Origin of the sequence: Streptococcus sp. 27098_8_73 (assembly GCF_041432495.1) — a bacterium.
GTDB lineage: Bacteria > Bacillota > Bacilli > Lactobacillales > Streptococcaceae > Streptococcus.
In genome coordinates this window covers 113948-171618 of the sequence record NZ_JAPVZT010000001.1, presented here as the reverse complement: position 1 = coordinate 171618, position 57671 = coordinate 113948, and the positions used below count along the sequence as shown (strand labels likewise).

The window sequence follows — 57671 nt, the reverse complement described above, 5'->3', positions numbered from 1 at the left end:
ATCACACTAGGTGATTATTTTTTAAGTTTTTCAAGTGCTGGAACGATTGCAACTGTAAGGAGAGCAGATATAATCATTTCTGAGATTGAATTGGCTGATAAAACCAGCGCAAGCATGGCTCTGATGTCTCCATTGTAAACAGATGAAAATAGAATGAAAATTCCTCCGAGAACGAAGATGGTGTTAGTCATTGAACCAACGGCACCAGCCAAAACTAAACCTGGCTTGTTTTTCATCCATTTGTAGACAAAATACGGGGTGATTCCGATTAGAATACGTGGCACCATAGCAATCATCAATGAATTGATGCTTCCATTTTCTACAAAAGGACTGAAGAGGTAGCTAGTTGGCAGCAGGACAACGGTGTTGGTCACCACACTGATTACCCCCATCAGAGCTCCAAGAACAGCTCCAATTCGTGGTCCGTAGATAATACTAGCGATAATGACTGGAATATGAATAATGGTCGGCTTAATCGGAACTGGTAGTAGGTTGAAAATGACAGAGCTCAGCAGATGGAGCACTAACATAATAGCAAAAAAGATAGCAATTTGCGCGATACTAGATTGTTTTCTCATTTAGAATTTCCTTTACTTTTTCTATAATAATATTGACATCAGCTAGAGCGCCAGTCCCATGATCTCCGCAAGCTAGAACAGCTTCACGCGGTTCGATAATCTCCCAGCCAAATTTTTTTAATCTTTCAAAATTGTGCTGAGTTAGTGGATTTTCATACATCTTGGTATTCATGGCTGGCGCGATGGCTTTTTTGACATGAGATGGGAGAGCAAGAGCTGTAGCGGTTACCATATTGTCTGCCAGACCATTAGCCAGTTTGGCGATGGTATTGGCTGTAGCAGGAGCGACTAAGAAAAGATTTGTTTCTTTACCGATTTCAATATGGTTGACCTTGTCTGGCCTCGGCTCGTCCATAAGGTCAAGGGAAACAGGATTCTTTGATAAAACCTGTAAGGTCAGCGGGGTGATAAAGTGACTGGCAGCTTCCGTCATGAGAACAGACACACTATAGCTTAGCTTACCCAGCTGGCTCGTAATATCTGCTGCTTTATAGGCCGAAATACTGCCCGTGACAGCGAGAGTAACATGGATCATGAACTGTCTCCTTTCTGGATATGGCTTAACAATTGTTCAGCAATTTCTTCCTTGGAGAAAGCTTCTGAGACAGTGTTTACTCCTAGGAGATAGGCGTGGTGTTGCCCGTTAGCAATTTCAGTCAAATCGTTGGCTACAATTAATTCAGCTTGATTTTTTTCAAGGCTGGCTTTAGCAGCGGCAAGTAAGTCTTCTTTAGAAACGTCAACTAAGAGCTTAAAGCCAATCAATCGAATATTGGGATTCCATTCCTTGACTTTGCCGATGATTTTAGGATTTTTCTTGAGGAAAAGAACCTGATAATCATCAGCAGACGAAATCTTACTTTCAGAATTACTTTTTTCCAGAAATTCTGCCAAATCTGAACTGGCAAGAACCTCCTCAAATCCTACCATATACACTGGTTTATAGTCAGAAACAGCCATTGAATGAATGAGCACATCATGAGCTGGTACCAGCTCTTCCATGGCTATCAGGAGCTGCTCCGTATCTTCGATCATCTTAATCGTTAGGTTGTCATGCGGTGCAGGTTTAACAGCTTTCGCCGTGGTTAGCAGTGTCACATAGGCACCATTGGCTAAACAATGCTCAGCTATCATTTTTCCAAGTTGACCTGTCGAATGATTGGTGATAGAGCGAACTTGGTCGATTTTTTCACTCGTTCCGCCAGAAGTAATCAATATGTTCATAGCCTTATTCTACAAGAAAAAATGAATTTAGTAAAATAAAATTAACTTAATACTCAATTTAGCCAAACTTATTTTTTTACTAGAAAAGATGCATCATGCAAAAATATTTAAAGTAATTACCGAACATTATGTTGTTATTGGAGTTTAAATGTGCAGTTTTGTATCATATTTGTTATAATAGTTTTATCAAATTAGAGGAGTTCCTTAATGAAAACAGATATCGAAATTGCTCAGAGTGTTGAATTACAGCCTATTGTGGATGTAGTAAAAAAGATTGGCATTGATTATGACGATTTGGAGCTGTACGGAAAGTACAAGGCCAAGCTCAGTTTTGACAAAATTCGTGAGGTAGCGAAAAATCCTGTCGGCAAGCTGATTTTGGTGACGGCAATCAATCCAACTCCAGCTGGAGAAGGTAAGTCTACCATTACCATTGGACTGGCTGATGCACTCAACAAAATTGGTAAGAAAACGATGATTGCCATTCGCGAACCGTCCTTGGGACCAGTGATGGGGATCAAAGGAGGAGCAGCTGGTGGCGGTCACGCGCAAGTCCTACCGATGGAAGATATTAACTTACATTTTACTGGCGACATGCATGCCATTACGACTGCGAATAATGCTCTGTCTGCTCTTATCGACAATCATCTGCATCAGGGAAATGAGTTGGGAATCGATCAGCGTCGCATTATCTGGAAACGGGTGGTTGACCTGAATGACCGGGCTCTTCGTCATGTGACCGTTGGCTTAGGAAGTCCGGTTAATGGTATTCCGCGCGAAGATGGTTTTGATATCACGGTTGCTTCTGAAATCATGGCGATTCTTTGCTTGGCAACAGATATTGAAGATTTGAAAAATCGCTTGGCAAACATTGTCATCGGTTATCGCTATGACCGCACACCAGTCTATGTTCGTGACCTTGAGGTAGAAGGAGCCTTGGCATTAGTCTTGAAAGATGCGATTAAGCCAAATCTAGTTCAGACTATTTACGGAACACCAGCCTTTGTTCATGGTGGACCGTTTGCCAATATCGCCCATGGCTGTAACTCTGTTTTGGCGACTAGCACAGCGCTGCGCTTGGCTGATTATACAGTGACTGAAGCTGGCTTCGGTGCAGACCTTGGCGCTGAGAAATTCCTCGATATCAAGACTCCGAACTTACCAACTTCTCCAGATGCAGTGGTAATTGTCGCAACACTTCGTGCTCTTAAGATGAATGGTGGCGTTGCTAAGGATGCACTTACAGAAGAAAATGTAGAAGCAGTTCGTGCAGGTTTTGCTAACCTTAAACGCCACGTTGAAAATATCCGTAAGTTCGGTATTCCAGCAGTCGTAGCCATCAATGAATTTGTCTCTGATACGGAAGCTGAAATTGCTGCGCTTAAGGAACTCTGTGCAGAAATCGGGGTACCTGTTGAGCTTGCTAGTGTCTGGGCTGATGGTGCTGAAGGCGGTGTGGCTCTAGCTGAAACTGTAGTCAAAACTATTGACGAAAAACCAGCACACTACACTCGTCTTTATGACAATGACTCAACTATCGAAGAGAAGATCGATAAAATTGTCACTGAAATCTATCGCGGTTCAAAAGTAAACTTTGAGAAAAAAGCGCAGACTCAGATTCGGGAAATTGTCAAGAATGGCTGGGACAAGCTGCCAATCTGTATGGCCAAAACACAGTATAGCTTCTCAGACAATCCTGCTGCTTTAGGCGCGCCAGAAAACTTTGAAATTACCATTCGTGAATTGGTACCAAAACTTGGGTCAGGCTTTATCGTGGCTTTGACAGGAGATGTCATGACCATGCCAGGTCTACCAAAACGTCCTGCAGCACTCAATATGGATGTGGCAGCCGATGGTACAGCGATTGGTTTGTTCTAATTGAATTTAAGATATAAGAAGAGGTTGGGCTAAATAGCGCTGGGCCTCTCTTTTTTAGACTTAAATTCCAGATGTTTTGATATAATAAAGCCATATTCCCATCACCTATTTTTTGCTCATAGGAGGATGAACATTGAAAAAAAGAAGTCTCAAACAGGAATTAATTTATTTGGCCTCAGGGGAATCGATAAGTGTCGTGTTGTTCTGTATCGTGTATGTTCTGTATACGAAACCAGAGACTCGATTTGCTACATCCAGCGCTGTCCTTTATTTTCCACTGTTAATTCTTAATCTGATATTGGTTCAAGGTTCCCTCTATTGGCTTAACTGTTTAAGACGAATCCAAAAGAAGAAGGCCTTGGAAACTCAACTACTTGCACCTCTTTATAAAGGATTAAAAGTGCTGGATTTTATGATGCTGCTTGCATATATACCGATTTGGATCTGGTCTTTTATAGTGAGTAGTGGCAGTAATATCATTATTGGAGTTTTACTTTGGTTGTTTGCCATCATTGAATTTGTAAATTATTTTTACTATCGCCTGTCTTACTATACAATGGGTGGCCTAGGACTGCAAGTGATGAGGCCTCTCAAGTTATTATTGACGGGAAAAGCAACCAAATCACAAATTGCAAAAGAAATTTCCTTATACGAAAAAAATATGGAGCATAAATAATGAAAAAGAAATACCTATTAATAACTCTTCTAAGCATTGCCCTTTTGACCTTGACTGGTTGTCAATCTGTTGAAAAGTGGTTTAAAAATGCCAAGGAAGAATGGCTGGGGCTGGAGATGACGGTTCGCACCTATGATGAGAATTCCCAACTCATCGACCAGATGTCGGGCAAATCCTTATCCATCTCGCGTAACGAGGAATTTGACTCAGTTGATGCGGAAGGAAATTCCAAGGAAGATTCTTCTGTGCTCAAAATTACCTTGGGTAAGTATGAGATTGACCATGTGGGCTCTTCCTTGATTGCAGAAGAAAAGGGGTTGAAAGATGTCTTTGCTCAATATCAAAAGACTGCGGATGTTGAGGAGAATAGCCATGCAGTCCCTGTTTTAAATCGTATGATTTCAGCTTTTAAAAACGATTTTACCGGCAAGAAAAAGGTTATTCTGATTCGCTCTCAAAACGGCACTCCGTTGGCTGCCTATGCTGGCGATCGTGTCTCTCTTGATAAATCTGATGCTCCCAAAACTTCTGAGTTGCTGATTGACGGCAAGCGCCTCGTGATTTACCGCTGCGACTACACTATTTATGACCGTGAATTGCTGGAGTAAGTTATGGATGTAGAAGAATTACTTGAAAATCTGAAAGCAGTAGCTAACCCTGACGATGCGGTTGCTATGAAAGCCTATATGAAAAATAAATTTGAATTTTTAGGAATCAAGACTCCGGCTAGGAGGAAACTCGCAAAGATTTTTTTCAAACAGCAAACAGACTCCGTCATTGATTGGGATTTTATAAATGAAGCTTGGAATAATCCTTATCGAGAATTACAGTATGCCGCGCTAGATTATCTGGAAATTCGCAAGAAGCTCTTGACCCCATCTGATTTGCCACGTTTGAAGAAACTAGCTCAAACTAAGTCTTGGTGGGATACCATTGACTTTTTGGACCGCTTGGTCGGATCCATCATTGCCCGATTTCCAGAAACCAAAGAGATTATTCTATCTTGGAGCTGTGACCAAGATTTTTGGTTGCGGCGCCTGGCTATTGATCATCAGTTGCTGCGAAAAGAAGATACTGACACAGAACTATTAGAGAAAATTTTAGTGAATAATCTTGGTCAAACAGAATTCTTTATTAACAAGGCCATCGGCTGGGCGCTGAGAGATTATTCCAAAACAAATCCAGACTGGGTCAGAGATTTTATCGAGCGGCATCAGGCAGAAATGGCTGCGCTTAGTATTCGAGAGGGAAGTAAGTATTTATGAAACATATTTATTTAAAATATCTGGAAGAGAAGGATTACTCAGTTTGGCTGGAAGGATTTTCAAATAGACTACCATCCCAATCACCATTTGATGATGGACTTTTAGATATGACAATTTGTACAGAAAGTTGGTTTGCGGATTTGGTAGCTAAGCACCGCGATTTTCGAGAGAAAGACCAACAGTATATTTGGGGAATTTATGACGCAAAAAGCGGAAAACATGTAGGTATGGTTAATTTATTTGTGCTAGCTAGAGATGATTTTCAATGGGCAGAAATAGGTTATACGATACATAATCAATTTTGGCGTCAGGGCTACGCCAGAGCAATGTTAGAAGAACTCAAGAAAGTCAGTCGCGAACTAGGATTTCATCGTTTAGAAGCACATGTTGATCTACAGAATATCCCTTCGCAAAAATTACTAGAGCAAGCTGATTTCTATCGTGAAGGAGTACGGAAACAATTCCAAAAAGAAGGTCAGGAGTGGAAGGATAGACAAGTTTTTGTTTATATTTTAGATTAAACACCTTGACAAAACGGAAAAAGATAAGGTAAACTATATCTCGTGCGATGAGTCGATATGCAGATTTTCTGCAAATTGAAGCATGGGAGGTCATAAACGCAGGAGCGGACCTTGATCAGTTGTGTGAACCTGCTGATCACACGAAAGTGCCCTTATCCCCAGTCTACGGATTGGGGATTTTCTATTGCTCTTGACGAAACCAGTCTGCAGGACGAAGTCAAGTCTTAGAGCAGTAGATACAGTTTTGTCCGTGAGGGCAAAATCTGTAAACCCTGAAACTTCTCTTAGAGAGGCAAAACAATTAGTCGCAGCCGAGCTTAGAGACATAGATACTGAGACGGTCGACGTCGTGAGTGCTATTGCTCTTGATGAAACTACTCTTAGAAATGCAAGATAGTTATCTGCGGCTGATCTTAGAGACATTGATATTGAGGAGGTCAGCATTGTGAGTGTTGCGTATTTCGACAAAATAAGGCCGTAATTCTTTAGAAATATTTGCATTTTTCCTTAAAAATAGTATAATACTAGAATATACAAAATTTTTAGAAAATTCAGAGGTGGATTGTATGGGATATACAGTTGCTGTAGTTGGTGCCACTGGTGCTGTTGGCGCTCAAATGATTAAAATGCTGGAAGAATCAACACTTCCAATTGACAAGATTCGTTATTTGGCTTCTGCTCGTTCAGCTGGTAAGGTTCTTCAGTTCAAGGGACAAGATGTTACGATCGAAGAAACAACAGAAACTGCCTTTGAAGGCGTAGACATCGCTCTTTTCTCAGCTGGTGGCTCTACTTCAGCAAAATATGCTCCCTATGCAGTTAAAGCTGGTGCAGTCGTAGTGGACAACACCTCATATTTCCGCCAAAATCCTGATGTGCCTCTGGTTGTTCCAGAAGTAAACGCTCATGCACTAGATCAGCATAAAGGGATTATCGCTTGTCCTAATTGCTCAACTATTCAGATGATGGTGGCCTTGGAGCCAGTCCGTCAGCAATGGGGCTTGGAGCGTATCATTGTTTCAACTTATCAGGCGGTTTCTGGTGCAGGTATGGGAGCCATTCTTGAAACGCAACGCGAGCTTCGTGAAGTGTTGAATGATGGTGTGACCCCGCGTGATTTGCATGCGGAAATCTTACCTTCAGGCGGTGACAAGAAACACTATCCTATCGCCTTTAATGCTCTTCCGCAAATCGATGTCTTTACTGACAATGATTACACTTACGAAGAGATGAAGATGACTAAGGAAACCAAGAAAATTATGGAAGACGATAGCATCGCAGTTTCAGCAACGTGTGTACGTATTCCAGTCTTGTCAGCTCACTCTGAGTCTGTTTACATCGAAACAAAAGAAGTGGCTCCAATTGAAGAAGTCAAGGTAGCCATTGCAGCTTTCCCAGGAGCCGTTCTGGAGGATGATGTGGCTAACCAAGTCTACCCACAAGCTATCAATGCTGTTGGCTCACGTGATACCTTTGTTGGTCGTATCCGTAAGGACTTGGATGCTGAAAAAGGAATTCACATGTGGGTTGTTTCAGATAACCTTCTTAAAGGTGCTGCTTGGAACTCTGTACAGATTGCAGAAACGCTTCATGAGCGTGGTTTGGTCCGTCCAACGGAAGAAGTTGTTTTTGAATTAAAATAAACTGTCTAAAAATACGTGACAGGTCGAGGATTGAATTTCTGTCATTCAATCCTCTTTTTATACAAAGAGAGGTAAGTCTATGGCATACGCAGATTTGAAGAATTGTAAAATTATCACCGCTTTTATCACTCCTTTTCATGAAGATGGCTCCATCAATTTTGAGGCTGTTCCAGATTTGATTGAGCATTTGTTGGCTCACCATACAGATGGGATTTTGCTAGCTGGAACGACTGCAGAGAGTCCAACCCTGACTCACGATGAAGAGTTGGAATTGTTTGCGGCTGTACAAGAAGTTGTCAAGGGTCGTGTTCCTTTGATAGCTGGTGTCGGTACCAACGAAACGCGCGACTCCATCGAATTTGTCAAAGAAGTAGATGCGTTTGGTGGTTTTGCGGCAGGTTTGGCCATTGTTCCCTATTACAATAAACCGTCTCAAGAAGGCATGTATCAGCACTTTAAAGCGATTGCGGACGCTTCAAACCTGCCTATCATTATCTATAATATCCCAGGACGGGTAGTAGTTGAGATGACACCTGAGACTATGTTGAGGCTGGCAGAGCACCCAAATATTATTGGCGTGAAGGAATGTACGAGTCTGGCTAATATGGCTTATTTGATTGAACATCGTCCAGAGGAGTTCCTGATTTATACCGGTGAGGATGGCGATGCCTTTCATGCTATGAATCTGGGGGCTGATGGAGTTATTTCAGTTGCTTCTCACACAAACGGTGATGAAATGTTTGAAATGCTGGATGCTATTGAGCACAATGATATCAAAAAAGCAGCAGCTATCCAACGGAAATTCATCCCTAAAGTCAATGCCCTGTTCTCTTATCCAAGCCCAGCCCCAGTCAAGGCCGTTCTCAATTACATGGGCTTTGCAGCAGGTCCAACCCGCTTACCGCTTGTGCCAGCTCCTGAAGAAGATGCTAAGCGTATTATCAAGGTTGTAGTTGATGGCGACTATGAAGCGACTAAAGAGACTGTTAAAGGGGTTCTAAGACCAGATTATTGATCGGCAATTTTGGTTTAGATTTTATATAGATAAGTAAGGTGTGATTAAATAATATGACAGAAGAGCATAGTAAACGAATCGAAGAGTACAAGGCAAAGCGCAGTCTGGAAAAACTTGAGGGGAAGAGAGTTTACGACAAGCCAATTATTCGAACTGGTGATAAGGCAAGTTTTTATGGCGCAGGTCTAACTTTGTTAGGATTTGGTCTGGGGGTTCTTTATCTACTTCTTAACCTTATAACAGATTGGGATTTAAAACTTTTCTCTCTTATCTGGGAAACACTTGCTGGATTAGGGATTGTTGTCAGTCTTTTCGGGGCTTTTAAAATTGGTCGGTTAGAGTTACATACTGTGTCAATGATAGCAGACAAAGAGAAGAATTTTGACATTAAAAGGGCTTTCAATCTTTATAATGTCATCCACAAACCGACTAAGAAAGTTTTACTTCAATACGATAGTGAGGATGATAGTTTAATTTCTCTAAACGCTGGGGGTGATTTATTAGTTGAGCTCCTAAAGAAAGTTGAGGAAGAGAAACTGCCCTTTAATAAGATTAACAAAACTCTGAAATTAGAAGAAGTGTCTGAAAATCATTGGAAAATGCAATATCGTTACAAGAAACAAGACATTGTATTAGAGTAAAATGGTATATAGTATATGCCTGATTAGTTAGTCCTATCTTTTTGAAAAAAACAAGAAAAAATTGTATAATGATAGGGTAAGTTCTAGCTTGAGAGGTGATGAAATGCGGGTTCGTAAGGCAAGCAAGGATGATTGGCAACAAATCCAAAAAATATGTAGAGAAACTTGGCTGGCTACCTATAAAGATATTTACTCCTCTTCCTACATAGAACGAGTGTTTGACATATTCTATAGCCAAGAACGTTTGCATAAGGACTTGACTGAACTTTCTACCGAATGGAACGGCTATTGGCTGGCAGAAAGGAATAGGCAGGTGCTTGGTTGCATTGGTGGTGGAATGAGCGAGGACGGCAGAGCCAATGTCTACGTTCTCTATGTCTTGCCGCAGGCTCAACGTTTGGGAATCGGTCATGAGTTACTGGAGACCTTGACAAGTTATCAAAAATCACAATATCAAGCAAGAGAACAAGCCGTCACAGTAACCGAAGGAAATGCTATCGGTCTTCCATTTTATGAAAAAGAGGGTTTTGTCTTCGAGTCTGCCACTGAAAATTGGATTGATAGCAGTCAAGCCAGAGATTTACACTATATCAGAAATATATAAATAAGGAGTATTTTATGAAAGTTATTAAACGCAGTGGGGAAGTCGTTGACTTTGACCCAGATAAAATCTATCAAGCGGTATTAAAAGCAGCTCAAACTGTTTATGTCTTGACAGACGACCTCCGTCAAAATCTAGCCTTGGTCACAAAAAAAGTCGTGTTAGATTTGGAAGAAGCCAAGGTTGAGCGTGCGACTATCAGTATGATTCAGTCTATGGTTGAAAACCGTCTCTTGGGAGCAGGTTATATCACCATTGCTGAGCATTATATTTCTTACCGCTTGCAGCGTGATTTGGAGCGCAGTGGTTACGGTGATCATATCGCTGTCCATTTGCATTTTGAGCAAATCCGATAACAATGCTGAAAAGCCCACATGGGCTTTTTCTTTTTCAAAACTCAATTTATAAAGTCACTTCAAAGTAGATTTTTCTTTAGGATTTGTAACCGTATTCAAAGATTTTTCCTAGTTTTTATTAGAAAAAGACCTTTCAAAGCCAATAAAATCAATATGTATAATCTAAACTTATGGTCTTATTAATCTTTCTTAAGTAGACATCATAACATATTAGATATAAAATGAAAGCGTCAACAAATACTGAGCTACAAAATGAAAGCGCTCTTATACAAATAAAAACTATACAAAAGGAGTCAATAAAATGGCAACTAAAGAAGAAATTTTACGTGAACTATACCCTGAGGATCTTTTCCACTATGCCGATGGCTTGACATTGGGAGAAGCGGAAGTATTACAAGAAACTCGTCGTTTGATTGAAAAACATCTTCGTCCAGTCATTAATGAATATTGGGAAGCACCGGATTTCCCATTTGAAGAATTCTATGCAGTTGCTAAAGGCGCTCAAATCATGAACAACCCTAAATTGTTCGAAGGACGCGAAGGCAACTACAAACCATCAGAACTTTACATCGCATTCTTGTATTTGGAATTAGGCCGTTTCGATGCGTCTATAGCGACTTTCTTCACAGTTCATGGTGGACTTTGCTACAACACAGTCTTGCTTGGTGGTGACGAGCGTCAACAAAAAGAGTTCCTTCCTAAGTTAGCTGCATTTGACTGGCAAGGATGTTTCGCTTTGACTGAGCCATTGTCAGGTTCTGACATTGCTGGAGGGCTTGCAACAACAGCTGAGCGTGTTGGCGATAAATGGATCTTGAATGGAGAAAAACGTTGGATCGGTGGATCAGATACAGCTGATGTTGTTCCAGTATTCGCTCGTGACGTTGAAGATGGGAAAGTGAAATGTTTCATCGTTCGTAAAGGTGCTCCTGGCTATCATGCAGAACCAATCCCTCACAAAACTGCTCTTCGTTGCGTACGTAATGGCCACATTACTATGAAGAACGTTGAAGTTCCAGATTCAGACCGTTTGGTAAACATCAATGGATTTGGCGATGTAGCTCGTATCTTGACATTCACTCGTGCTGACGTTGCTCACATTGCAACTGCTATCACTTGTGGTTCATACGTAGCTGCTCTTAAATATGCTAAAGATCGTCAACAATTCAAACGCCCAATTGCTGCATTCCAAATCGTACAAGAAAAATTAGCTAGAATGCAAGCTAACGCAGTGGCAGTACTTTCATATTCAGCTCGTATTGCAGAAATGCAAGAAGCAGGTAACGAATTGATGCTTAACTCTGCACTTGCTAAGATGCACAACTCATTGGTAATGCGTGAAACAGTTGCACTTGCACGTGAAACATGTGGTGGTAACGGAATCACTCTTGAAACTGATGTAGCTCGCTTCTTTGCAGATGCTGAAGCAATCTACACATATGAAGGTTCTCATGAAGTGAATGCTTTGATTGTAGGCCGTGAAATCACTGGTATTGGAGCATTTGTATAATAATGAATTTGGAACGATTGCTCAGCATTTGCTAGTAATCGTTCCGATTCTTTCTTTTTGAAGTTTATATTTTGATAGTAAATAGGAGAAAAAAATGAGTATTTCAAAAGTGATGATCATCGGATCAGGTCAAATGGGAAGCGGTATTGCACAAGTCTTTGCTCAATCAGGTTTCACAGTTTATCTCAATGATATCAAGGAAGAGTTTGTTCAAAGAGGACTAGATGGTATCGCTAAGCAATTGTCTCGTTCTGTTGAAAAAGGTCGTTTGTCGGAAGAAGATAAAGACAGCATTTTGGCAAATCTGATTCCTTCTACATCTTATGAAGATGCTAAACATGCTCAATTGGTTATTGAAGCGGCTACTGAAAATCGCGACATCAAATTGAGCATCTTTAAACAGTTGGATGAGTTGACTGATCCTCAAACTATTTTGGCTTCAAACACTTCATCTCTATCTATTACTGATATTGCAGCTGCGACAGTTCATCAAGAACGCGTTATTGGTATGCACTTCTTCAACCCAGCACCAGTTATGAAATTGGTTGAAGTTATTCGTGCGCTTCAAACATCAGATGAAGTTGTGAAAGCTGTTCGTGAATTGACTGAAAAAATCGGTAAAACAGCTGTAGATGTGAAAGATTCTTATGGTTTTGTTGTGAACCGTGTCTTGATTCCAATGATCAATGAGGCTATTTTCATCTTAGGAGAAGGAATTGCTTCAGCGGAAGAAATTGACGAAGCAATGAAACTAGGTGCTAATCACCCAATTGGCCCATTAGCATTGGCTGACTTGATCGGTCTTGATGTCTGCTTGGCTATCATGGGAGTATTAAACAATGGATTTGGAGATCCTAAGTATCGTCCTGCTCCACTTCTGAAGAAGATGGTTGAAGCTGGTAAGCTTGGTCGCAAGACTAAAGAAGGATTCTTTAAATACTAAGATATAAGGAGCGAGAAATGAAAGAAGCAGTTATTGTAGCAGCAGTCCGCACACCTTTAGGTTCTTTTGGTGGAACTTTAAAAAATGTTTCGGCTGTTGATCTAGGTAGTTTGGTTATTAAAAGTGCTATTGAACGAGCAAATTTGAAACCCGAACAAGTTGATGAAGTTATCATGGGGAATGTTCTGGGTGCGGGTCTTGGTCAAAACGTAGCTCGTCAAATGAGTGTTAACGCAGGTGTCCCAGTAGCTTCTCCAGCTTTCACTATTAACAAAGTTTGTGGCTCTGGTTTGAAAGCAGTTCAATTGGCGGCTCAAGCTGTATTGTGTGGAGATGCTGATATCGTTGTAGCCGGTGGGGCTGAAAACATGAGTCAAGCTCCTTATGTCCTTCAAAACCAACGTTGGGGCGCTCGTATGGGAGACTCTCAAGTGGTAGACACTATGCTTCGCGATGGCTTGACAGATGCCTTTGAATCCTTCCATATGGGAATTACAGCTGAAAACGTTGCTGAACAATATGGCATTACACGTGAAGACCAAGATAACTTTGCTGTGCAATCTCAAAAACGTGCAGTTGCAGCGATCGAAGCTGGTCGTTTCAAAGAAGAAATTGTTCCTGTTGAAATTCCGCAACGTAAGGGTGATCCTATCGTATTTGATACAGATGAATTTCCAAGAAAAGATGCTTCTCTTGAAGGATTGGGAAAATTGCGTCCAGTGTTCAAGAAAGATGGTACTGTAACTGCTGGTAATGCTTCAGGTATTAACGACGGTGCAGCAGCAGTTGTTGTTATGAGTGCTGATAAGGCTAAAGAATTGGGCGTTCCAGTTTTAGCAACGATCAAATCTTACGCAAGCGCTGGACTAGATCCAAAAGTTATGGGTTGTGGTCCGATTTACGCATCTCGTAAAGCCCTTGAAAAAGGCGGATTTACAGTGGAAGATTTAGATTTGGTTGAATCCAATGAAGCATTTGCAGCGCAAGCATGTGCCGTTGGAAAAGAATTGAATCTTGATCCTGAAAAAGTCAATGTAAATGGTGGTGCGATCGCTCTTGGTCACCCAATCGGTGCTTCAGGCTGCCGTATTTTGGTAACACTTTTGCATGAAATGCAAAAACGTGATGTTAAACGTGGCCTTGCTACCCTTTGTATCGGTGGCGGAATGGGTACAGCGGTCATCGTAGAACGCTAAACCCTAGTTCATTTTTGAAGTTTTCCATTTGCTTCTACTATGTAAACAAGTCCTATCGATGTGCTGTTTCTTGCAAACAAGCCTTGATAGGACTTGTTTTATTTTTCGAAAAATTAATTTGAATATCAAAACTATAAGCTTAGCTTATTGATGTATAAATGATGATTAAGTAGACGAAGTGTGAGAAATGGTATATTATAAGAATGTAAGCTCTTACATTTGTGGTTTAAGTATTTGTTGACACCATACTTAGTCATTCAATTTTTATAAGTAGGAGCATAAAAATGAGTAAAACTGTTTTATTAGAAGTTAAAAATGGGATTGGATATATTACTATCAACCGTCCTGAAGCTTTGAACGCCTTGAGTTCTCAAGTTTTGGCTGATTTGAATGAAGTTCTTGATCAAGTTGAGAAAAGCGAGGAAATTCGCGTTGTCATCGTAACTGGAGCAGGAGAAAAAGCATTCGTCGCTGGAGCAGATATCAAGGAAATGGATTTGATGTCACCTATTCAAGCATTTGAATACATGACATTTGCAAACGATACATTTACTCGCCTTTCAGATTTACGCCAACCAACGATTGCAGTCATCAATGGTTATGCACTCGGTGGTGGTATGGAGCTAGCACTTTCAACAGATATCCGTATTGGATTTGAAAAAACAGTGGTTGGCTTCCCAGAAGTTGGCTTGGGTATTATTCCGGGATTTGCTGGTACTCAGCGGATGTCTCGCTTGATTGGAACTAGCCGTGCCAAAGAACTTATCTTCACTGCTCGTACAGTGAAAGGTCAAGAAGCCTATGACTTAGGTATTCTTAACAAACTGGTTCCTGCTGAAGAATTGTTGTCTTCAGCTGAAGAATTAGCCGCAGCCATCATGAAGAATGCACCGTTAGCTGTTGAAAAAGCAAAACATGTCATTCAAGTTGGTGCGGAACTTCCTCTTAAAAATGCAATCCGTCTGGAAACAGAAGCAGAAGCCTTGCTCTTCTCTACAGAAGACAAACTAGAAGGAATGCGTGCTTTTGTTGAAAAACGCAAAGCTGTTTTCAATCGTAAGTAAAAGAGGAGGTATCAGCATGAAATCAGTTGTATCATTATCAGACGCTATTTCTAAGGTCAAATCGGGTGATATCGTTGGAATTTCTGGATTCCTCGGTGTCGGTGAACCTTTTGAATTGATTGAAGAACTAGTAAAACAAAACCAGCAAGACTTGACTTTGGTATCGGTGGTAACATCTCATCCTGGTAAAGAAGTTGGGGTTGGACGACTTTGTGAAAATCACCAAGTAAAAAAATATATTGCAGCCCACATAGGAACATCTGCAGCAGCTCAACGTGAGTATTTTGAAAAGAAGATGGAAGTCGAATTTACACCGATGGGAACTGTTGTCGAGCGTCTCCATGCAGCTGGAGCTGGCTTAGGAGCTGTCTTGACCCCGACAGGAGTCGGAACAATCTTAGAAAAAGATTATGAAAAAGTAGAGCGTAATGGCCGTGAATACTTGGTCTATGATCCACTTAAAATTGATGTTGCCTTAATCAAAGCGACTAAAGCTGACAAATACGGCAACTTGTATATCGATGGCACTACGAAAAACATTTCCTTGCAATTAGCTCTCGCAGCAGATACTGTTATCGTTGAAGCGAATGAAATTGTTGAAGCTGGCGAAATTCATCCGAATGATATTTACATTCCGGGCATCCTTGTTGACTATGTCGTACAAAGCTTGACTCCAGAAGAACACCATAAGATGATGGGTGATCTTTGGACTGAGACTAAAAAATTGGCGGGGGTGAACTAATATGAAAGCAAAAGAAATTATTGCAAGACGTGTTGCACAAGAATTTAAAGATGGAGATGTTGTCAATCTAGGATTTGGTATTCCAAACGCAGCTGCTGACTATATTCCTGAGGGAGTAAACGTTATTCTTCAGGCTGAAAATGGAGCGCTTCGCTTTGGTGAAACACCAACGAAAGATACTTACAATCCAAACTTAGCAAACTCTGGAGGAGCGCCAATTACTCTCTTACCTGGAGCAGCATTGTTTGACTTGCAGACTTCCTTCGCGATCATCCGTGGTGGACACGTTGATGCGACCGTGCTAGGAGCTTTGGAAGTCAGTCAAGATGGTAGTATCGCTAACTGGATTATTCCAGGTAAGTTTGCACCAGGAATGGGTGGAGCGATGGACTTGTTGGTTGGAGCGAAACGCGTTATCGGTGCAATCCAGCATACTACTTCAGACGGTGAATCTAAACTCTTGCCGGAGTGCACTTTGCCACTTTCTGCTAAAGGAGTTCTTGATCTAGTCATTACAGAGTTGGCTGTCTTTGGTTTCCAAGATGGTAAGTTCCTCTTGAAAGAACTTGCTCCCGGCGTTACCCTAGAGGAAGTTCTTGAAAAGACAGCAGGAGAAGTAATTGTTTCAGAAGACTTGAAAACGATGTCAATCTAATAAAGTTAGTAAGCAATTATTCTGCTCTTTCTCTGAAAGTGTGTTACTATGTGTTTATGACAACTTGAGCGATGATTAGTTTTTAATCAGAATACTAGCAACTGGTCATCATGCTTCGAGGGCCAGTTGCTGTTTTATTTATGGCAAATTACCTCGTGAAAATTTGAAAGATGGGAGACGAAAAGTGGATATAATTCAAATGACTTACTTTATCAATATCGTCGAATGTGGATGCAATCTTTCTATCGCGGCTAAGAAAATTCATATCAGTCAGTCAGCCTTGAGTCAGTTTGTCACAAATTTTGAATCAACGGAAGGAATCCAGCTCTTCAATCGTAGAAATGGAAGATTAGAGAGTCTGACGGAAGCTGGTGGTAAGATTTACCGCTTTGCCACAGAGATTGTCAACCGGCATGAAGAGATGCAATCAATGATTCATATGGAAGCCCTCAAACAAAAAGGGACCTTTAACTTGGGCATTCCATCATTGATTTTACGTGTATATTTTTCTAGTATTTTACCAAAGTTTTTACAAGACAATCCGCAAGTCAACATTCAGGTTACTGAGGATGGAAGTAATGAATTACGTCAAAAGCTGGTTGCAGGGGATCTGAATTTTGCAGTACTAATCGAACCTACTAATCTGGACCCAAAGAAATATGAACAGTATATCATTCAAGTTGATGAATACGTTGCTTATATGGATAAGAATCATCCTTTGGCGGACAAAGAATTATTGGAGTGGAAAGATATAGCTCAGTACGGTTTAGCGACCTTTAATAAATCATTTACAACCTACGATTTAATCACTGAAAAATTAAAGAGTAAAAAGATAAAAGCAAATTTTGCCTATTTATCATCGACATGGGATTTCTTGATAGAGTCAACTTATCAAAACGATATGATTGCACTTTTACCTCGTCCTTTAGAGTATTTTGTCGATAAGAATAAATTTAAGGTTGTGCGCTTTAAGGATCCGGTTCCTTTCAACATTTGGTTCTGTCGGCCTTATAAAGCAAGCTACAATGAGGTAGAAGCATACGTATACGAAGAGCTTTTAAAAGGTTATTATCAGCCTCTTTCTGAGCCACATTCATAAAGGGAGAATTGATGATGAAGTCCAGTACTAAAACAGCAGCATTGAGTTCATATGTAAATACAGCTATTAGAGACTACATGAAAAATCATGATGAGTCAGTCGAATTTCCTCAGGAGATCTGGGAAGTAATGACGACGGATTTGGATATTTTTTCACCGATTTTGTCAGAAGACTATCAGGCTTTGGCTTCTGATTTTATCAGCTCTATTCGAATGATTTCGAATGAGTTTCCAGCTCTTTCAACTATATTGCTGACCCAAGGTTGTTATGGTGTTTATCCGATTTTGAAGTTTGGTACAGGGCAACAGAAAGAGCGTTATCTGGACAAGTTGGTAAAGGGAACTTGTAAAGCAGGTCTTGGGTTTTCTGAGTCCAAACATCTAAATAGTCTGGCAGATTTGGAGACCCATGCGGTCAAGACAGAGACAGGTTGGCAACTTTCGGGAGAGAAAGCTAAGGTGTCAAATAGCAGCATTGCAGACATTCTCTTGGTATTAGCTAAAGTAAGGGAAACTGGAAAGCCTGATTCTTACGGCTTCTTCATTGTGGAGACGAATGCTTCGGGTGTGCTCATTGGTGAGCAGATAGAAAAGCAAGGTTTACTAGGACTTCCACTAAGTTCTGTTACCTTAGATAATGTACACCTGCCGGAAACTGCCTTATTAGGCGGAGTCTTGGCTGGAAATGAGCAATTTAATGATATCATAAAGAATATGCAACTTGGCTTGAGTGCGGTTGCTTTAGGAGTTGCCGAAGGTGCTTTTCATAAGGGTCTTGAGTTTGCACGTGTAAAAAGAGGATTCGGCAAGCGACTGATGGATGTTGAGTTGCATCAGTATAAGTTCGCAGATTTGTACAATAAAATTTGTGCTGCAGATGCCTATTTCTCATCCTATCCTAATCAAATAGAAGAAGATTCCAAGTTTGTTGCACGGATAAAGCTATATATGACTAAGGTAGCGCTAGAGGTTACAGATGAAATTCTCCGTCTTATCGGGCCTTTACAAAAATTTGATCATGTGAATATCAAACGCTATTTTAAAGATGCTGAAATTATTGAAAATTATGGACGGTCAGGGAATTCGATCAGAAAAGAAATCGCAGAGAGATGGTTAAAGGAGTAAAAGATGACAGAACTCAAATTACAGGAGTATCAGTTTGGGGAAATGAAGCTGACTTGGTTGCGTGGAGCGGATAAGCTCACAGATGCAGGCACCTTGTTTGGCCCGGTACCAAAGGTTGTTTGGTCACGTTATTATCCAACAACAGAAGAAAATATGATGGCTGAACTAACAGATCCGATTTTGATTCAATACAAGGGGCAGAATTATTTAATTGATGCGAGTTTTGATACGGCTAAGCTGTCTGATAAACAACGCCGCAATCTCGGTATTCTTTCTGAGAGCCGTGTTGAAGAAAGCTTGGCACTCTTGGGATTAAAGCCAGAAGATATTTCCCATATTTTAATGACACACATGCACCATGATCACTCTGGCGGTTTGACTAGACTAGATGAAAACAATCAGCTTGTTTCAAAATTCCCAAATGCAAAGATTTTTGTAAATGAGATAGAATGGTACGAAATGCGAAATCCCAATAGTCGGACAAGGGGAACTTATCTGAAGGAAAATTGGGAGCCAATCCAGGATCAGGTTGAAACTTTTACTGAATATCTGAACGTCATTCCAGAAATTCAAATGGTTCATACAGGCGGTCACAGTAACGGTCACAGCATCATCTTACTCAAACAGGGCGAGGAAACCATGATTCATATGGCTGATTTGGTGCTGACTCATGCTCATCGGAAACCTCTGTGGGTTGCTGCAGTAGATGATTATCCGATGCGCTCAATCGTTGCTAAGGACAAATGGCTCAAAGAAGCTTTTGAAAACCACTATAAGTTTTTCTTTTACCACGATCAATTTTTCGCAGTTGCTGAGTTTGACCAGACTGGCGAGGAGTTTGTTGATTATGTGACTAGGATTCGTGAACCGCGAGTTCCATTCACAGATAAGCAGGATCGCAAACCGTCATTTTTATAAGAATAGAGAATCGCTTCTGTCAGTTTGAGGGAGCGATTTTACTATTTTATTCTCTATTTTTTTGGTATAATGAGATACTAGAAGATTGTAAGAAAGAGGTTTTTAATGGCAACGATTCAATGGTTTCCAGGGCACATGTCCAAGGCTCGGAGACAGGTTCAAGAAAGTATTAAATTTGTAGATTTTGTGACGATTTTGGTGGATGCGAGATTGCCCTTGTCCAGTCAAAATCCCATGTTAACCAAAATTGTTGGAGATAAGCCTAAGTTGTTGATTTTAAATAAGGCAGACTTAGCGGATCCAAACTTAACCAAGGAATGGCAGGCCTATTTTGAAAGTCAGGGAATCAAAACCTTGGCCATTAACTCTAAGGAGCAATCTGCAGTCAAAAAAGTGACCGAAGCAGCTAAGAAATTGATGGCTGATAAGCTCGCTCGCCAGCGGGAAAGAGGAATTCAAATCGAAACCTTGCGGACCATGATTATTGGGATTCCCAATGCTGGGAAGTCAACGCTGATGAACCGACTGGCTGGTAAGAAAATCGCGATAGTCGGCAATAAACCAGGGGTCACCAAAGGTCAGCAGTGGCTCAAGTCCAATAAGGATTTGGAAATTCTAGATACACCGGGGATTCTCTGGCCCAAATTCGAAGATGAAAAGGTGGCTTTGAAACTCGCTTTGACGGGTGCTATCAAGGATAATTTGCTGCCTATGGATGAGGTCACGATTTTCGGACTCAATTATTTCAAAGAGCATTATCCCAAGGCATTGCAGGAGCACTTTAAGCAGTTGGATTTAGAGCTGGAAGCGCCAGACATGATTATGGATATGACCCAGAAATTGGGCTTTAGAGAGGAATACGATCGTTTTTACAGTCTCTTTGTCAAGGAAGTGCGTGATGGCCGTTTAGGTCGCTATACACTGGATGGTCTGGAGGAATTGGATGGCCACGATTAAGGAAATCCAAGAGCAGTTGGCTCAAGTATCTGACTTGCAGGATCCGCTTTTTCAGGAATTGAAGCAGGATGAGCGAAGCGGTGTTCAAAAGCTATTACTCAAGCGCCAAAAAGAAATCCAATCAGAGCTAGATGAAGACTTACGCCTAGAGTACATGCTGCGCTATGAAAAAGAACTCTATAGTCAAGGATTTCAGGCGATTGCTGGCATTGATGAAGTCGGACGAGGTCCCTTAGCTGGTCCAGTGGTTGCAGCAGCAGTCATTCTGCCTCCTAACTGCAAAATCAAAGGTCTGAATGACAGTAAAAAGATTCCTAAGAAAAAGCATGAGGAAATTTACCAAGCAGTACTAGATCAGGCTTTGTCCGTTGGCTTGGGCATTATGGACAATCAAACGATTGACCGAGTCAATATCTATGAAGCGACCAAGCTAGCTATGACAGAAGCGGTAGCTCAGCTCAAGATAAAGCCGGATTACCTTTTGATTGACGCGATGAAGTTAGACTTGCCCTTGCCCCAGCAGTCTATTATTAAGGGCGATGCCAATTCCCTGTCCATCGCAGCGGCTTCTATCGTAGCCAAGGTGACGAGGGACAAGATGATGGCGGAATTTGATCAGGTTTATCCAGGCTATGACTTTGCCCAGAATGCTGGTTATGGTACCAAATTGCATCTGGAAGGACTGGACAAATACGGTGTCACACCGATTCACCGCAGAAGCTTTGAACCGATCAAATCCATAACAAATTTATAAGAAATCCTAATCGTTATGGGGAGACAAGTATGACTAGTGAATACCAAAAAATGATTGCAGGAGAGAACTATAGTCCTCAAGATCCTGAATTGAGAGCATTGGCTACTCGCTCGCGAGAGTTTCAGTATCGTTTTAACCAAGAACGAGATATTGAGAAACGCAGCTCTATCGCCAAGGAGTGGTTCGGCAGTACAGGGGAGAATCTGTGGTTGCATCCAGATTTGGTCTGTGATTATGGAGTTAACATTCACTTGGGGGAAAATTTCTATTCCAACTGGAATTTGACCATGCTGGATGTCTGTCCTATTACCATTGGAAAGAATGCCATGCTGGGGCCCAATTGCCAGTTTTTGACACCGCTGCATCCGCTTGATCCAGTGGAACGAAATTCCGGTATTGAATACGGGGCGCCTATTAATATTGGTGACAATTTCTGGGCTGGTGGTGGTGTAACCATTCTGCCTGGAGTGACACTGGGAGATAATGTCGTAGTTGGAGCTGGTTCAGTGGTGACCAAATCATTCGGCGATAATGTAGTCTTAGCCGGCAATCCTGCTAAGATTATTAAGGAAATTCCTATTCATAAAGAATAAAAGAACTTAACCATTTTCTCAATAATTAATCGAATAAGAAACAAGGAACTGTATTGCAGTTCTTTTTTTGAACTTTTTTACGAATAAGAAAGTGAGGTGATAAAAATGAATAATTTTGAAATTTATAAAATGAAAAAAGCTGGCTTGACCAATCAACAGGTCTTAAATATCTTGAGGTATGCAGAAAATAAAGAAGGAGAGCTATCTTTACGAGACAAGGCCGTCGTCTCTGAGTGTCGCAATCCCGCACTCTTTATGGAAAAGTACAAGCGACTTGATTTACCAGCTTTGAAAGAAGAATTTGAACGTTTTCCGTCCTTTTCAATCTTGGATGATGTGTATCCTTGGGATCTATGCGAGATTTACGATGCACCGACTTTGCTATTTTATCAAGGAAATCTAAACTTGCTAGAAATGCCCAAGATAGCCATTGTCGGTAGTCGAGACAGCAGTAAGCAGGGCAATGCTGCTGTGCAGAAAATCATCAAGGAGTTGAATAATGAACTGGTTATCGTCAGCGGACTGGCTCGTGGGATTGATACCGTGGCCCACATGGCTGCCCTGCAAAATGGTGGCCAAACTATTGCTGTCATTGGGACGGGACTAGATGTCTTCTATCCCAAGGCCAATCAAAAACTGCAGGCTTATATTGGCAAAAATCATCTATTGGTGACGGAGTATGGGCCAGGTGAGCAACCCTTGAAATTCCATTTTCCAGAGCGAAATCGTATCATCGCAGGTCTTTGTCGAGGCGTTATCGTGGCAGAAGCCAAGATGCGCTCAGGCAGTCTGATTACCTGTGAGAGGGCAATGGAAGAGGGGCGGGATGTCTTTGCCATTCCAGGGTCAATTTTAGATGGAAAATCTGACGGTTGTCATCATTTGATTCAAGAGGGCGCAAAGTGCATCACATCGGGATCTGACGTCCTATCTGAGTTCCAATTCTAAAACAAGTTTTCCTATAGAGAATGTTGTGAGTTGACATCTATCAAAAAATAGTTTACACTCTATGAGATTTATTTCTTATAGAAGGTGTCTAATTTGGTAACAAAAACAAAGAAAAAGTCTACGACCAAGAAAAATCTTGTCATCGTAGAGTCGCCTGCTAAGGCAAAAACAATAGAAAAATATCTGGGACGAAACTACAAGGTTCTGGCCAGTGTCGGGCATATTCGTGACCTGAAAAAGTCTACGATGTCCATTGATTTTGAGAACAACTATGAGCCTCAATACATCAATATTCGTGGTAAAGGTCCGTTGATTAATGACTTAAAAAAAGAAGCGAAGAAAGCCAAGCAAGTCTTTCTGGCGAGTGACCCGGACCGCGAAGGAGAAGCTATTTCTTGGCATTTGGCCCACATTCTCAATCTAGATGAGAAAGAGAAAAACCGTGTCGTCTTCAATGAAATCACCAAGGATGCGGTCAAGAATGCTTTTAAAGAGCCGCGTCAGATTGATATGGATTTGGTCAATGCGCAGCAGGCTCGCCGAGTTCTGGACCGCTTGGTTGGTTATTCCATTTCTCCAATTCTTTGGAAGAAAGTCAAAAAAGGCCTGTCAGCTGGTCGGGTGCAGTCTGTTGCTCTCAAGCTGATTATCGATCGGGAAAATGAAATCAATGCCTTCAAACCAGAAGAATACTGGACAATTGACGGAACCTTCAAGAAAGGGACTCGTCAGTTCCAGGCAAGCTTCTATGGCATGAATGGCAAGAAGATGAAGCTGACCAACAACGAGGATGTCAAAGAAGTCTTGTCTCATCTTAAGGGTGATGACTTTACTGTCGACAGCGTCGAAAAGAAAGAGCGTCGACGCAATGCTCCGCTGCCCTACACGACTTCCTCTATGCAGCAGGATGCCGCTAATAAGATTAATTTCCGGACTCGTAAGACCATGATGGTAGCTCAGCAGCTCTATGAAGGTATTAATATCGGCTCTGGCGTACAAGGTCTGATTACGTATATGCGTACCGACTCGACTCGTATCAGTCCAGTAGCGCAGAATGAAGCAGCAAGCTTTATCACGGATAAATTTGGCGCCAAATATTCTAAACATGGCAGTAAGGTGAAAAATGCTTCAGGAGCTCAAGATGCCCACGAGGCCATTCGTCCTTCCAGTGTTTTCAATACACCAGAAAGCATTGCAAAATATCTGGATAAGGATCAGCTTAAGCTATATACGCTAATCTGGAATCGCTTTGTAGCCAGCCAAATGACAGCAGCGGTCTTTGACACCATGAATGTCAAATTAGAGCAAAACGGTGTCCAATTTGCAGCTAACGGTAGTCAAGTTAAATTCGATGGTTATTTGGCTATCTATAATGACTCTGACAAGAATAAAATGCTGCCGGACATGGAAAAAGGTGATACCGTCAAGCGTGTCAATACATATCCAGAACAACACTTTACCCAGCCGCCAGCTCGCTATTCTGAAGCAACGCTCATCAAGACTTTGGAAGAAAATGGCGTTGGTCGTCCATCTACCTATGCACCGACCATTGAAACCATTCAGAAACGCTACTATGTTAAATTGGTTTCCAAGCGCTTTGAACCGACAGAATTGGGTGAAATAGTCAATGCGCTGATTGTCGAATTCTTCCCAGGCATCGTAAATGTGAAATTTACAGCCGAAATGGAAGCAAAACTGGATGATGTAGAAGTTGGCAAAGAGCAGTGGCAGAAAGTTATTGACGAGTTTTATCGACCTTTTGAAAAGGAAGTCGCTAAAGCCGAGACTGAAATGGAGAAAATCCAAATCAAGGATGAGCCAGCCGGTTTTGACTGTGAAGTCTGTGGCAGTCCAATGGTCATCAAGTTGGGTCGGTTTGGCAAGTTCTATGCCTGTAGCAATTTCCCAGACTGTCGTCATACCCAAGCTATTGTCAAGGAAATCGGCGTGACCTGTCCACAGTGTCAGGAAGGTCAAGTTATCGAGCGTAAGACTAAGCGAAATCGTATTTTCTATGGCTGTGATCGTTATCCAGACTGTGATTTCACATCTTGGGACAAGCCTGTTGGGCGTAACTGTCCAAAATGTGACCATTATCTAGTTGAAAAGAAAGTTCGTGGGGGCGGCAAGCAAGTGGTCTGCAGCAATGGCGACTATCAAGAAGAAAAAGTGAAATAATTAGCTTAGTAATCTTTTTGCATAATTTATATTATGTAAAAAGATTTTTTTATAAAAGGTAGGTACCTTTATGACAGATAAATTTGCAGAATTTCTAAAAATCGCGTCTCAACTGAACAAGATGGGAATCGTTCCACTGCTGATGGGTTCTCTAGGTCTGGAGCAGGTTACTGGTCAGGACTGGCAGGCGCGTGATATCGACATTCACGTTCACGGTGATGAGCGTGGCTGGGAAGCACCTGATGAAGAGCGTATTTATGATATGGACAAGATTGGGCCCATGATGGAGCGCTTGGGCTATCGTTTGGTCGACCTGCACGAGCATGAATTTCAAAAAGAAGGCTTGTCTATTGAATTCGGGGTCATGGAAACTTTGGAGTCCTTTTCAGGTGTGCCAATAGCGGAGCTGACTCGGAGAGAAGTGGAAAGTGTTGAATTTCTACTGCCTACTCCAGAGCAATTTCTGGCTATCTACCGTGCCTCTTCCCAAGATTCTTACCGAAATGATAATAACAATCGTAAAGATTTTGCTAAGATTGCTTATTTGGAAAAAATGACAAAATGATGGACAGAGAGGAATCCTCCTGTCTGTCTTTTTTACTGTCTTTTTGTTATAATGGTCAGAGTGAAAATCTAGAAATATCCAAGGGAGAGTATCATGTCATCATCCTATATTAATGTTATCGGAGCTGGTCTTGCTGGTAGTGAAGCGGCTTATCAGATTGCTAAGCGTGGAATTCCCGTCAAACTTTATGAAATGCGGGGTGTCAAGTCGACGCCTCAACACAAAACTGCGGACTTTGCAGAATTGGTCTGCTCTAATTCTCTGAGAGGAGATGCGCTGACCAATGCAGTCGGTCTGCTCAAGGAAGAAATGCGACGGTTGGACTCAGTCATCTTAAAGTCAGCAGAAGCGACTCGGGTGCCAGCAGGAGGTGCTCTAGCAGTTGATAGAGAAGGTTTTTCGCAGATGGTAACAGAGCTAGTGACCAATCATCCACTGATTGAAGTCATGCGCGAGGAAATCACCGAAATTCCAGAAGATGCCATTACAGTCATTGCGACAGGACCGCTGACTAGCGATACTTTGGCCGGAAAAATCCACGCGCTCAATGGAGGAGACGGCTTTTATTTCTACGACGCAGCAGCGCCAATCATCGATGTCAATACCATTGATATGACCAAGGTCTATCTCAAATCCCGCTATGACAAGGGCGAAGCAGCCTATCTCAACGCGCCCATGACCAAGCAAGAGTTTATGGATTTCCATGAGGCTTTGGTCAATGCGGAGGAAGCACCGCTCAATTCCTTTGAAAAAGAAAAATACTTTGAAGGCTGCATGCCTATTGAGGTTATGGCCAAGCGAGGCATTAAAACCATGCTTTATGGACCGATGAAGCCAGTTGGTTTGGAATACCCAGATGACTACCAAGGTCCTCGTGATGGAGACTTTAAGACGCCATACGCTGTTGTGCAGCTTCGTCAGGACAATGCAGCTGGCAGTCTTTACAACATCGTTGGCTTCCAGACTCATCTCAAGTGGGGAGAGCAAAAGCGTGTCTTTCAAATGATTCCTGGCCTTGAGAATGCAGAATTTGTCCGCTATGGTGTCATGCACCGAAATTCTTACATGGACTCACCAAATCTGCTAGAACAGACTTTCCGCTCTAAGAAACAGCCCAATCTTTTCTTTGCAGGTCAAATGACTGGAGTTGAAGGCTATGTCGAGTCAGCAGCTTCAGGTCTAGTTGCTGGTATCAATGCCGCTCGACTCTTCAAGGGAGAAGAAGCACTTGTTTTTCCAGAAACGACGGCTATTGGTAGCCTGCCTCATTATGTTACCCATGCTGACAGCAAGCACTTCCAACCGATGAATGTCAATTTCGGTATTATCAAAGAGCTAGATGGTCCTCGAATTCGTGACAAGAAAGAGCGCTATGAGAAGATTGCTGAGCGGGCCTTGCAGGATTTACAGGCTTATCTGGATAAATAATCTATTTTCTATCATTATCTAATAAAAATCATTAAAAAGTTAGGAATTTCCTAACTTTTTTTGCTTAATTTGTGATATAATAAATAAAAATTTTGAAAATAGAAAGTTTTCTGAAAATGAATAAATCCTATTTCTATCTTGATATGAAAACCCATGAGTTGGTGGTTCCTTACACCAAGCAAAAGCGGCGCGTGCGAGTGTTGCTTCCTAAAAATTATGAACAAGATACTAAAAAGACCTATCCTGTCGTCTATTTTCACGATGGCCAAAATGTCCTTTATAGCAAGGAGTCCTTCAGTGGCCATTCTTGGAAAGTGATTCCAACAATCAAGCGCAATCCTGATATTGAAAAAATGATAGTTGTGGCAATTGACAACGATGGACCACGACGAATGGATGAGTATTCTGCTTGGAAGTTTCAGGAGTCCAATATTCCTGGTGTCCAGTTTGGCGGCAAGGGCACAGAGTACGCAGAGTTTGTCATGGATGTCGTCAAACCTTTCATCGACGAAAACTATCGGACTAAGGCTGATCGCCAGCATACGGCTATGATTGGTTCTTCATTGGGTGGTAATATTACCCAGTTTATCGGGATTGAATATCAGGATCAGGTCGGCTGTCTGGGCGTTTTTTCATCAGCCAATTGGCTCCATCAGGAAGCTTTTGACCGCTATATAGAACGCCAGAAGTTACATCCAGACCAGCGAGTTTTCATCTATGTTGGTACGGAGGAAGCTGATGATACTGACAAGACCCTCATGGCAGGCAATATCAAACAAGCCTATATTGATTCTTCGCTCAGTTATTACCGTCAGCTGATTGCTGCTGGTGTGGAGCTGGACAATCTCTACATCAAAATCCAGTCAGGAGCGATTCACAATGAAGTGGACTGGGCGGAAAATCTACCTGACTGTTTCCGTTTTATCAGTGAAAAGTGGTAGAAAAAGAAGCTAAAAGGAGAAAACAAATGCATGTAGAATTTTTAAGTCATTGGAGCGGTCATCTGAACCGTGAAATGTATGTCAATCGTTACGGTCATGCTGGCATTCCAGTGGTAGTATTTGCCTCGTCAGGCGGTTCTCACAATGAATATGCTGACTTCGGCATGATTGAGGCCTGCTCTTGGTTCATCGAGACAGGGAAGGTGCAATTTTTTACCTTAAGTAGCGTAGATAGCGAAAGCTGGCTGGCGGACTGGAAACATCCCCATGACCGTGCTGAGATGCACCGTGCTTATGAGCGTTATGTTATTGAAGAGGCGATTCCTTTTATCAAACATAAGACAGGCTGGTTTGATCCAATGATGACGACAGGCTGCTCTATGGGCGCTTATCATGCCGTCAATTTCTTCCTCCAGCATCCAGATGTTTTCAATAAAGTAATCGCCCTCAGTGGTGTCTATGATGCACGTTTCTTTGTCGGTGACAATTTGAACGACGAAGCCATTTATCAAAACTCACCAGCTGACTATATATGGAATCAAAATGATGGTTGGTTTATTGACCGCTATCGACAAGCTGATATTATTGTTTGTACTGGTTTGGGCGACTGGGAGCAGGATGGCCTGCCTTCATTCTACACACTGAAAGAAGCCTGCGAGCACAAAAATATTCCAGCTTGGTTTGCTGAATGGGGCCATGATGTCTCTCATGATTGGATTTGGTGGCGCAAGCAGATGCCTTATTTCTTGAGCCAGTTAAACCTCTAAAATGTTAAGTAGAAAGGAAGTCTTACTATGAATTATATTGTTATTTCACCTTATTATCCAGAAAATTTCCAGCAGTTTACGATTGAGCTGGCTAACAAGGGTATTACAGTGCTTGGTATCGGACAGGAGCCCTATGAGCAGTTGGGCCCAGGTCTCCAGAACGCTTTGACAGAGTATTTCCGTGTTGACAATTTGGAAAATTTGGACGAAGTTAAACGTGCGGTAGCCTTCCTTTTCTACAAACATGGACCAATTGACCGCATTGAATCTCATAATGAATATTGGCTGGAGCAAGATGCCCAGTTGCGGGAACAATTTAACGTTTTTGGAGCCAAGCCAAATGACCTGAAAAAGACCAAATTCAAGTCTGAAATGAAGAAACTCTTCCAGAAAGCTGGTGTGCCAGTCGTTCCAGGCCAAGTTATCGAAAATCTATCGGACGTGGATCAGGCTGTCAAAAAAATCGGCCTGCCTCTGATTGCCAAGCCAGACAATGGGGTAGGAGCTGCAGCCACGTTTAAAATTGAAACAGCTGCAGATGTCGAGCATTTCAAGGCTGAGTGGGATCAGGAAACTGTCTATTTCTTTGAAAAATTTGTGACTTCTAGCGAGATCTGTACGTTTGATGGCCTGATTGATTCCGAAGGAAATATAGTCTTTTCAACGACTTTCGACTACGCCTACACACCGCTAGACCTCATGCTTTATAAAATGGATAATTCATACTATGTCCTCAAGGAGATGGATCCAAAACTTCGTGCTTATGGGGAAGCCATCGTCCAAGAATTTGGCATGAAAGAGCGCTTTTTCCATATCGAATTTTTCCGTAAAGACGATGATTACATAGCTATCGAATACAATAACCGTCCAGCAGGTGGTTTCACCATTGATGTTTATAATTATGCTCATTCGATTGATCTCTATCGTGGATACGCGAATATTGTTTCGGGTGAGCCCTTCCCTGAGTCAGACATGGAGCCGTTATTCTGTCTGGCAACGTCTCGTCGCGCAAGCTCACATTATGCCTATTCAGAGGCGGAGTTGTTAGAGAAGTATCGAGATAACTTTAAAGTCAAAAAAGACATGCCAGCAGCCTTCGCAGAGTTGCAAGGTGACTACCTCTACATGCTGACCACTCCAAGTCGAGAGCAGATGGAAGAGATGATTGCTGACTTTGGAAAGAAAGCAGAATGATCTTTTATAGTAAAAAGTTTCCTTACAGCGGTGAACATCCAGTCAGCATATATAATAATGTTGCGGAAATAGAATGAGAAGATAGTTTTGAATCTATTGAACCATTCAAAAAATCTAAGAATGATAGTTTGTGAAATATTTATTTTTATTTTATCAATCAGCGTATCTATGCGATATGCTGATTTTTCTTTGTGAAAAAATTTGAGCAAAAACTTTGACAGTGCTTACAATATTCGTTAGAATAGAAGGGAAATAAATAATGCTTATACCTTGTATCATTCGGAATGATAGGACAGCTAGAGCGCTTGGAATATTCATGTGTCCTAGTTCAACTTAAACAGTTGCAGTTGCCCGTACACACGATTGAATGGGGTTTTAGAAAGGCAAAGAAATGGCAACTTTAGATAAATCTCTCTTATTAGAGATGTTTCGTAAGATGGAAGAAATCCGTCGTATGGACTTAAAAATTGCACAACTTGTAAAAAAAGGGAAAGTTCCAGGCATGACTCACTTTTCAGTGGGTGAAGAAGCGGCCAACGTTGGTGCAATGTTAGCTTTAAATCCGGATGATTTAATCACTTCTAATCACCGTGGACATGGTCAAGCCATTGCCAAGGGCATTGACCTAAATGGTATGATGGCCGAGATCCTTGGTAAGTACAATGGTACTTGTAAAGGGAAAGGCGGCTCTATGCATATTGCCGATCTGGACGCTGGAAACCTTGGTGCTAATGGTATCGTAGGTGGCGGTATGGGGATTGCTGTCGGTGCGGCTCTTACTCAGCAAATGCAGAAGACAGGCAAGATTGTTGTCTGCTTCTTTGGTGACGGTGCGACCAACGAAGGTGTTTTCCACGAAGCAGTTAACATGGCTTCTATCTGGAATCTGCCAGTTATTTTCTACTGCATCAATAATGGTTATGGAATTTCTGCTGACATTAAGAAAATGACCAATTTAGAACATATCCATCAACGTAGCGCTGCATATGGTATTCCAGGCATGTTCATCGAAGACGGAAATAATGTTCTGGATGTCTATGAAGGCTTCCAAAAGGCTGTCGAGCACGTTCGTAGTGGTAAAGGACCAGTCTTGATCGAAAGTATCACTTATCGCTGGCTTGGTCACTCATCATCTGACCCTGGTAAATATCGTACTCGTGAAGAAGTGGAATTGTGGAAACAAAAAGACCCAATCGAAAATCTTCGCAAATACCTCATTGAAAACAATATTGCAAGTGCAGAAGAATTGGAAGAAATTCAAGCACAAGTCAAGGAAGCAGTAGAAGCTTCTGTTAAATTTGCGGAAGAAAGCCCATTCCCACCACTAGAATCAGCATTTGAAGATATTTACGCAGACTAAAGAGAGGAGAAAAAAGAAAATGGAAACTAAAACAATGTCATTTCGTGACACCATTATCCTCGCTATGTCTGAGGAAATGCGTCGCGATGAAAATGTACTCTTGATGGGAGAGGATGTCGGAGTTTTCGGTGGAGATTTCGGAACATCTGTTGGTATGCTGGAAGAATTTGGACCTGAGCGTGTACGCGACTGTCCGATTTCAGAAGCAGCGATTTCTGGAGCAGCAGCAGGAGCAGCCATGACAGGACTTCGCCCGATTGTTGATATGACCTTCATGGACTTCGCTGTAATTGCTATGGATAATATCGTCAACCAAGCGGCTAAAACTCGCTATATGTTTGGTGGTAAAGGGCAAGTTCCGATGACCATTCGCTGTGCGGCTGGTAATGGTGTAGGTTCTGCAGCTCAGCACTCCCAATCTCTAGAGTCTTGGTTTACGCATATCCCTGGACTGAAAGTTGTAGCTCCAGGTACACCTGCGGACATGAAAGGACTGCTCAAGTCTTCTATCCGCGATAACAACCCAGTCATCATTCTTGAGTACAAGTCAGAATTTAACCAAAAAGGGGAAGTGCCAGTTGATCCAGACTACACGATCCCACTTGGGGTAGGGGAAATCAAAAAAGAAGGTACAGATGTAACAGTTGTTACCTACGGAAAAATGCTGCGCCGTGTCATGCAGGCGGCTGAAGAATTGGCAGAAGAAGGTATCTCTGTAGAAGTCGTTGACCCACGTACATTGGTGCCACTTGATAAAGAAATTATCATCAATTCTGTTAAAAAGACTGGTAAGGTTGTTCTCGTCAACGATGCCCACAAAACAAGTGGTTATATCGGAGAGATTTCAGCGATTATTGCTGAGTCTGAAGCATTTGACTACCTGGATGCACCAATCCGCCGTTGTGCTGGAGAAAATGTACCAATGCCTTATGCACAAAACCTTGAAAATGCAATGATTCCAACAGTTGAAAGCATCAAAGACGCTATTCGGAAGACATATCATAAAGAATAAGGTATAATAAAGAAAAGGCTTTCTCATGGATTAGATTACATAGATTATTTTATGTAATCTAATCTTGTGTAGAGGTCCTAATAAGTACTTTTAATATTTATATTTAGTGTGGGCTAAGAGCTCAGAAAAAAGATAATTTACCTTGGTTTCATCGAAGCCAGTGTCGATTTCCTATTTTTCAATCGCTTTTAATGCCCTTTGTATCATGTAATTGAATTCGGACGGAGGTCTGCGAAAAAAAGATAGATTTCCTTGTGTTCATCGAACACATCGTCAATCTCCTATTTTTTCCTTGCCCTCTTCGTCCTTAATATCTTAGTATAGAATTGGAGAGGTCATGGCTGATGATAAGCTAAGAGCGACTCCTGCGGCTAGAAAGTTAGCGGATGATCTAGGGATCAACCTCTACGACATTTCTGGCTCAGGTGCAAACGGTCGTGTCCACAAAGAAGACGTGGAAACTTATAAAGACACAAATGTGGTTCGCATTTCGCCACTTGCAAAACGAATTGCCCTCGAACATAATATTGCTTGGCAGGAAATCCAAGGAACAGGTCATCGTGGTAAGATTATGAAGAAGGATGTTTTGGCCTTCCTTCCTGAAAATATCGAAAACGACACCATAAAGTCTCCTGCTCAAATCGAAAAAGTGGAAGAAGTTCCAGACAATATCACTCCTTATGGTGAAATTGAGCGTATTCCAATGACACCAATGCGTAAGGTTATCGCCCAACGTATGGTTGAATCCTACCTAACTGCGCCAACCTTCACGCTCAACTACGATGTCGATATGTCTGAGATGCTGGCTCTTCGTAAGAAAGTTCTTGAGCCAATCATGGAAGCAACTGGCAAGAAAATTACGGTTACAGACTTGCTTTCTCTCGCTGTTGTGAGAACATTGATGAAACACCCTTACATCAACGCTTCATTGACTGAAGATGGCAAGACCATTATCACTCATAATTATGTCAACCTTGCTATGGCGGTTGGTATGGATAACGGCCTAATGACACCAGTTGTCTATAATGCTGAAAAAATGAGCTTGTCAGAGTTGGTTGTAGCCTTCAAGGATGTGATTGGTCGTACATTGGATGGCAAATTGTCTCCAAGTGAACTGCAAAATTCAACCTTCACAATCAGTAACTTGGGAATGTTTGGTGTTCAGTCCTTCGGTCCTATTATTAACCAACCAAACTTAGCAATCCTCGGGGTTAGCTCAACAGTTGAGAAACCTGTAGTTGTAAATGGCGAGATTGTGATTCGTCCAATCATGAGCCTTGGATTAACGATTGACCACCGTGTCGTAGATGGTATGGCTGGTGCTAAGTTTATGAAAGATTTGAAAGCCTTGATTGAGAACCCAATCTCAATGTTGGTTTAAAAAATACAGTATTTATTTTTAGAGATATAGATAAAGGAAGTAAGACATGGCCTTAGAAGTAATTATGCCAAAAGCCGGCGTGGATATGACAGAAGGACAAATCGTCCAATGGAATAAAAAAGTCGGAGAATTTGTAAAAGAAGGAGAAATCCTTTTGGAAATCATGACTGATAAAGTCAGCATGGAATTGGAAGCCGAAGAAGATGGATACTTGATTGCCATCCTCAAAGGAGATGGTGAAACTGTCCCAGTAACGGAAGTCATTGGCTACCTTGGTGAAGAAGGGGAGAACATCCCAACAGCTGGAGCTGCAGCGCCAGAAGCTAGTCCTGCACCTGCAGCTAGTGCCTCAAGCGACGACGGTAAGAGCGATGATGCCTTTGATATCGTTGTGATTGGTGGAGGTCCTGCTGGTTATGTAGCAGCCATTAAAGCAGCCCAACTCGGTGGTAAGGTTGCCCTTGTTGAGAAATCAGAACTCGGTGGAACGTGCTTGAACCGTGGCTGTATCCCAACTAAGACCTACCTTCACAATGCTGAAATCATCGAAAACATCGGTCATGCAGCAAACCGTGGTATTGTCATCGAAAATCCAAACTTCACTGTAAATATGGATAAACTCCTTGAAACCAAGTCTAAGGTTGTCAATACTTTGGTTGGCGGCGTTGCAGGTCTTCTTCGTAGCTACGGAGTTACTGTTCATAAGGGAATTGGTACCATCACTAAAGATAAGAATGTCTTGGTAAATGGTTCTGAATTGCTTGAAACTAAGAAAATCATCCTTGCTGGTGGTTCAAAAGTCAGCAAAATTAACGTTCCTGGTATGGAATCATCACTCGTGATGACCAGTGATGACATCCTTGAAATGAACGAAGTTCCAGAGAGCCTCGTAATCATCGGTGGTGGAGTTGTCGGTATCGAACTCGGTCAGGCCTTCATGACATTTGGTTCAAAAGTAACTGTTATCGAAATGATGGACCGTATTGTTCCAGCTATGGATGCGGAAGTGTCTAAGAATCTTCGCTTGATTTTGGAACGCAAAGGCATGACTATCTTGACAGGCACAAAGCTCCAAGAAATCATCGAGGAAAATGGTCACCTTCGTATCAAGGTTGAAGGTAAAGATGATATCATCGCAAGCAAAGCTCTTCTCTCAATTGGTCGTGTTCCAGACCTTGAAGGTATTGGAGATGTTGAGTTTGAATTGGATCGTGGACGTATCAAGGTCAACGAATACATGGAAACTTCTGTTCCAGGTATCTACGCACCAGGTGATATCAATGGTACTAAGATGTTGGCGCACGCAGCCTTCCGTATGGGTGAAGTTGCTGCTGAAAATGCCCTCAAAGGAAACCATGCTGTTGCTAAATTGAACTTGACTCCGGCAGCCATCTACACTCTTCCTGAAGTAGCAGCAGTAGGTCTCACAGAAGAACAAGCTCGTGAAAAATACGATGTAGCCATTGGTAAATTCAATTTTGCAGCTAACGGTCGTGCCATTGCATCTGATGCTGCTCAAGGTTTCGTAAAAGTTATCGCCGATAAGAAATACGGAGAAATCCTTGGTGTTCACATCATTGGTCCTGCAGCTGCAGAATTGATCAACGAAGCATCAAGTATTATCGAAATGGAAATCACTGTTGAAGAAATGCTGAAGACCATCCACGGACACCCAACTTATTCAGAAGTAATGTACGAAGCGTTTGCGGATGTTTTGGGAATGGCTATCCACTCACCTAAGAAAAAATAAATCGAAGATAGTTCAGACTGGAAAGATATTTTCCAGTCTCTATCATATAAAGGGATATCATGAAATATATTATCAATCATTCAAACGACACTGCCTTTAATATTGCCTTGGAAGAATATGCCTTTAAACACCTTTTGGATGAGGACCAAATCTTCCTACTTTGGATCAATAAACCATCTATCATTGTCGGGCGGCATCAAAATACTATCGAAGAAATCAACCGCGATTATGTGCGGGAACATGGTATTGAAGTGGTTCGTCGCATTAGTGGTGGTGGAGCTGTCTACCACGATTTAAACAACCTCAACTACACGATTATTTCCAAAGAAGATGAGAATAAAGCTTTTGATTTCAAATCTTTCTCAACTCCAGTTATCAATACCTTGGCTCAACTCGGTGTTAAAGCTGAATTTACAGGCCGTAATGACCTTGAGATTGACGGTAAGAAATTCTGTGGAAATGCTCAAGCCTATATCAATGGGCGTATCATGCACCACGGTTGCTTGCTCTTTGACGTTGATTTATCAGTCCTTGCTAACGCCCTCAAGGTTTCAAAAGATAAATTTGAATCAAAAGGCGTGAAATCCGTCCGTGCCCGTGTAACCAATATTATCGATGAATTGCCAGAAAAAATCACAGTTGAAGAATTCCGTGATTTACTACTGGAATACATGAAAAAAGAGTATCCAGAAATGACAGAATACGTTTTTTCTGAGGAAGAATTGGCCGAAATCAATCGTATCAAGGATACTAAGTTTGGAACTTGGGACTGGAACTACGGTAAATCGCCTGAATTTAACGTCCGTCGTGGAACAAAATTTACCAGCGGTAAGGTTGAAGTTTTTGCCAACGTCATTGAATCAAAAATCCAAGATATTAAGATCTATGGTGACTTCTTTGGTATCGAAGATGTTGCAGCTGTAGAAGATGTCCTTCGTGGCGTGAAATACGAACGAGAAGATGTACTTAAAGCTCTAGAAACTATTGATATCACACGCTACTTTGCTGGTATTAGCCGTGAAGAAATCGCTGAAGCAGTGGTGGGATAAAATCATAAGAGATTCGCTTTTGCGGATCTCTTTTTTGGACTCAGTTTTACCTATAAATAGTTTCTAATATATTACTTTTATGGTATTATATAGATGGATAAAGTCGTTTGAAAAGCTTGAAGTATCTCTCTTCAACCTCCCCTTAGAAAGTGTGATCTTATGAAACGAGTCTTTATTATCTTTTCTAATCTTTTTGTCACCAGCTTTCTTCTTTGGGTTGCCTTTATTTCACCAAATACGGTCATCCACCGAAGTCTCCCTGTGGTAGGAGTTCTTAAGCAAGAAAGGACTGTCACCTATGAGGAGCTTTCGGCCAACTTAGATCAGTTAGCAAGGGAAAGCAATAGTGTAATTGCTCGCCAGATTCAACAAACGGATTCGCAAGGTCAGGTCAAGTTCTCCTATGATATCTACGGAGAGGGAGAGCTTCCAAAGGGCATCAAAAAAGCAGATAAAGAAGTCGCTTCTAAGAAAAGCTTACTTACCAATTACTATATACTCTCAGGGAAGTTACCACTCGAAAAGTTGGATCAAAAACTACACGAACTTGGTTTCTCAAAGACTTTCATGAATAAGCCTAATCTCTTGCAGAATTTTATGGCATTTTTTGGTTCCGGTTCCCAATCCTTGGCCTTGGTTATTTTTATTCTTAGCTTTAGTGCATTGGCCATTATTCAAAAAACACTTGAATTGAGGAGTGCAGGGATTCGTTATATTGCAGGGATGAGACGGTACCAACTCTTTGGACGTTCTCTCATGGAAGACAGCAGAGAGCTGCTTTTAGGATGTATTGGAGCCAGTGCCTTAGGATCCATTTTGATTTATTGTTTACAATTAACCCCCTTTGCCTATTCCTTCATTATTTCAAGTAGTATCATTTATAATACGCTCTTGCTCATCGTATCTATTCTCCTGTCCTTTATATTTGCATTTAGCATCCAGACGGTGCACTTGGTTAGCCTTTTAAAAGGGAAAATTCCAGTAAAAAGGATTTTAGTTTTTCTCTTTACCTGTCAATTTCTCGCTGTTGCTCTCATTGGCCTTGCTATCCATCGGGTCAGTATCTATGGTTCTAGCTGGCAGACTTACCAAGAGGGGAAAGTAGCTTGGTCTAAAGAGATGAATTGGGTTCAAATTGGTGTAAATCGGGAGGATTTTTCACAGAGTACAAACAAAGAGACGCAAATTGAGAACAGAGCAAAATGGTCTAAGCTCATCGAGTCTGGCATCGAAAAAGGTGGTCTCTTGGTCTATCATCAGCTCGCATCTTTTGATTCAAAAGGCTTCATGAATGATCCTAGAACAGGGAGAGATCTTTCGATCACAGATTACGATCCTCTTGCCAATACCCTGTATGTCACTCCAAATTATCTTGATATCCAAAGAATCTCAGTTTCCCCTGAGGAAAAAGAGCGCTTGAATCACTTGCAAGCTGGAGAATTTGGACTCTTGCTCCCTGAAAAGTTGAAGGGTCAAGAAGAGGAGTTGAAAAAACGGTATGAAGATTATCTGACTCCTAGAGATGAACAAGGAAAGAGTCAGTTGCCCATGAAAGCACGGGTGACCTATCTTCCTAACAACCAAAAACGCTTTATTTACAACAATACACCTATGAACTATCAGCAATTCTTGACCGATCCGATTTTGGTTGTTGTTCGGCCTAGAAGCCTTGGTGGCTACAACAATCCTTATTTCTCTCAGCTCAATTCTTATCTGTATTTTGATGGACTTGATAAAAGTAAGAAGCTAATAGCTGAGCATGGGCTTGAAAAAAACGTGAGTCAATACGACTATGCAGCGGCTGTCTATCAGCAGATGATGCAATCCATTCAATTAGAGAACCTCATGGCCATTGCTGGGGGTGTCTTCGGAATGGCGACCTCCATTCTACTCTTTAACACTATGAATTTTCTCTATTTTGAAGAGTTTAGAAGACCGATCTTTCTGAAGAAGATTGCGGGTATGGACTTTTTGAAAATTCACCAAAGCATGCTCGTATTGGAGATTGTCATGCTGTTATTAGGTAGTGTCCTGATTTTCTTTCTCACACAGGAATGGTGGATCGCTCTCGTCACGCTTTTATTACTTGCGACCAATGCTTGGCTGATTCTCCTTTATCGCTCGCATAAAGAGGAGCATTTCTTACCCATTATTCTGAAAGGAGCCTAATATGATTAAAATAGAACACCTGGCAAAATCATTTGGAGAACGGACTGTCTTTCAGGATATCAATCTGCAATTTGCAGCAGGAAAGGTCTATGCTCTAATCGGAAATAGCGGTTGTGGCAAAACAACCTTACTCAATATTCTAGCCAAACTAGAACCTTATGATAAGGGAATCATCAGCTACCGAGGGCAAGAGCTTAAGCAAATCAAATCTCATCACTTTTTTAAGGATGAATTAGGCTATCTCTTTCAAAACTTTGGTCTTCTTGAAAACGAGACCGTAGCTGCCAATTTAGAACTTGGATTGATTGGTCAAAAATTGACTAAACAAGAGAAGAAGCAGCGAGAAGAAGAAGTCTTAGAAAGGGTGGGATTGAATTATCTCACACTCGATCAAAAAATCTATGAATTATCAGGCGGAGAAGCGCAACGTGTCGCCTTGGCTAAAGTCATCCTCAAGGATCCTCCTTTGATTTTAGCAGATGAATTGACTGCAGCACTCGATCCAGAAACTTCACAAGAAATTATGAACTTGCTTTTATCATTGAAAAAGACAGACCGCTTGATGATTATTGCAACGCATAACCCAGCGATTTGGGAAAAAGCCGATGAAGTGATTCGGTTAAATATTATTTAAGTCAAGTAAAAATGCTCTATGATTTTTTGTTCATAGAGCATTTACTGTTGCATGTGTCATAATTTTAGTTCTGTAAACTAAAGTTTATCCAGAGCATTCTTTTGCTCATCATTGACAATGTGGGTGTAAAGGTCAGTGACTTGGGTACTAGCATGCCCTAGCTGATGGCTGACGAGAACTTGAGATTTGGTTGCATCATACAAACGTGTAGCAAGCGTATGGCGGAGTTTGTGAGGTGTCACCCGCACCTTGAAGTCCTCAGAATACTTGGCTACCATTTTCTCGACACTGGAAGCATCGATTCGATTCGGAATGCCGCGGTATTCAGTCAAAAAGAAGGCTGTATCTGTCTTTTCGGCCTTGTATCGTTTGCTACGAATGCTCAGATATGCCTCTAAATAGGGCTTAGCAAAAGCAGCAACATTGACAGAGTCCCTTTTTCCACCTTTTCTTGTCACTTCAATGACCATCATTTTTAGATTGATATCTTTCAGATCCAGATTGACAGCTTCAGACAGACGAACACCAGAGGCTAGCAGCAAGGCAATGATGGCTAAATCTCGTTCTTTGTTCTTGTTAAAAGAAGATAGAGCGCGATTAGAGAGCTTCTTAGGGTACTCCGTATCGATATACTGGAGAAATTCCTCGGTTTCATCCCCTAAAAAGAGCTTCTGTTTGATGTTCTCCGCACGAGCAGCCAGAGTTTCCTTTTTCTTTTTGGTAGCCACCTTTTTCATCACATTTCGATAGAAGTAGGGCTCACCCTGCTCATTTTCTACTTCCTCAGTCAAATATTTGTAGAGACTGGATAAAGCTGAAAGAGTCCGGTTGATGGTTGTCTGGGAAACACCATTTTGGGTCGTATTAGCATTGAGGAGCGGCCGCTCCCGCAAATAAAGAATGAAGGCCTCCATGTCTTTCTTGCTCATATTTTCCAAAACCGAGAGAGGAATCTCAGCAATCTCTGAAGCGTCAGATATACCAGAGTCTAAAACCCAGCGAAAAAATCGATCGTATTCTTTAAGATATTCATACAAGGTCGTAAAGCTATAGGGTACCGCCAGCTTGGATTGGTAGTATTCTAGAACGTACCAGGGCATGATTTGCTTCAGCTTATCAATTCGTTCCAATAAAATCTCGCGTTTCATTCCATCTTCCTCATGATTTTTCTATAAAAGAAGTATAGCATATCTAGATATATTTTTCAAGAAAATTATAGTTTTTCGGAAAGATGATGGAGGGAGGTAAGCAATCTGACTTTACTACAAAACAGATAATAAAAACAAGACAGAATTGAGAAACTCAACTCTGTCTTGTTTCACTAAAACTTATTCTTCTAATTTAATTTTTTGAAAATAATCCAGTTGCCATTTTTGTGTTGCCTGAGCTGTTTTATTTAAATGTGTGCACCAGGACGGATAAAACCGCATAGCCATCTTTCCTTTACAATCCTTTGTAGAAAGAATTTTTTTACTGGTAGCCACCTCTTTGGGAATGATAAATATACCGCAATGACGGTTGTCGATGACGACAATAACCAGTTCATCACCCAAGTCTTTATCAGTATAAGGAATATTCTTGTTGTCTTGGTCTTTTTTCCAAAAGACTGTAAAGTAGCCTTCTTTTTTAGGTGTTTTCTTTGCCAAACGGCATCTTTTATATTCTTGATCATTATCCTTTGGCTTAATCAAAATACTTTCATAGTCTTCATTCCATTTTTCATTTATCAGATCAAAGTCACCATAATACCTATGAAGAATGTCTGTCATTTTCATTCTTTTATCGCCTTTCTAATTTCTTACCAAAATTAAATTATGTAAAATAATTACTAGAATAAAAAACCTTTAATCAAATTAATTACTTGTTCATTTTGTGGTAGAGATGAATGATGGGCAGCCTTGCCTGTGATGACGACCTCTCTATACGAAGCAATCTTTCCTTTGTAAATCAAACTCCCAGCCTCTACACTGCTTCTATGGACAATTCCGTCACCGTCTCGGAAAAAGATTCCTAAAATTGATAAATGCTGCAGCTTCTTAGGCAGTTTTCGTTGGTTGGCTACAAATTCATCTAGCATTGGGACTCGATGATTAAGGTTTTTCTTGTTTAGATTATAAGGGCTGCCAATAGTCAGGAGCTTTTCCATCTCCAATCCAGAATGGTTTGCCAGGTATTGCTGCAGGAATACTGTATAAACCAGTCCGCCATTAGAATGCCCCAAGCCTTTAAAACTGGTAAAAGGGTATTTCTCTCGCAAAACAGTTATGGCAGCGTTAAACATAGCAGCCTGCTTCTTGATATTTTTGTAACCATCGCGATTATTCTGAAAACCAATCACAAAAATGGGGTTTCTGTCCTTTCGCTTCAAATGCCCACGATAAGTCATGTGACCGTCATTCCATACTTTTATACGAATCAGACTATGGTGAGGATGCTGGCCGTGGTTGAGCTTTCTAACCATTTTGTTAAAACGATTCTCTGTCGCTGAACTGCCGGGAATCATGATGATTGGTTCTATATCAACTTTACTCAAGGGCATATGACTGATGGGATGGGAAGGGAGTTTGTTTTGTATTTTGATGTAAAGCTGAATCAGGTACCTAATAAACTTTTTCATTTCTTTTTTCCTAAGTGTACAAAATAAGCTACATAAAATAAATTATGTAACTTATTTGCGATTACTTCCGTTTTTTCTTGTTTTTCTTCATTTGCTTGGCCATTTTATTCATGCTGCGGCGCATGAGAAATTCTCCCGCTTTCCCTTTGAGGCCACCGCCAAAAAGTTGGCTCATATCTGGCGTGCCTGCTCCGCCTAGGGCAGATAAATCTGGCATACCTCCTTGGCCCATCATACCTTCTAAAGCTGACGTATCTGGCATGCCGCCTGGCATATTTTTAGGCAGATTGTTAGGATTGAGCCCCATCTGTTTCATCATTTTGTTCATATCTCCAGATAGGACGCCCTGCATCATCTGTTTGGCTTGGTTAAAGTCCTTGATAAACTTATTGACTTCGACAAAGCTGTTACCAGACCCAGCCGCAATCCGACGGCGACGGCTTGGGTTAAGCAGGTCTGGATTTTCCCGCTCGGCTGGTGTCATAGAGGATACGATGGCACGTTTACGGGCAATTTCTTTTTCATCTACTTTGATATTTTTGAGAGCAGGATTATTGGCCATACCTGGCAGCATCTTGAGCAATTCTTCCATAGGCCCCATATTCTGAACTTGGTCCAGTTGGTCGATGAAATCATTGAAATCAAAGGTATTTTCCCGCATTTTTTCAGCCATTTCAAGAGACTTTTTCTCATCGTACTCTTGAGCGGCCTTTTCAATCAGGGTCAGCATATCCCCCATACCGAGGATACGACCAGACATACGGTCTGGGTGGAAGGTCTCGATATCGGTGATCTTTTCACCGGTACCAGTAAACTTGATTGGTTTGCCGGTAATATGACGGACGGACAGTGCCGCACCACCACGAGTATCCCCATCAATTTTGGTCAGGATAACCCCGGTCACTTCGAGTTGATTGTTAAATTCACGAGCTACATTTGCTGCTTCCTGACCAATCATGGCATCGACAACCAGCAGAATTTCATTTGGCTGTGCTAAAGCTTTGACATCAGCTAGCTCCTGCATGAGTTTTTCATCAATTTGTAGACGACCAGCCGTATCAATCAGGACATAGTCGTTGTGATTAGCCTTGGCTTGCTCCAAACCTTGACGTACAATCTCTACTGCTGGGAACTCAGTACCCAAGGCAAAGACTGGCACATCAATCTGTTGCCCCAGTGTCTTCAGCTGATCAATAGCTGCTGGACGGTAGATATCCGCCGCAATCATCAAAGGACGAGCATTTTCTTCTTTCTTGAGTTTATTGGCCAATTTACCCGCAAAGGTTGTTTTACCAGCCCCTTGCAAACCGACCATCATGATAACAGTCGGAATCTTTGGTGACTTGATAATCTCGGCAGTATCAGAACCCAGAATGGCTGTTAGCTCTTCGTCTACGATTTTGATGATCTGTTGAGCTGGATTAAGCGTGTCAATAACTTCGTGTCCGATAGCTCGCTCACGAATCTTTTTTATAAAGTCTTTAACAACAGGCAGGGCAACGTCAGCCTCCAAGAGAGCAAGACGAATCTCCTTGGTCGCTTCCTGGATATCACTCTCAGAAATTTTCCCCTTTCTGCGTAGGTTTTTAAAGACGTTCTGTAAGCGTTCAGTTAAATTTTCAAAAGCCATAAATATTTCTCCTCTTAATTATCAAATGATGGAAATGGACAGGTTTCTATCCGTTTTATTCTCGGTTATCAATGCTGGACAAAACCGCAAGCTGCTCCTGCAAATAGGGATCGTCAGGGTATTTCTCCATAATCTGATCGAAAATCTGACTTCTGACGATATAGTCAGAGTACATGTGCAGTTTCATTTCGTAGTCTTCAAGAATTTTCTCTGTCCGCTTGATATTGTCATAGACAGCTTGACGGCTCACGTTAAACTCCTCGGCAATCTCAGCAAGGCTGTAGTCATCCGCATAGTAGAGCTCAATATAGTTCATTTGCTTGTCGGTCAGCAAAGCTGCATAAAACTCAAACAGAGCGTTCATTCGATTTGTTTTTTCAATTTCCATAAGGAATATTATACCAAATAATCCCTTTAAACTCCACTCTTTCGGTATGTTTGAAAATAGAGAATTATAAAAAAACTGCCGATCGACAGTTTTTTTATAACATAATTTAAGTTATGCAATTATTTGTTTTCTAAATAGAATTCAAAGCGTTCGCCGACATACTGGCTTTTTACATACTCAAAGGCTGTTCCATCGTCAAAATAAGAAACTTGTGTTAGGCCTAAAATAGCATGACCACGGGGAATTCCTAGGTATTTAGCGATTTTTTCTTTGGCCAAACGGGCGTAAATGGTCTGTTGGGACTTGCCTATTTTATAGCCGTGCTCTTGTAAGGTCTGGAAGAAATGGCTGGTCACTTCTTCTTTTTTGAAATTCTTTATAAATTTCTCTGGAATCGAGGCAACTTCATAGACCACGGGGATATCATCAGCGTAGCGAACCCGTTCCATGCGGATGATGTTCTCTGTCTTATGGATGCCGAGCTTTTCGACTTCTCGCTCGCTTGGCAGTGTCCGACGGTAGGAAATCAGCTGGCTGGACGGTATTTTTCCTTGAGACTTCATAATTTCTGTAAAACTAGTCGTTCCACGCATTTTTTCCTGAACGCGTGTGCTTGCGACATAAGTCCCGCTACCGACTCGACGCTCTAGCACCCCTTCCTCCACCAGAAGCGTAATAGCTTGACGCAAGGTCATTCTGCTGACCTCGAAAGTTTCAGCAAGATCACGTTCGCTTGGCAAACGCTCGCCAATCTCCCAAATACCCTCGTCAATATCTTTTTTTATTTGATCATGTATTTTCACATAAGCAGGTAACATCAATAGCCCTCTTTTCTGATTTTAAGCAGCTTTTTCCTACATTTATTGTATTATCAATTAGTTTAAAAGTCAAACTAAATATCAATCAATGTAGGAAAATCCTATTTTATTATCAATTCTTAGAGCAAAGGTCCTTACTTTTCAGTTATTTTTACTTGCAGCTAGTCCTATTACCTTGGAAAAATTCGATTTTTGTGATAAAATGATGGGAAAAAGATTACTTCTTTTAAGAAAGGGAAAAGATGACAACTACAACTGAATTGCAAGATGTTGAAAAAATCATCGTGCTTGATTACGGCAGCCAGTACAACCAGCTGATTTCGCGCCGCATCCGTGAAATTGGTGTATTTTCTGAACTCAAGAGCCACAAGATCACAGCGGATGAAGTTCGTGCTATCCATCCTGTCGGGATTATCCTTTCAGGTGGACCTAACTCAGTTTACGAGGAAGGTTCATTTGATATTGATCCAGAAATCTTTGAGTTGGGTATTCCAATTTTGGGGATTTGCTATGGTATGCAGCTTTTGACTCATAAATTGGGCGGGAAGGTGGTGCCAGCAGGTGATGCCGGCAATCGTGAATATGGTCAATCAAAACTAACACATACTACTTCTCCTCTCTTTGAAAGCACACCAGAAGATCAGCTTGTCCTGATGAGCCACGGTGATGCGGTGACGGAGATCCCTGCAGACTTTGTCCGCACTGCTACATCTGCAGACTGTCCTTTTGCATCTATTGAAAATCCTGACAAGAAAATCTACGGAATGCAATTCCACCCTGAGGTTCGTCATTCTGAGTACGGTTACGATATTCTGCGCAATTTTGCTCTCAATATCTGTGGCGCTAAGGGCGACTGGTCTATGGATAACTTCATCGATATGCAGATTCAAAAAATCCGTGAAACAGTCGGTGACAAGCGTGTCCTACTCGGCCTATCAGGTGGTGTTGACTCTTCTGTCGTAGGTGTCCTCTTGCAGAAAGCTATCGGCGATCAATTGATCTGTATCTTTGTAGATCACGGTCTTTTGCGCAAAGGCGAAGCTGATCAAGTTATGGAGATGCTGGGTGGCAAATTTGGTCTCAACATCGTTAAAGCGGACGCAGCGAAGCGTTTCCTTGACAAACTTGCCAGCGTTTCGGATCCAGAGCAAAAACGTAAAATCATCGGAAACGAGTTTGTCTATGTCTTTGACGATGAAGCCAGCAAGCTGAAAGATGTGAAATTCTTGGCTCAAGGTACACTTTATACTGACGTTATCGAATCTGGTACTGACACTGCTCAAACTATCAAGTCTCACCACAATGTTGGCGGTCTGCCAGAAGATATGCAGTTTGAGTTGATTGAACCTCTAAATACACTTTACAAGGATGAAGTACGCGCTTTGGGTACAGAGCTTGGTATGCCTGATGAAATTGTCTGGCGCCAGCCATTCCCAGGTCCTGGTCTTGCTATCCGTGTCATGGGTGAAATCACAGAGGAGAAATTGGAAACCGTCCGCGAGTCAGACGCTATTCTCCGCGAAGAAATCGCCAAAGCTGGTCTTGACCGCGACATCTGGCAATACTTCACTGTCAACACTGGCGTTCGTTCAGTAGGTGTCATGGGCGATGGCCGGACTTACGACTACACAATTGCCATTCGCGCTATCACTTCTATCGATGGTATGACAGCTGACTTTGCCAAGATCCCTTGGGAAGTTCTGCAAAAAATCTCTGTCCGTATTGTCAACGAAGTAGATCACGTTAATCGTATCGTCTACGATATCACCAGTAAACCACCTGCAACTGTGGAGTGGGAGTAAGAAATATGCAAAAACCAGCTAGAATCTAGCTGGTTTTTTAGTTATATTTTAAAGACAGTCTTATTGACCTAGCAGGCCCTTAAAGAAATTGACGATTGCATTCCAGATATTGCTAAAGAAATTACCGCCATCTTCAAAAAGTCCGTTTGCATCAAAGTTAAGGTTGATATTATTGAATGTGTCACCAGCCTTTGAAACAATACTGTTTTTTAAGTCGGTGAGTGTCTTTGTGAAATCAGAATTTGTGATGACTCCACTGTTTGAAAGATTGACTGCAAAGTTAATAATCAGATTAATTTGGTCGGCTGTGACCGAACTGTTGAGACCGTAGTTTTTCAGTGTTTCTTCAACGATTTTACGGACATCAGCTTCTGTCAAGTTGCTGTTATTCTTTTTAGCATTGGCAACAGCTGTTTTTATATCTGTCAGAGCCACATTCAGCTTATCAGCATCGTAACCTTCTTTGCCTTGGTTCTCGGCGTTGATATTTGAAAGTGCGGCTAATTCTTCCTGAGCCAAGTCTTTATTTTCCTGAGGAACGCTCGCTCCATTTTCCTCCAGCGAGTAATAAATACCAGCTAGGGCGCTTTCTCCAGTTACAGGGATCGGTGCTGCTACTGTAATTTCTGCATGCTGCACGCCTAAGGTGACTGCCGCATTGCGATACATATCCTCTGTAACCTTGGTGATGTTTTGCGGCGTGACAATCTTAACTTGAAGCGGCTTCTTGTTGCCCAACTTCTTAATCTTAACAGAAGAATAAAGCTGCAAACTAGGATCATTTGCCACATTCATAATCTTTGAATAGACATCAGGTGTCATTGTCTTCAGAGGTTTAGAATCACTCGATGCATTGTAGCCTAAGAGCTGAAGCGTTTGCTCTTTTTGACTGTCATCCAAGGAATAGCCCAAGACATACTCAGGCTGAACATAGGTTTCGTCAATGACTTTTTGGACGTTTGTGTCAGCCGTTGCTGTGGATACGGTAAAGAGCGTAGCTAGAAAAGCTCCTGCCGTTAGTAATGTTTTCTTAAATTTCATTTTACTCCTCAATCTATCTCTAAACAATAAGGTTTTAGAGAAGCTTCGATTATAATCAGCGGATTGCGCTGTCACATTAAATTAGGAAAGGAAAACTTTCCATAGAACAAAATAGTATAAAATGCTTAAAGTTTTCTTATAGACAAAGAATAGCTTGCTTTCTTAAAATCATTTGCCCCAAAGAAAATCAATCAATAATCTATCGACTTCTGGATTTTCATGCAGCTGGCTATGCTGAGCCAGAGGGCCGGTCACTCTTTTTTCCTGATAGGACTTGGCATTGTCGATTACAAGATACTTGAGACTGCGAGAAGAAACGTTTAAGACGGAACCATCCGATTGATTTTTAAAATCTCCATAGATATTAAGCACATCCACTTGATCTTGCGGATAAATTTCGCGCAAGCCCAGAAGTTTTTGATAGCTATCACTCATGGCACTAGGTTGCCCCGTTTTGGAATCTAGAATGGTCAAATTATCTGGTAGATCCATGCCCTCCAAACCATTGACATGATTGGCAATATTTACCTGCTTTTGTAGTTGTGGAAGTTCTTCATTTTGAGCATGCTCCAATAGGTAAAATAAAATAGACATATTTCCCATAGAATGTGCGACAAAATTCATCTTTTTAAATCCATATCTTGCTTGCAACTCTCTGACAACTGCTGCTGCATATTCTCCGTCCTGAGCATAATCGGGATTTCGATTGTCTTTGAACTCAACCATGACAATTGGATTGATAGCATCTTTTGGTATATCTCCTTTAAAGGTTACTTGAGCATGACTATCAACTGTAGCTGTGATGATGGTTTGAGTAACTCCAGCTTGCCTAGCTGCCTCTACCATATGCTTTTCAGCATTAGTACTTGAGCCATAACCATGGAAAAATAATGTCGGAGTCCTTGATTGAATATAGTCACTACTATTTACCTCTCTTGTTTGTAGCTTGGACCCTAGAAATAAAGTGATAAGAACAATAAACAGAAAAGTTGAGAGTGCGATGATAGACCGTTTTCTCATTTTCTACCTCCTATCTTGTATAGACTAGTATTATAACCATAACATTTCTGGTATTTGTAGACAAATAAAGAAAAATGATTCAATTTAATTCATATCAACCTATTTAAAACGAATTTTATTGAATGAATACGTATTATAACGAATTGAGGAAACTGTTTGAACTATTTATTTTAATTAAAACGAAATAAAGTAGGTTTGCGGGAGTTCCTGGTTAGGTCAGCTTGTCGTCATACCTTATCTTATAAAGCTTTTTGGCTTTTTGCGTGTACTGCCTGATGAAATCAGTTTTAGCTTCTGTATAGGCATCACGATTGTGCTCGTACTTTTTCCATAAGGTTAATTTTAACTTCTCGTAGTCCTTAGCGACATCTGGATGATCTTTCAGATAGTCTCGGAAATAGAGTTCATCATGGTCTCCATAGTACCGCAAATGCAAGTGAAAAACTCGTTCAGCAAAACCTTGCAGTGTATAGCCCTTGTTAAAAGACATGCGGCCTTCTGACTCTGACATAAGCAGGTAGCCATGCTCCAGCAATTCTCTCTTGATGCTATCCATATCTTCAGTTCGAGGAATTTCTAAGAGAATATCAATAATCGGCTTAGCCCATATCCCCTCAATAGATGTGGAACCAATATGATGCATTTTATACAACTGATTTGCTGGCAAAAAACTTTGTATTCTTCTGCTTTCCTCCACATACCAAGTTGACAAGTCCTTATTGTGCGCCTCTAAGAAAATCGGGAATAGCTGCCATAATTCTTCTAAAGACATATCTTCTAGGTTTTTGGCCATGTGCCTTCTCCTTTCTTTATAGAAAATAAGCATCAAAGTAAAGACTGAGTATCTTATCCCAGTCTTCTTTTTATTACCAATAAAGCAAGCCATAAGTCAGTAAAACACTGATCATGCTAAAGAGTGAACCAATCAGATAGTATTCTGCAAAAGACTGGCTTTCAGAAATTTTATTATAGCGAGCGATAGACTTAGCCGTGAAGACCAGACCAATCGCTGTGAATTGCCCGAAAATAAGGGAAAGTCCCATAATCAAGCGCTCCAAAATCCCAATCATGGCTCCAGCCCCCGCAATAGTCTCCCCACTGTTTTCTCCTGCCTGATACTTGCTGAAGAAGAGTTTAAAGAGGATATTGACTGGCTTGCCAGTAAGGGCGAAGAAAAAGAGAGCCTGCAGCATGAGGTAGCGCTCAGACAGCCAATTAGGAGCTGGAATTTGCTGCTGTCCTAAGAGAAAATAAAGAGCAAAAACGCTTATCAAATGCAAGAGCTGATCCAGTAAAAAGGCTGACTTTTGAGCTTGGCGACGGACAATCAAAGAATTCAGCTTATACTTCAAGAGGTCAATAAGCGCATGGCTGACCCAGACCAAGGCGAAAAATAGCAGATACTTAGGTAAGATGAGCCCCAAGAACAACAAGGGTAGCAAAACAATCCCCAAATGGCGAATTAAGAAATTCATCCGCCGGCTTTTGAGGTCGGCCATTTTCTGACTTTGAAGCTGAAAATCAGCTAGCACATGAGCTAGCAAAGTCAATACAAGAATCGGATTCTGCATGAAAAATTCTGAAAATCCCATAAAATTTGTCATTGTTCAGCCTCCTTTGCGGCCTGTAAAATCATTTTCATAGCTAAACGGCGATTTCTCAGATAGACCTTCAGTCCAGACGACTTCAGCCGCTTACTAAGCGCACTGGGACTAATCTGCAGCAGCTCTGCCATTTCCCCGTGAGAAAAATTTTCATCATAGATATATTCCATGAGCATCCGCTCGAGTACCTCTCTCTGGCTAGCATTCCACTTGCTCTGGATAAAGGACGCAGCCGCCAGCACTGTATTAACTGCCTGACTGAGCTCGTCATCGCCTAAGGATACCGCCAAGCGACTGCTACCATAATCATTTTTCTCATGGACTGCGTTAATAGCTGCGCGTGCCCTCCAGTAGGCTGGACCGTCAGAACCAATACTTTGCTCGCGATTGATCTCGGTCACAATCTCACCCAGACCAAGGCCAAAGCGAATCGGGTGAGGAAATCCTAAGGCAATCTGATCAATGAGCCGCATGACTTCAGTATTAGGGCGCAACAAAGCCTGAAACTCATCTCCAGTCGTAATGGTAAAAGGCGACACCAGATAATCCTGATAATCCTGATTTAGCACCGCCATCATGTCCTGCAGATCCTTCTGCGCCTGCTTACGGTTTTTTAGCTGTTTGGACTCAATCAAATCTCCAATAAGAGCAATATAAAGCATATCTGACCAAACCTCCTTTAAGTCCATTATAAAGGAAAATTTAAAAAATGTCCATTTAAACGGCAACTTTTTGGAATATCCATTGTAAAGGAAAGACTATTTCTTCTTTTTAGATCCTGGTAAGGCAGGGTAGACAGCCTCAATCAGACTACAGAGAAAGGCAGCATCTTCTACTTCTTTTATATGAAGCATTGGCTTTGCACCTGGATAAGGGGACTCATAAAGCGGATTTTCAAAAAAATCCATAGCTGGCTGGATCGGCTTGAGCAGCAAGCGATTGTCATAAATCCCGCCGAATAAGCGCCCCCGATAATAGAGCAAATATTCTCCCATCATCTTTCGAAAGCTAATTTCTTGGCCTAAGCCTTGCAGCTGCTTCAGGATAAAATCCAAATATTCTTGACTAGATGCCATCGAACCACCTCCATGCATTGATACTTTATTATAACAGAAATGGATGAAGATTGCTGATGATCCTTCTTCAATCTGCAGTCTATCTATTCTACAATAAGCAAAAAAGCTAGACCTTAGGAGTCTAACTTTTATTTCTTATTTTTTTAAAAGTCCTTCCTTGACCAGAAAGTCACGCGCGACAGCTTCCGCTTTTTTACCTTCAATGCCAACTTGATAATTCATCTGACTCATCTGGCTTTCCGTAATTTTGCCAGCCAGTTTATTGAGAATACCTTCCAATTCTGGATGTTTTTCTAGCAATTCAGCCTTCATGAGAGGTGCCCCTTGATAAGGAGGGAAAAGGTGCTTATCGTCTTCTAAAACTTGTAAATCATAACGCGCAAGTTCTGCGTCAGTCGAATAGGCATCCGTGATTTGAATATCACCCGACTGGATAGCTTGGTAGCGAAGAGCTGGCTCCATGGTCGCTACATTAAGATTAAGGCCATATAGAGATTGCAAACCCTTGTTTCCATCTTTACGGTCGTTAAATTCTAGGGTAAAGCCCGCTTTTAGCTTTTCTTGGACTGCCTTAAGGTCAGAAATCGTTTTAAGATTATATTCTTTGGCGATAGTCTTTGGAACTGCAATTGCATAGGTATTCTGATAGGCCATGTGATTGAGCAAGGCTAGATTGTCCTGTTTTTTGATTCCATCACGCGCTGCTTTAAAGACTTCTTCAGCATCATTGCTGACCTTTGGAGCAGGCTGCAAGAGAGTTCCAGTAATCGTACCTGTAAACTCAGGATAGATATCAATATCGCCTTTTTTCAGAGCTTGATAAAGGAAGTCGGTCTTCCCGAAATTGGGTTTGACTGTCACAGTCATATCCGTATTTTCCTCGATGAGGAGTTTATACATATTCATGAGAATTTCTGGCTCTGGCCCCAATTTCCCAGCAATAACCAGATTATCCTTGCTGTGTTTCGGTAGCAAACTTGGCGTGTAAGAAGCGCCTAGTCCGAGGATTAAGATCGCAAAAGCTGCAAAAACCGTCCGAAGCTTGGCCTTTTCCATCCATTTAAGGAGACTGTTGAAAAGAATTGCCAAAACTGCGGATGAAATTGCTCCAATCAAGATCAGACTGGCATTGCGACGATCAATTCCTAGAAGGATAAAAGAACCTAGTCCACCAGCTCCGACGAGGGCTGCTAGAGTTGCTGTTCCGATAATCATAACCGTTGCTGTCCGAATTCCAGAAACGATGACGGGCATAGCTAGAGGCAGTTCAAACTTTTTGAGTCGTTCCCACTTGGTCATCCCAAAGGCGATTCCAGCTTCTTCTAAACTAGGATCAATCCCATTCAAAGCCGTGACAGTATTTTCTAAAATCGGGAAAATAGCGTAAATCACCAGAGCAGTCAGTGCCGGCAGTGTACCAATCCCCATGAGGGGGATAAAGAGTCCCAGCAAGGCCATTGAAGGAATGGTTTGAAAGATTCCCGCAATTTGCAGCACCCAATTGGCTACTTTTCTATGACTATGTAGATAGATAGCAAGCGGAATGGTCAGGAAGATAGCCACTAGTAAGGTCAGAAGAGACAGCTGGAGGTGTTGTCCTAAGGCTGCCAACCATTCGCCAAAGCGCTCCTGAAAGGTAGAAATCAAATTAGCCATGTTGCACACCTCCAAACAAATCTGCTACGAAGCTGGTTGCAGGTGCAGATAAGATTTCCTCAGGTGTCGCCACTTGACGAATCTCCCCGTCCTGCAGAACAGCAATCCGATTTCCCAACTTTAAAGCCTCATCCGTGTCATGGGTCACAAAGATTGTTGTCATTCCAAACTCTTTATGCAATTCTTTCGTCAGAACCTGTAGCTGTTTTCTCGAAATAGCATCCAAGGCTGAAAAAGGTTCATCCATGAGGAGAATCTTAGGCTGACCAATCATAGCACGGACAATGCCCACCCGCTGCTGTTCTCCACCAGATAATTCACTAGGAAGTCGATGTCCATACTCAGCTACTGGTAAACCAACCTTAGCCAAAAGCTCTTCTGTTTTCTGAGCAATCTCTTCCTTAGTCCATCCCTTCATCTCAGGAATCAGGGCGATATTTTCTACCACTGTTAGATTGGGAAAGAGGGCAATCGCCTGTAATACATAACCAGTAGAAAGACGAAGTTCACGCTCATCATAGTCTTTGATGCGCTTGCCATCCATATAAATATTTCCATCAGTCGGTTCCAAAAGACGGTTAATCATCTTAATCATGGTCGTCTTACCGGACCCAGAAGGCCCAACTAAAACCATGAACTCTCCATCCTCAATCCGTAAGTTGACATCTCTCAAGACATCCTTTTCTGTATAGCGTAGCGCTACATTCTTGTATTCAATCATTGTTTTTCCTCATTTTTTACGATAACCTTGCCAAAAGACTGGCTACTTTCCAGATAAGCATGAGCATCCTGGATTTGCTCAATAGAAAATACTTTCTCAGGTCGTACATCCACCTGATAACGCTCCACAAAGTCCACCAAATCTTGTAGCTTGTTTTGAGAAACATTGCCAGAAGCAAAGGTAGTCAAGTAGAGATTACGGTAAAGCATCTCAATGGGATCAAAGTCTGGAATAGTCCACTGACCGCCCAGCAAGCCACAAGAACAGATCATACCACCATCTGCCGTTCGAGCAAATGTATTGAGAATGGCACTCGGACCAACAAGATCCAAGACCTTGTCAAACCGCTCTTCCGTTTGCAAGACGCCATCCTTGTCCAAAATCACCTGGTCAAATCCTACTTCCTTTAGTTGTTCTTCCTTAGCTAGACTACGGCAACTTCCCGCTAGATAAACATTTGGAAATTGCCCTTTGAGAAGTTTTGCAAAAGCAATCCCAACACCACTAGTCGCTGCCCGAACCAAAACTCGGTTTCCCTCCTTAATCTTGAGATTGATATAAGAGCCAAATGCTGTGTAGTAGGTTTCAGGCAGTGCGATTAAACTTTCCAAAGCAAGCTCTGTCCTCACAGGATAAACCTGTTCATCTGGTAGCAAAACATACTCAGCATAACCACCATCAAAAGCACGGCCCATTTCTCCCATGATGGAGATGACCTGCTGCCCGACCTGCAAATCGGGACGATTGGTCTCCTCTACAAGTCCCACACATTCAATTCCTAAAATCCGTGGAAATTGAACGGACGGCGATAGTCCTTGACGAGTAAAAATCTCACTATGGTTGATTCCAAATCCTTGTACCTTGACCAATGTCCAACCTTCTTTAACAGTCGGTTTTGGAACTTCCACAACCTGCAGAACTTCTGGTCCTCCAGCTTCCTTGACAAGCACAGCTTTCATCTTAGTATCTCCTTTTAAAACTTCCCTCGGTTGGTCAAGTCTTCTACCTTAGGCATGACTTCTTTATTGTCCCAATGCTCCACAATCAAGCCATTCTCCAAACGGAAGATGTCATACTGGGCATAGGCCACACCATCGATCTGAGTCTGACCATAGCTAACCACATAGTTTCCTTGTCCCAAAAGCTGGAAAACAAAGTCAAAAGTAACCCCGTGTTCAGCCACATAGTTTTTATAAGCAGCACTTCCTTGGCCAATCTCATGATTATGCTGAATCAAATCGTCTGCCACATAATCATTCCACCGCTCCAGTTCCCCATTTTGGAAGATTTCTGTCAGGAAACGACGAACAGTTTTTTTATTTTCTACTGTCTTGTCCAAATCCGTGATTTCAAAATCTCCAAAGATCTGGTCTAACTGTCCATTTTCCGGAGCACGATAGTAGTCAATGACATCCCAATGCTCCACGATACGACCATTCTCATCCGCACGGAAAGTATCAGTCGTCACCCATTGAGCTTCCCCGCCATTGAGATATTGATGAACATGGACGAAGACTAGATTACCATCCTCAATGGTGCGAACAATCTTCATCTCACGCTCGGGATGGCGTTCAAAGAAATTTGCAAAGAAAGCCGCAAAACCTTCTTTCCCATCTGGCACACCTGTCGAGTGTTGAATGTAGGTATCCCCTACTGACTGAGCTTGAGCCTCGGCAACACGCCCATCTTGAATGGCATGAATATATAGATTTTGTGCATTTTCAACTTGTTTTGACATGATTTATGCCTCATTTGCTTTCTCTTTCAGATTGGCTAAAATACGTTCCTGATAACTTTCAAATTGGCGAATTTCTTCCTCTGAGAAGCCTTTATAAAAAATTGCATCCAATTTTTGACTGATACGATGGCCCACTTCTTTCTGGGACCAACCTTGCTCCGTTAGCTTGACATATTTTTTTCGCTTATCTGAACCACACTGACTAAAGGTCACCAAATCCTGCTCTTCCAACTTTTTCAGCATCGTCGTAAGCGTATTATTGGCCAATCCTGTCGCCAGCGCAATATCTGTCGCCGTAGCACATCCTGTCTCACTATTCCATAAAACAGTTAGAATCTTTCCCTGTTCACTCCGATAAAGAGCCTCAGGATTCTGACTCAGTAACTTTTGAAAAATCCGCCCATTCAACAAACGAATATGATAGGCTACTAAATGACTGTCTTTCATACTTCCTCCAATTTATTTCTATATCGAATCGATTTTAAATTATTGTAACACCAGATATTACAGCTGTCAAGAATTTTGTTCTATTTGGAAATAGTTTTAAACTGGGGTAAAGAAAAAAGCAGGTTCAACCTGCTTTAAAATCTAAAATTTATTGTTTCCGATTGATGTATCTGTTGAACAAAATGGTCATAATTTTCAGCTTCTTGAGGGATAAGAATGGACCACTTTTTCAAGAATGCCCCGTAACCTGCTAATTTACCTATGTCATTATCAACAACCTTCTCCACACTTGGGAAAATAAGACCGGCTGTTTTAGCTTCTAAAATGTATGTATAGGAAATCAGTTGATATAAATCCTCACGATTAATTCCTTTTTCAGTAAATTCTAGCTTTTTATATTTGGCATCTAGTATGATTTTTAAATCTTTATGATAGAGGTCCGGATAAACCTTTCGAACATGACTGCTAAATACAGAAATGCCATCCGTCTTTTCTTTATTTCGTGGATGAATAAAACCTTCTGGCAACAATGTCTGGACATACTCTTCCCAAAGCCAAGCAACATCAAAGAGAATGCCATGCACCCTTTGGGTTTGTTGCCCAAGACCGTGCTTTTCTCTACTTAGAATCAACAGACATAGTTCCTGTAATTTTCTATATTCTCGAAAATAGGCATGACGGACAGGTTTAGTTTGATTTAGTCTGATAATCTTAACACGATCAGCTAGTTTATAAGACGGAGTCACGCGGATAATTTCTGTTACATTTTCACGATTAGCATCAAACACTCCACTTCCAATTGTTTTCTGATTTTTAATATACTCAATGGTGTGTCGAATCAGCTGCATCAATGGATTATCATAAGCAAACTCTCTAGTAGTGTAGGAAATATTTCCCATAAAAGGAACATTTTTCTTAAGATGATTTCCTACATCAATCGCTCCCTTTACATGGCTATCATTATGGAAAAATCGCTGGTATTCTTTATAAAGCCCTTTTCTCAAAGCCGCTTGCAGATATTTTGGAAAGAGGTAAATCAGTAGTTGATAGAGTTTATCTTCGCTAGATAAACCAACATCCAAGTTAGTGAGATTGATATTGAGGACCTTCTGCAAGAGATAATGTAAAAAATAGTCGTTATTAGCATTTGAAAAACGAGAGGAAATCGTTAATCTTTCCTGACCGTAACCCAGAAAACCAATCACATTTCCTGTCTTAATGTTCTGATTAACTGTTTCAAAAATCTTTTGGTCCTTTTCTAAGTCAGAAGTATTTTTCAAGTCATTTGGAAAAATGAAAATACTATCCTCTTGAGAAAGGCTTTCTAAAGTTCTATCTAAAAGTACCTGACTAATTTTTGGATAGATTTCAACAAAATCCTCTTTTTCTATAAGTTGCTGATTATCTGTTATCCGTATCGTCATTTCCATCGCTTTCATTGTCACTAGTTATTGACTGATTGGTTTGCTCGTTGCTTGTCTTATCAAATGCCTTTTTCAAAGTTTCCAAAGTTTCAACTTCTTCATAAGAACCTCGCAAGTAGTCTTCCAAAAGTGGTTTGAGGTAATCAGACCAGAGTAATTCATAGTCAAAGTCTACATCCTTCAACTTAAGGAAATAACTTGGTCCGATATGATAATGACTGTTTAGCTCCTGAACGTTTTCGATAGCAGCATTCAAGTTTCTTAAACGTTTTTTCGCTTCTTCCTCATGTCCATCTAGTTTCTTATCTAGAATGTATAACTGGCTTTCAGCAGTAACTTCAACAAAACGGAAACGACGAC

Annotated in this window: 59 protein-coding genes (1 of these 59 cut by a window edge); 37 read left to right on the top strand and 22 right to left on the bottom strand. The window is 41.4% G+C overall.

Going from position 1 to position 57671, the window contains the following annotated elements; translation table 11 throughout:
- Nucleotides 1-14: 14 nt before the first annotated feature.
- The 3 genes from O3651_RS00910 to O3651_RS00900 are packed head-to-tail and all read right to left on the bottom strand — an operon-like array spanning nucleotide 15 to nucleotide 1802.
- Nucleotides 15-578 (bottom strand): ECF transporter S component, encoded by a 564-nt coding sequence (locus O3651_RS00910; protein WP_125381963.1) that lies wholly within the window; start codon nucleotides 576-578, stop codon nucleotides 15-17.
- The gene (gene coaC / locus O3651_RS00905) at nucleotides 562-1113 is read right to left on the bottom strand and encodes a phosphopantothenoylcysteine decarboxylase (RefSeq protein WP_371609244.1); all 552 of its coding nucleotides are present in this window, start codon (nucleotides 1111-1113) and stop codon (nucleotides 562-564) included. The genes O3651_RS00910 and coaC overlap by 17 nt, the downstream gene beginning before the upstream one ends.
- On the bottom strand, nucleotides 1110-1802 hold the full coding sequence (locus O3651_RS00900; RefSeq protein WP_371609243.1) for a phosphopantothenate--cysteine ligase: 693 nt from the start codon (nucleotides 1800-1802) through the stop codon (nucleotides 1110-1112). Before O3651_RS00900 ends, coaC begins: the two co-directional genes overlap by 4 nt.
- 207 nt (nucleotides 1803-2009) lie before the next feature.
- Between O3651_RS00900 and O3651_RS00895 the strand changes: the two genes are divergently transcribed.
- The 36 genes from O3651_RS00895 (at nucleotide 2010) to O3651_RS00720 (ending at nucleotide 39329) form a co-directional block, all read left to right on the top strand.
- Nucleotides 2010-3680: a formate--tetrahydrofolate ligase gene (locus O3651_RS00895; protein WP_371609242.1), complete on the top strand. Its 1671-nt coding sequence runs from the start codon at nucleotides 2010-2012 to the stop codon at nucleotides 3678-3680.
- Nucleotides 3681-3813: 133 nt separating this feature from the next.
- Nucleotides 3814-4356 (top strand): hypothetical protein, encoded by a 543-nt coding sequence (locus O3651_RS00890; protein ID WP_371609241.1) that lies wholly within the window; start codon nucleotides 3814-3816, stop codon nucleotides 4354-4356.
- Entirely contained in the window at nucleotides 4356-4964 is a 609-nt protein-coding gene (locus O3651_RS00885) for a DUF5052 family protein (RefSeq protein ID WP_048764452.1), read from the top strand. Before O3651_RS00890 ends, O3651_RS00885 begins: the two co-directional genes overlap by 1 nt.
- 3 nt (nucleotides 4965-4967) lie before the next feature.
- A complete protein-coding gene (locus O3651_RS00880; RefSeq protein ID WP_371609240.1) occupies nucleotides 4968-5621 on the top strand; it encodes a DNA alkylation repair protein in 654 nt (217 codons plus the stop codon).
- Entirely contained in the window at nucleotides 5618-6142 is a 525-nt protein-coding gene (locus tag O3651_RS00875) for a GNAT family N-acetyltransferase (RefSeq protein ID WP_062005294.1), read from the top strand. Before O3651_RS00880 ends, O3651_RS00875 begins: the two co-directional genes overlap by 4 nt.
- 566 nt (nucleotides 6143-6708) lie before the next feature.
- Nucleotides 6709-7785, top strand: a complete 1077-nt coding sequence (locus tag O3651_RS00870; protein ID WP_371609239.1) for an aspartate-semialdehyde dehydrogenase — start codon at nucleotides 6709-6711, stop codon at nucleotides 7783-7785.
- A gap of 79 nt (nucleotides 7786-7864) precedes the next feature.
- On the top strand, nucleotides 7865-8800 hold the full coding sequence (gene dapA, locus O3651_RS00865; RefSeq protein ID WP_223367512.1) for a 4-hydroxy-tetrahydrodipicolinate synthase: 936 nt from the start codon (nucleotides 7865-7867) through the stop codon (nucleotides 8798-8800).
- Between the two features lie 53 nt (nucleotides 8801-8853).
- Entirely contained in the window at nucleotides 8854-9441 is a 588-nt protein-coding gene (locus O3651_RS00860; RefSeq protein WP_223367513.1) for a hypothetical protein, read from the top strand.
- A 103-nt stretch (nucleotides 9442-9544) separates the two neighbouring features.
- Nucleotides 9545-10045, top strand: coding sequence for a GNAT family N-acetyltransferase (locus O3651_RS00855; protein WP_223367514.1), 501 nt, complete (start codon nucleotides 9545-9547; stop codon nucleotides 10043-10045).
- Between the two features lie 14 nt (nucleotides 10046-10059).
- The gene (locus O3651_RS00850) at nucleotides 10060-10398 is read left to right on the top strand and encodes an ATP cone domain-containing protein (protein WP_015604984.1); all 339 of its coding nucleotides are present in this window, start codon (nucleotides 10060-10062) and stop codon (nucleotides 10396-10398) included.
- Between the two features lie 301 nt (nucleotides 10399-10699).
- Nucleotides 10700-11908 (top strand): acyl-CoA dehydrogenase family protein, encoded by a 1209-nt coding sequence (locus tag O3651_RS00845; RefSeq protein WP_005590354.1) that lies wholly within the window; start codon nucleotides 10700-10702, stop codon nucleotides 11906-11908.
- Between the two features lie 94 nt (nucleotides 11909-12002).
- The gene (locus tag O3651_RS00840; RefSeq protein WP_223367515.1) at nucleotides 12003-12851 is read left to right on the top strand and encodes a 3-hydroxybutyryl-CoA dehydrogenase; all 849 of its coding nucleotides are present in this window, start codon (nucleotides 12003-12005) and stop codon (nucleotides 12849-12851) included.
- Between the two features lie 17 nt (nucleotides 12852-12868).
- Nucleotides 12869-14047: an acetyl-CoA C-acetyltransferase gene (locus O3651_RS00835; RefSeq protein WP_223367516.1), complete on the top strand. Its 1179-nt coding sequence runs from the start codon at nucleotides 12869-12871 to the stop codon at nucleotides 14045-14047.
- Nucleotides 14048-14331: 284 nt separating this feature from the next.
- A complete protein-coding gene (locus O3651_RS00830; RefSeq protein WP_005590351.1) occupies nucleotides 14332-15111 on the top strand; it encodes an enoyl-CoA hydratase/isomerase family protein in 780 nt (259 codons plus the stop codon).
- A gap of 16 nt (nucleotides 15112-15127) precedes the next feature.
- Complete coding sequence (locus tag O3651_RS00825) at nucleotides 15128-15853, top strand: CoA transferase subunit A (protein ID WP_045497406.1); 726 nt, start codon at nucleotides 15128-15130, stop codon at nucleotides 15851-15853.
- A gap of 1 nt (nucleotide 15854) precedes the next feature.
- Nucleotides 15855-16508 (top strand): 3-oxoacid CoA-transferase subunit B, encoded by a 654-nt coding sequence (locus O3651_RS00820; RefSeq protein ID WP_371609238.1) that lies wholly within the window; start codon nucleotides 15855-15857, stop codon nucleotides 16506-16508.
- A 184-nt stretch (nucleotides 16509-16692) separates the two neighbouring features.
- Nucleotides 16693-17607, top strand: coding sequence for a LysR family transcriptional regulator (locus O3651_RS00815; protein ID WP_167395900.1), 915 nt, complete (start codon nucleotides 16693-16695; stop codon nucleotides 17605-17607).
- Between the two features lie 11 nt (nucleotides 17608-17618).
- Nucleotides 17619-18731 carry an acyl-CoA dehydrogenase family protein gene (locus tag O3651_RS00810; protein WP_371609237.1) on the top strand — a complete coding sequence of 371 codons (1113 nt, stop codon included), beginning with the start codon at nucleotides 17619-17621 and terminating at the stop codon, nucleotides 18729-18731.
- Between the two features lie 3 nt (nucleotides 18732-18734).
- Nucleotides 18735-19649: an MBL fold metallo-hydrolase gene (locus O3651_RS00805; protein WP_061908988.1), complete on the top strand. Its 915-nt coding sequence runs from the start codon at nucleotides 18735-18737 to the stop codon at nucleotides 19647-19649.
- A gap of 105 nt (nucleotides 19650-19754) precedes the next feature.
- Nucleotides 19755-20606, top strand: a complete 852-nt coding sequence (ylqF, locus tag O3651_RS00800; protein WP_371609236.1) for a ribosome biogenesis GTPase YlqF — start codon at nucleotides 19755-19757, stop codon at nucleotides 20604-20606.
- Nucleotides 20593-21360: a ribonuclease HII gene (locus O3651_RS00795; protein ID WP_371609235.1), complete on the top strand. Its 768-nt coding sequence runs from the start codon at nucleotides 20593-20595 to the stop codon at nucleotides 21358-21360. The genes ylqF and O3651_RS00795 overlap by 14 nt, the downstream gene beginning before the upstream one ends.
- 29 nt (nucleotides 21361-21389) lie before the next feature.
- Complete coding sequence (locus O3651_RS00790) at nucleotides 21390-21953, top strand: sugar O-acetyltransferase (protein WP_371609234.1); 564 nt, start codon at nucleotides 21390-21392, stop codon at nucleotides 21951-21953.
- A 105-nt stretch (nucleotides 21954-22058) separates the two neighbouring features.
- Nucleotides 22059-22901: a DNA-processing protein DprA gene (gene dprA, locus O3651_RS00785; RefSeq protein WP_371609233.1), complete on the top strand. Its 843-nt coding sequence runs from the start codon at nucleotides 22059-22061 to the stop codon at nucleotides 22899-22901.
- A gap of 84 nt (nucleotides 22902-22985) precedes the next feature.
- A complete protein-coding gene (topA, locus tag O3651_RS00780) occupies nucleotides 22986-25079 on the top strand; it encodes a type I DNA topoisomerase (protein WP_371609232.1) in 2094 nt (697 codons plus the stop codon).
- 70 nt (nucleotides 25080-25149) lie between these two features.
- Nucleotides 25150-25644 carry a phosphoribosylanthranilate isomerase gene (locus O3651_RS00775; protein ID WP_371609231.1) on the top strand — a complete coding sequence of 165 codons (495 nt, stop codon included), beginning with the start codon at nucleotides 25150-25152 and terminating at the stop codon, nucleotides 25642-25644.
- Nucleotides 25645-25737: 93 nt separating this feature from the next.
- The gene (gene trmFO, locus O3651_RS00770) at nucleotides 25738-27072 is read left to right on the top strand and encodes a methylenetetrahydrofolate--tRNA-(uracil(54)-C(5))-methyltransferase (FADH(2)-oxidizing) TrmFO (protein WP_371609230.1); all 1335 of its coding nucleotides are present in this window, start codon (nucleotides 25738-25740) and stop codon (nucleotides 27070-27072) included.
- A 116-nt stretch (nucleotides 27073-27188) separates the two neighbouring features.
- Complete coding sequence (locus tag O3651_RS00765; RefSeq protein WP_371609229.1) at nucleotides 27189-28013, top strand: alpha/beta hydrolase; 825 nt, start codon at nucleotides 27189-27191, stop codon at nucleotides 28011-28013.
- 26 nt (nucleotides 28014-28039) lie between these two features.
- Nucleotides 28040-28780 (top strand): esterase family protein, encoded by a 741-nt coding sequence (locus O3651_RS00760; protein ID WP_148886529.1) that lies wholly within the window; start codon nucleotides 28040-28042, stop codon nucleotides 28778-28780.
- Between the two features lie 27 nt (nucleotides 28781-28807).
- Nucleotides 28808-29974, top strand: a complete 1167-nt coding sequence (locus tag O3651_RS00755; protein ID WP_125390421.1) for an acetyl-CoA carboxylase biotin carboxylase subunit family protein — start codon at nucleotides 28808-28810, stop codon at nucleotides 29972-29974.
- A 391-nt stretch (nucleotides 29975-30365) separates the two neighbouring features.
- Complete coding sequence (locus O3651_RS00750) at nucleotides 30366-31334, top strand: thiamine pyrophosphate-dependent dehydrogenase E1 component subunit alpha (protein ID WP_371609228.1); 969 nt, start codon at nucleotides 30366-30368, stop codon at nucleotides 31332-31334.
- Nucleotides 31335-31353: 19 nt separating this feature from the next.
- Entirely contained in the window at nucleotides 31354-32346 is a 993-nt protein-coding gene (locus tag O3651_RS00745) for an alpha-ketoacid dehydrogenase subunit beta (protein ID WP_371609227.1), read from the top strand.
- Between the two features lie 337 nt (nucleotides 32347-32683).
- Nucleotides 32684-33727 (top strand): dihydrolipoamide acetyltransferase, encoded by a 1044-nt coding sequence (locus O3651_RS00740; RefSeq protein WP_371609226.1) that lies wholly within the window; start codon nucleotides 32684-32686, stop codon nucleotides 33725-33727.
- A 46-nt stretch (nucleotides 33728-33773) separates the two neighbouring features.
- Complete coding sequence (gene lpdA / locus O3651_RS00735; RefSeq protein WP_371609225.1) at nucleotides 33774-35477, top strand: dihydrolipoyl dehydrogenase; 1704 nt, start codon at nucleotides 33774-33776, stop codon at nucleotides 35475-35477.
- A gap of 59 nt (nucleotides 35478-35536) precedes the next feature.
- Nucleotides 35537-36526, top strand: a complete 990-nt coding sequence (locus O3651_RS00730; protein ID WP_169446089.1) for a lipoate--protein ligase — start codon at nucleotides 35537-35539, stop codon at nucleotides 36524-36526.
- A 159-nt stretch (nucleotides 36527-36685) separates the two neighbouring features.
- On the top strand, nucleotides 36686-38695 hold the full coding sequence (locus O3651_RS00725; RefSeq protein ID WP_371609224.1) for a DUF1430 domain-containing protein: 2010 nt from the start codon (nucleotides 36686-36688) through the stop codon (nucleotides 38693-38695).
- A 1-nt stretch (nucleotide 38696) separates the two neighbouring features.
- A complete protein-coding gene (locus O3651_RS00720; RefSeq protein WP_371609223.1) occupies nucleotides 38697-39329 on the top strand; it encodes an ABC transporter ATP-binding protein in 633 nt (210 codons plus the stop codon).
- A gap of 77 nt (nucleotides 39330-39406) precedes the next feature.
- Here O3651_RS00720 and xerS read toward each other — a convergent pair whose 3' ends face one another.
- From xerS to O3651_RS00690, 6 genes are all read right to left on the bottom strand, one after another.
- Nucleotides 39407-40477: a tyrosine recombinase XerS gene (gene xerS / locus O3651_RS00715; RefSeq protein WP_371609222.1), complete on the bottom strand. Its 1071-nt coding sequence runs from the start codon at nucleotides 40475-40477 to the stop codon at nucleotides 39407-39409.
- Between the two features lie 180 nt (nucleotides 40478-40657).
- Nucleotides 40658-41104 carry a MepB family protein gene (locus O3651_RS00710; protein WP_371609221.1) on the bottom strand — a complete coding sequence of 149 codons (447 nt, stop codon included), beginning with the start codon at nucleotides 41102-41104 and terminating at the stop codon, nucleotides 40658-40660.
- Between the two features lie 53 nt (nucleotides 41105-41157).
- Complete coding sequence (locus O3651_RS00705; protein WP_371609220.1) at nucleotides 41158-41946, bottom strand: alpha/beta hydrolase; 789 nt, start codon at nucleotides 41944-41946, stop codon at nucleotides 41158-41160.
- A 61-nt stretch (nucleotides 41947-42007) separates the two neighbouring features.
- Nucleotides 42008-43576 (bottom strand): signal recognition particle protein, encoded by a 1569-nt coding sequence (gene ffh / locus O3651_RS00700; RefSeq protein ID WP_371609219.1) that lies wholly within the window; start codon nucleotides 43574-43576, stop codon nucleotides 42008-42010.
- Nucleotides 43577-43631: 55 nt separating this feature from the next.
- Nucleotides 43632-43964: a putative DNA-binding protein gene (locus tag O3651_RS00695; protein ID WP_005590307.1), complete on the bottom strand. Its 333-nt coding sequence runs from the start codon at nucleotides 43962-43964 to the stop codon at nucleotides 43632-43634.
- A gap of 119 nt (nucleotides 43965-44083) precedes the next feature.
- Complete coding sequence (locus O3651_RS00690; protein WP_045497347.1) at nucleotides 44084-44782, bottom strand: GntR family transcriptional regulator; 699 nt, start codon at nucleotides 44780-44782, stop codon at nucleotides 44084-44086.
- A gap of 242 nt (nucleotides 44783-45024) precedes the next feature.
- Here O3651_RS00690 and guaA point away from each other — a divergent pair, with 242 nt between their 5' ends.
- Nucleotides 45025-46584, top strand: a complete 1560-nt coding sequence (gene guaA / locus O3651_RS00685; protein WP_371609218.1) for a glutamine-hydrolyzing GMP synthase — start codon at nucleotides 45025-45027, stop codon at nucleotides 46582-46584.
- A 60-nt stretch (nucleotides 46585-46644) separates the two neighbouring features.
- On the opposite strand, the gene O3651_RS00680 is transcribed toward guaA, so the two are convergent.
- The 13 genes from O3651_RS00680 to O3651_RS00620 form a co-directional block, all read right to left on the bottom strand.
- A complete protein-coding gene (locus O3651_RS00680) occupies nucleotides 46645-47625 on the bottom strand; it encodes a DUF1002 domain-containing protein (protein WP_371609217.1) in 981 nt (326 codons plus the stop codon).
- Between the two features lie 168 nt (nucleotides 47626-47793).
- Nucleotides 47794-48645 (bottom strand): alpha/beta hydrolase, encoded by an 852-nt coding sequence (locus O3651_RS00675; RefSeq protein ID WP_371609216.1) that lies wholly within the window; start codon nucleotides 48643-48645, stop codon nucleotides 47794-47796.
- Between the two features lie 211 nt (nucleotides 48646-48856).
- A complete protein-coding gene (locus tag O3651_RS00670; protein ID WP_371609215.1) occupies nucleotides 48857-49438 on the bottom strand; it encodes a GrpB family protein in 582 nt (193 codons plus the stop codon).
- A gap of 73 nt (nucleotides 49439-49511) precedes the next feature.
- On the bottom strand, nucleotides 49512-50249 hold the full coding sequence (locus tag O3651_RS00665) for a DUF3307 domain-containing protein (RefSeq protein ID WP_371609214.1): 738 nt from the start codon (nucleotides 50247-50249) through the stop codon (nucleotides 49512-49514).
- Entirely contained in the window at nucleotides 50246-50911 is a 666-nt protein-coding gene (locus O3651_RS00660; protein WP_371609213.1) for a SatD family protein, read from the bottom strand. The genes O3651_RS00665 and O3651_RS00660 overlap by 4 nt, the downstream gene beginning before the upstream one ends.
- 96 nt (nucleotides 50912-51007) lie before the next feature.
- Nucleotides 51008-51325: a TfoX/Sxy family protein gene (locus tag O3651_RS00655; protein ID WP_371609212.1), complete on the bottom strand. Its 318-nt coding sequence runs from the start codon at nucleotides 51323-51325 to the stop codon at nucleotides 51008-51010.
- Nucleotides 51326-51460: 135 nt separating this feature from the next.
- Nucleotides 51461-52981, bottom strand: a complete 1521-nt coding sequence (locus O3651_RS00650; protein ID WP_371609211.1) for an ABC transporter permease/substrate-binding protein — start codon at nucleotides 52979-52981, stop codon at nucleotides 51461-51463.
- The gene (locus tag O3651_RS00645; protein ID WP_371609210.1) at nucleotides 52974-53702 is read right to left on the bottom strand and encodes an ATP-binding cassette domain-containing protein; all 729 of its coding nucleotides are present in this window, start codon (nucleotides 53700-53702) and stop codon (nucleotides 52974-52976) included. Before O3651_RS00645 ends, O3651_RS00650 begins: the two co-directional genes overlap by 8 nt.
- A complete protein-coding gene (locus O3651_RS00640) occupies nucleotides 53699-54661 on the bottom strand; it encodes a zinc-binding dehydrogenase (RefSeq protein WP_371609209.1) in 963 nt (320 codons plus the stop codon). Before O3651_RS00640 ends, O3651_RS00645 begins: the two co-directional genes overlap by 4 nt.
- Nucleotides 54662-54675: 14 nt before the next feature.
- Entirely contained in the window at nucleotides 54676-55440 is a 765-nt protein-coding gene (locus O3651_RS00635) for a nuclear transport factor 2 family protein (protein WP_371609208.1), read from the bottom strand.
- A 3-nt stretch (nucleotides 55441-55443) separates the two neighbouring features.
- Nucleotides 55444-55887, bottom strand: a complete 444-nt coding sequence (locus O3651_RS00630; protein WP_371609207.1) for a MarR family winged helix-turn-helix transcriptional regulator — start codon at nucleotides 55885-55887, stop codon at nucleotides 55444-55446.
- 134 nt (nucleotides 55888-56021) lie between these two features.
- Complete coding sequence (locus tag O3651_RS00625) at nucleotides 56022-57326, bottom strand: McrC family protein (RefSeq protein ID WP_371609206.1); 1305 nt, start codon at nucleotides 57324-57326, stop codon at nucleotides 56022-56024.
- Nucleotides 57289-57671, bottom strand: the final stretch of a protein-coding gene (locus O3651_RS00620) for an AAA family ATPase (protein WP_371609205.1). 1156 nt of this gene lie beyond the right edge of the window; the window shows 383 of its 1539 coding nt (coding positions 1157-1539); its start codon lies beyond the right edge, outside the window; the stop codon is at nucleotides 57289-57291. Before O3651_RS00620 ends, O3651_RS00625 begins: the two co-directional genes overlap by 38 nt.

Bases quoted from the DNA above. Each gene is read 5' to 3' on its own strand.
- O3651_RS00910 (WP_125381963.1), bottom strand. From the start codon at position 578: ATGAGAAAACAATCTAGTATCGCGCAAATTGCTATCTTTTTTGCTATT.
- coaC (WP_371609244.1), bottom strand. From the start codon at position 1,113: ATGATCCATGTTACTCTCGCTGTCACGGGCAGTATTTCGGCCTATAAA.
- O3651_RS00900 (WP_371609243.1), bottom strand. From the start codon at position 1,802: ATGAACATATTGATTACTTCTGGCGGAACGAGTGAAAAAATCGACCAA.
- O3651_RS00895 (WP_371609242.1), top strand. From the start codon at position 2,010: ATGAAAACAGATATCGAAATTGCTCAGAGTGTTGAATTACAGCCTATT.
- O3651_RS00885 (WP_048764452.1), top strand. From the start codon at position 4,356: ATGAAAAAGAAATACCTATTAATAACTCTTCTAAGCATTGCCCTTTTG.
- O3651_RS00880 (WP_371609240.1), top strand. From the start codon at position 4,968: ATGGATGTAGAAGAATTACTTGAAAATCTGAAAGCAGTAGCTAACCCT.
- O3651_RS00875 (WP_062005294.1), top strand. From the start codon at position 5,618: ATGAAACATATTTATTTAAAATATCTGGAAGAGAAGGATTACTCAGTT.
- O3651_RS00870 (WP_371609239.1), top strand. From the start codon at position 6,709: ATGGGATATACAGTTGCTGTAGTTGGTGCCACTGGTGCTGTTGGCGCT.
- dapA (WP_223367512.1), top strand. From the start codon at position 7,865: ATGGCATACGCAGATTTGAAGAATTGTAAAATTATCACCGCTTTTATC.
- O3651_RS00860 (WP_223367513.1), top strand. From the start codon at position 8,854: ATGACAGAAGAGCATAGTAAACGAATCGAAGAGTACAAGGCAAAGCGC.
- O3651_RS00855 (WP_223367514.1), top strand. From the start codon at position 9,545: ATGCGGGTTCGTAAGGCAAGCAAGGATGATTGGCAACAAATCCAAAAA.
- O3651_RS00850 (WP_015604984.1), top strand. From the start codon at position 10,060: ATGAAAGTTATTAAACGCAGTGGGGAAGTCGTTGACTTTGACCCAGAT.
- O3651_RS00845 (WP_005590354.1), top strand. From the start codon at position 10,700: ATGGCAACTAAAGAAGAAATTTTACGTGAACTATACCCTGAGGATCTT.
- O3651_RS00840 (WP_223367515.1), top strand. From the start codon at position 12,003: ATGAGTATTTCAAAAGTGATGATCATCGGATCAGGTCAAATGGGAAGC.
- O3651_RS00835 (WP_223367516.1), top strand. From the start codon at position 12,869: ATGAAAGAAGCAGTTATTGTAGCAGCAGTCCGCACACCTTTAGGTTCT.
- O3651_RS00830 (WP_005590351.1), top strand. From the start codon at position 14,332: ATGAGTAAAACTGTTTTATTAGAAGTTAAAAATGGGATTGGATATATT.
- O3651_RS00825 (WP_045497406.1), top strand. From the start codon at position 15,128: ATGAAATCAGTTGTATCATTATCAGACGCTATTTCTAAGGTCAAATCG.
- O3651_RS00820 (WP_371609238.1), top strand. From the start codon at position 15,855: ATGAAAGCAAAAGAAATTATTGCAAGACGTGTTGCACAAGAATTTAAA.
- O3651_RS00810 (WP_371609237.1), top strand. From the start codon at position 17,619: ATGATGAAGTCCAGTACTAAAACAGCAGCATTGAGTTCATATGTAAAT.
- O3651_RS00805 (WP_061908988.1), top strand. From the start codon at position 18,735: ATGACAGAACTCAAATTACAGGAGTATCAGTTTGGGGAAATGAAGCTG.
- ylqF (WP_371609236.1), top strand. From the start codon at position 19,755: ATGGCAACGATTCAATGGTTTCCAGGGCACATGTCCAAGGCTCGGAGA.
- O3651_RS00795 (WP_371609235.1), top strand. From the start codon at position 20,593: ATGGCCACGATTAAGGAAATCCAAGAGCAGTTGGCTCAAGTATCTGAC.
- O3651_RS00790 (WP_371609234.1), top strand. From the start codon at position 21,390: ATGACTAGTGAATACCAAAAAATGATTGCAGGAGAGAACTATAGTCCT.
- dprA (WP_371609233.1), top strand. From the start codon at position 22,059: ATGAATAATTTTGAAATTTATAAAATGAAAAAAGCTGGCTTGACCAAT.
- O3651_RS00775 (WP_371609231.1), top strand. From the start codon at position 25,150: ATGACAGATAAATTTGCAGAATTTCTAAAAATCGCGTCTCAACTGAAC.
- trmFO (WP_371609230.1), top strand. From the start codon at position 25,738: ATGTCATCATCCTATATTAATGTTATCGGAGCTGGTCTTGCTGGTAGT.
- O3651_RS00765 (WP_371609229.1), top strand. From the start codon at position 27,189: ATGAATAAATCCTATTTCTATCTTGATATGAAAACCCATGAGTTGGTG.
- O3651_RS00760 (WP_148886529.1), top strand. From the start codon at position 28,040: ATGCATGTAGAATTTTTAAGTCATTGGAGCGGTCATCTGAACCGTGAA.
- O3651_RS00755 (WP_125390421.1), top strand. From the start codon at position 28,808: ATGAATTATATTGTTATTTCACCTTATTATCCAGAAAATTTCCAGCAG.
- O3651_RS00750 (WP_371609228.1), top strand. From the start codon at position 30,366: ATGGCAACTTTAGATAAATCTCTCTTATTAGAGATGTTTCGTAAGATG.
- O3651_RS00745 (WP_371609227.1), top strand. From the start codon at position 31,354: ATGGAAACTAAAACAATGTCATTTCGTGACACCATTATCCTCGCTATG.
- O3651_RS00740 (WP_371609226.1), top strand. From the start codon at position 32,684: ATGGCTGATGATAAGCTAAGAGCGACTCCTGCGGCTAGAAAGTTAGCG.
- lpdA (WP_371609225.1), top strand. From the start codon at position 33,774: ATGGCCTTAGAAGTAATTATGCCAAAAGCCGGCGTGGATATGACAGAA.
- O3651_RS00730 (WP_169446089.1), top strand. From the start codon at position 35,537: ATGAAATATATTATCAATCATTCAAACGACACTGCCTTTAATATTGCC.
- O3651_RS00725 (WP_371609224.1), top strand. From the start codon at position 36,686: ATGAAACGAGTCTTTATTATCTTTTCTAATCTTTTTGTCACCAGCTTT.
- O3651_RS00720 (WP_371609223.1), top strand. From the start codon at position 38,697: ATGATTAAAATAGAACACCTGGCAAAATCATTTGGAGAACGGACTGTC.
- xerS (WP_371609222.1), bottom strand. From the start codon at position 40,477: ATGAAACGCGAGATTTTATTGGAACGAATTGATAAGCTGAAGCAAATC.
- O3651_RS00710 (WP_371609221.1), bottom strand. From the start codon at position 41,104: ATGAAAATGACAGACATTCTTCATAGGTATTATGGTGACTTTGATCTG.
- O3651_RS00705 (WP_371609220.1), bottom strand. From the start codon at position 41,946: ATGAAAAAGTTTATTAGGTACCTGATTCAGCTTTACATCAAAATACAA.
- ffh (WP_371609219.1), bottom strand. From the start codon at position 43,576: ATGGCTTTTGAAAATTTAACTGAACGCTTACAGAACGTCTTTAAAAAC.
- O3651_RS00695 (WP_005590307.1), bottom strand. From the start codon at position 43,964: ATGGAAATTGAAAAAACAAATCGAATGAACGCTCTGTTTGAGTTTTAT.
- O3651_RS00690 (WP_045497347.1), bottom strand. From the start codon at position 44,782: ATGTTACCTGCTTATGTGAAAATACATGATCAAATAAAAAAAGATATT.
- guaA (WP_371609218.1), top strand. From the start codon at position 45,025: ATGACAACTACAACTGAATTGCAAGATGTTGAAAAAATCATCGTGCTT.
- O3651_RS00680 (WP_371609217.1), bottom strand. From the start codon at position 47,625: ATGAAATTTAAGAAAACATTACTAACGGCAGGAGCTTTTCTAGCTACG.
- O3651_RS00675 (WP_371609216.1), bottom strand. From the start codon at position 48,645: ATGAGAAAACGGTCTATCATCGCACTCTCAACTTTTCTGTTTATTGTT.
- O3651_RS00670 (WP_371609215.1), bottom strand. From the start codon at position 49,438: ATGGCCAAAAACCTAGAAGATATGTCTTTAGAAGAATTATGGCAGCTA.
- O3651_RS00665 (WP_371609214.1), bottom strand. From the start codon at position 50,249: ATGACAAATTTTATGGGATTTTCAGAATTTTTCATGCAGAATCCGATT.
- O3651_RS00660 (WP_371609213.1), bottom strand. From the start codon at position 50,911: ATGCTTTATATTGCTCTTATTGGAGATTTGATTGAGTCCAAACAGCTA.
- O3651_RS00655 (WP_371609212.1), bottom strand. From the start codon at position 51,325: ATGGCATCTAGTCAAGAATATTTGGATTTTATCCTGAAGCAGCTGCAA.
- O3651_RS00650 (WP_371609211.1), bottom strand. From the start codon at position 52,981: ATGGCTAATTTGATTTCTACCTTTCAGGAGCGCTTTGGCGAATGGTTG.
- O3651_RS00645 (WP_371609210.1), bottom strand. From the start codon at position 53,702: ATGATTGAATACAAGAATGTAGCGCTACGCTATACAGAAAAGGATGTC.
- O3651_RS00640 (WP_371609209.1), bottom strand. From the start codon at position 54,661: ATGAAAGCTGTGCTTGTCAAGGAAGCTGGAGGACCAGAAGTTCTGCAG.
- O3651_RS00635 (WP_371609208.1), bottom strand. From the start codon at position 55,440: ATGTCAAAACAAGTTGAAAATGCACAAAATCTATATATTCATGCCATT.
- O3651_RS00630 (WP_371609207.1), bottom strand. From the start codon at position 55,887: ATGAAAGACAGTCATTTAGTAGCCTATCATATTCGTTTGTTGAATGGG.
- O3651_RS00625 (WP_371609206.1), bottom strand. From the start codon at position 57,326: ATGAAAGCGATGGAAATGACGATACGGATAACAGATAATCAGCAACTT.